Source organism: Rhodoferax sp. LS1P39, from assembly GCF_056521425.1.
In genome coordinates this window covers 57034-112013 of sequence record NZ_JBWMAV010000005.1, presented here as the reverse complement: position 1 = coordinate 112013, position 54980 = coordinate 57034, and the positions used below count along the sequence as shown (strand labels likewise).

Genomic DNA, 54980 nt, shown 5'->3' with positions numbered 1-54980 from the left:
TGGAAGAGCTGCTGGGTATCCGCGTCGATGTATTGACCCCGCGCGACTTGCCGCCGAAGTTCCGTGCGCAGGTGCTGGCAGAGGCGATGCCGGTGTGATGCCAAACAAGCTCGCTGACTACCTGGGGCACATCCAGCTAGCCGCCACGGATGCCTGTGGTTTTATCCTCGGCTTGTCGAAAGATGCTTTTTTATCCGACAGGCGTACCCAAAATGCCGTGGTGATGAGCTTGATTGTGCTGGGCGAGGCATCCACCAAAGTAATGGAGCTGTACCCAGAATTTGCGCAGAGCCATGCCACCGTACCCTGGCGGCAGATGCGCGGTATGCGTAACCGGATCGCCCACGGCTATTTTGAAGTGGACTTCGATATGGTGTGGGATACCGTGACCACGGCATTGCCTGCGTTGCTGGCACTGCTTCCTGGCGTGCATGCAGCGGCTGAAGCCTACGTTCCACCCCATTCCTGACCCCCAAATGACCCTCCACACCATCCTCAAAATGGGCGACCCACGCCTGCTGCGCACGGCCCAGCCGGTGACTGTATTCGACACCGATGAACTCCATCTGCTCATCTCCGACATGTTGGACACCATGCGCTCGGTCAACGGCGCGGGGCTGGCGGCACCGCAGATTGGGGTGGATTTGCAACTGGTGGTGTTTGGCACGGCCGATGTGAATCCGCGCTACCCGGACCGGCCCGTCGTGCCGCCTACGGTGCTGATCAACCCGGTGATCACGCCCATCGGCGACGCGGAAGACGACGACTGGGAAGGTTGCCTGTCGGTGCCCGGCCTGCGTGGGCTGGTGCCGCGCTGGTCGCGCATCCGCTACACCGGCTTTGACCAGTATGGCGACACTATAGACCGCACGGTGGAGGGCTTTCATGCCCGCGTGGTGCAGCACGAGTGCGACCACCTGATTGGCAGGCTGTACCCCACGCGCATGCGGGATTTGACGCGGCTGGGCTACACCGAGGTACTGTTCCCGGCGCTGGACCCGGCGGACGACGATTAATAACTGGATCTAAAGGCATAAATAGCCCGATTAGCACCCGCTTCCCGGCGCTTAAACCCCCGGTCCACGGCGCTACCATCGCGCGATGAAAGCTCTTTTTCCTGCACTTGCGGCCACCCTGGCCTTGCTGGGCTGCGCCAAGATGGAGGCCCGCATACAGGGTTGGATGGCCAGCAGCGTGCCCGCCTACGCGGTAGTCAACGGCGTATTGCTGGAAGGCCAGGCCACTATTTTCCACGACCGCTCCGGCGGCACCTTGCGGCTCGCGGCCAGCCAGCCCCGCCAGACTTGCGTGGGCGACTTGCGCTACACGGCCACAGCGGCGGGCAGCCTGGCGTTACATTGCGACGGCGGCGTGCATCTGCGTATGGCGTTTACCGCCGTCGATGCACTGCGCGGCTTTGGCTCGGGGGCGACCGATCAGGGGCCAGCCGCTTTCACCTGGGGCATGGGGCCTGCCGATGCTGTGGTCTATCTGCCGTTGCCTGCGGGCCAGCGTATGGCGGAGCCGGTGGCCGATGCGATTACTGCGCCCACTGTCCCAACGGCCCCTGTTCAGGCCGCGCAGTAACGGCATCTTTTAGCGCACGACCGGGAACTTCTTGAAGTAATTGGTTTCCAGTAGCTCCAGATTTTGCTGTTGCAAGGCCGTGTCGAAAGCATTGCGCATCTGCAAACCGGCGGGCGTGCGCCGAAAGCAGACATGCAGGCTCAGCTGGGCGATCGGCCGAGCGTTGAACGCGATTTGCTCTGCGCCCCCGGTGCGGGACAGGGTGTAACGCAGCACGTTCTTATCGACCACGATGCCCCGGATCTTGCCCGCGCGCAGCTTCTGGATGTTCACCGCATCGCTGGCTTCGGCCACCACCGGCTGGCGCTTGGTCTGGATGGCCTGGTCTAGCGCTTCGCCGTTGAGGTAGCCGTCCACGATGCCCAGCGTGTAGGGGGCCAGGTCGGCGATAGAGTTCCAGGTGATGGTGCTGGTTCGCAGCGTGGCCAGCCCCAGTACGCTGTTGCCGATCGACTGCGACAGGTGGCAGGCCTGCTCGCGCTCTTTGCTGTAGTACTCGGGAAAGTAGCCATCGAAACTGGGATCCTTCTCGCCTTTTTGCACGGCCGTGGCCCAGTCGAACGATGCACTGAGCAGGCGGTAGCCCGATGCCTTGGCTACCACCGAGGTGATGTGGCCGGACAAGCCACCCTGGGGCAGCAGCAGGCCGTTGTAGGGAGGCCATTCCAGTGTGGCCAGGCGGATCAGGCCGGGGTCGGTTTGGGCCTGGCAGTGCACGGTGCCCAAGATCCCCAATGCCAGTACAAAAACAAAGCGCTTCACAGACTTCCCCAGGTGGTGGTAGTTGGGCCACTGCGTGGGGCCTTAATCCCTATTTTTTCGCATACAAAATGGATTGTATTTTTATTTGCGTCCAGTTCTTCAGGTATCTGCGGGCGGGTCGTTCTCTATGCGCAATACCGGCCATTTGCTATAAGATAAGTAGCTATAAGTGCAGGTGCGAATAGCACCAGAGCTATTTTTAACTACTTGCTACATGCCCCATCCACTCGTCCAGGTCCATCCGGAAACCCATGGCATCGTGCTCGATCTGGCCTACGCCACGGCCAACAACATCGCGGGCCGACCGATTTACGACCGCGCCCACTGCCTGCTGCACCGCGATGCCGAAGCCTGCCTGCGCAAGGCCGTGCTGTTGGCCGCAGAAGCGGGTTTGCGGCTGAAGATATTCGATGCTTTCCGCCCCCATGAGGCCCAGGTGCTGCTGTGGCACACCGCACCCGACCAGGCCTATGTGGCCGACCCCGCCATCGGCTCCAACCACACGCGCGGCACCGCGGTGGACCTGACCCTGGTGGACGCACAAGGTGCCGAGCTGGACATGGGCACGGCTTTTGACGACATGACCGATGCCTCGCACCATTTCAGTGAACAGGTGTCGGCCCAGGCCCAGGCCAACCGCCTGCAGTTGCTGCGGGTGATGGAAGGCGCGGGCTTTGAACATCTGCCCCACGAGTGGTGGCACTACGCGCTGCCCGGCCACTACGGCCTGATCGACAGCACGGCGCTGGGCGATCTGAGCCCGATGCGCCCGGCTGCATAGGAGGCTGCCCGTCGTGGCCTTCCGGTGCTGCTAAGCACATAAGCGTATACCGTACCTGCCTAGACAGGAGGGTTAGCATGGATCTTGCACTGTGTACCGTTTGGTATGCTGTTTCTGTTTTATCCATCTGACCTTAAGGATTTCCTGATGCGTTTCACCACAACCGTAATTTCGCGCCGTACGCTGGCAGCAGCCGTGGCTTCGACCCTGGTTTGGGGCTACGGCATGGCACCCGCCCTGGCGGCCACGCCCAAAGACACGCTGGTGCTGGCCTTTGCGTTTGACGACATCATCACCATGGACCCGGCCGAGGTGTTTGAAATCTCGGCCAGCGAAGTGATGGGCAATACCTACGACCGGCTGGTGCGGCTGGACATCAACGATCCGTCCAAGTTGGTCAACGACATCGCCAAGTCCTGGACGGTGTCGGCCGACGGCAAGACCTTCAGCTTCGAGCTCAAGCCCGGCCTGAAGTTCGCCTCGGGTAACCCCCTCACGGCGGACGACGTGGCCTTTTCGCTGCAGCGCGCGGTGCTGCTGGACAAATCTCCGGCCTTCATCCTCACCCAGTTTGGTTTCAGTAAAACCAACGTCAAAGACAAGATCAAGGCCACCGGCCCACTGACCATGACGCTGGAAACCGACAAGGCCTACGCCCCGTCGTTTGTCATGAACTGCCTGACCGCTGACGTGGGTGCGGTGGTGGATAAAAAGCTGGTGCTGGCCAACGAGGTGGCGGGCGACCTGGGCTATGCCTGGCTCAAGACGCATTACGCTGGTTCCGGCCCCTTGAAGCTGCGCGAATGGCGGGCCAACGAAGTGGTGGCCCTGGAGCGCAACGACAGCTATTACGGCAAAAAGGCCCCGCTGGCCCGCGTGCTGTACCGCCACATCAAAGAGTCCAGCACCCAGCGCCTGCTGCTGGAAAAGGGCGATATCGACATCGCGCGCAACCTGGCTCCGCAAGACCTGGCCGCCATGGCTGGCAACAAAGACATCAAGATCGAGTCGGCCCCCAAGGGCACGGTCTACTACATCAGCCTGAACCAAAAGAACCCCAACCTGGCCAAGCCCGAGGTGCGCGAAGCCCTGAAATGGCTGGTGGACTACGCGGCCATCGGCGACACGCTGATCAAAAATATCGGCACGGTAGACCAAAACTTCCTGCCCGTGGGCCTGCTGGGTGCCAGCACGGTCAACCCCTACAAGCTGGATGTCGACAAGGCCAAGGCGCTGCTGGTCAAGGCCGGGCTGCCCAATGGCTTCAAGGTCACCATCGACATGCGCACCATCCAGCCGGTGCAGGGCATTACCGAGTCCTTCCAGCAAAACGCCAAGCGCGCGGGCATCGACATTGAAATCATTCCTGGCGACGGCAAGCAGGTGCTCACCAAGTACCGCGCCCGTACCCACGACATGTACATCGGCCAGTGGGGTGCCGACTACTGGGACCCGCACAGCAACGCCACCTTTGTGCAGAACTCCGACAACAGCGACGATGCCAAGGCCAAGCCCCTGGCCTGGCGCAATGCCTGGGTCGCCCCCGAGCTCGAAAAAATGGCCGATGCCGCCGTGCTGGAGCGCGACACCGCCAAGCGCAAAAAGATCTACGAAGACATGCAGGCTGAATTCCGCAAGACCAGCCCCTTCATCATGCTGTACCAGCAGGTGGAAGTGGCCGCCGTGCGCAGCAACGTGGCGGGCTTCAAGCTCGGCCCCACGTTCGGCTCGGACTACATGTTTACCGCCAGCAAGCGCTAAGCCTGCATGCGAAAACTCCAGGCCCTGGGCCGGTTTGCGGTCGTCATCGTCCTGACCTACCTGGGCCTGCTGGCCGTCACCTTCTTCATTGGCCGGGTCATGCCCATCGACCCGGTGCTGGCCATCGTGGGCGATCGGGCCTCGGGCGAGCTGGTGGCCAAGGTGCGCGAGGAAATGGGCTTCAACAAGCCGCTGTGGGAGCAGTTTTTTATCTACATCAGTAAGGTGCTGCGCGGTGACTTTGGCACCTCGGTGCTGAGCTCGCACCCGGTGATGGACGACATCCGCCGCGTGTTTCCCGCTACGCTAGAGCTGGCCACGCTGGGCATCCTGATTGGCGTGGGCTTTGGCGTGCCGCTGGGCGTGTGGGCCGCTGTGCGCCGGGGCGGGGTGGTGGACCAGATCGTGCGGGTGATGGGCCTGGTGGGCTATTCGGTGCCGATTTTCTGGCTGGGGCTGATGGGACTGGTGCTGTTCTACGCCAAGCTGGACTGGGTGGCCGGGCCGGGGCGCATTGATGTGGTCTATGAATACACCCTGACCCCCGTGACGGGCCTGCTGCTGCTGGACGCGGCCATGGCCGGGCAGTGGGATGCGTTTGGCAATGTGCTGTCGCACCTGATTCTGCCGGCCTCGCTGCTGGGCTATTTCTCGCTGGCCTACATCAGCCGCATGACGCGCTCTTTCATGCTGCACGAGCTGGGGCAGGAGTACATCGTGGCCGCCCGTGCCAAGGGCTTGAGCGAAGCCCGCATCATCTGGCGGCACGCGCTGCGCAATGCCATGGTGCCGCTGGTCACCGTGATCAGCCTGTCGTACGCCGGTTTGCTGGAGGGCTCGGTGCTGACCGAGACCGTGTTCGCCTGGCCCGGCCTGGGCCTGTACATCACCAATTCGCTGCAAAACGCCGACATGAACGCGGTGCTGGGCGGCACCATTGTGGTGGGCTCGATCTTTATCGGGCTGAACCTGCTGTCGGACCTGCTCTATAAAACTTTAGACCCTCGCACCCGAACCCGATGACCACAAGCAATTTGCACGACTGGCTGATGAGCGACCGGCCTGCCTCGCGCCGCCAGGCCGCCTGGGGCCGGGCCTATGGCGCGTGGCGCATCTTTCTGCGCAACCGGCTGGCGGTGCTGGGCCTGGCCATTGTGCTGGCCCTGGTGCTGGTGGCCCTGCTGGCCCCGTGGATTGCACCCTACTCGCCCACGGTGGGCGACTTGCGCACCACCCGGCTGCTGCCGCCCTCGCAGATGTTCTGGCTGGGCACGGACGACCAGGGGCGGGACATCTTGTCGCGCCTCATCCATGGCTCGCGCATCACCCTGATGGTCGTCGTGCTGGTCGCTGTGCTGGCCGCGCCCATCGGGCTGCTGGTGGGCACGGTGGCGGGCTATGCGGGTGGCATGGTGGACGCGGCGCTGATGCGCATTACCGATATTTTTCTGGCCTTTCCCCGGCTGATTCTGGCGCTGGCCTTTGTGGCCGCGCTGGGCCCCGGTATCGAGAACGCGGTGATCGCCATTGCCATCACCGCCTGGCCGCCGTATGCGCGCATGGCCCGGGCCGAGACGCTGACCGTGCGCCAGACCGACTTTATTGCGGCGGTGCAGCTCATCGGCGCGTCGCCCTGGCGCATCGTGCTGCACCACATCATGCCGCTGTGCCTGTCTTCGGTGATCGTGCGGGTCACGCTGGACATGGCGGGCATCATTCTCACCGCTGCCGGGCTGGGCTTTCTGGGCCTGGGCGCGCAGCCGCCCACCCCCGAGTGGGGCGCGATGATCGCCAATGGCCGCCAGTACGTGCTGGACCAGTGGTGGGTGGCGGCGGCACCGGGGGCGGCGATTTTTCTGGTCAGCCTGGCCTTCAATCTGGTCGGTGATGGCTTGCGCGATGCGCTGGACCCGAAAGGCGTGAAATGACAGAACCCCTGTTGGTGGTGGATGACCTACGCGTCGCCTTTCCCAACCGCGACGGCGGCTGGGTCGAGGTGGTGCGCGGCGTGTCGTTCACGCTGGGCAAGGAGCGCCTGGGCATTGTGGGCGAGTCGGGTTCGGGCAAGTCGCAGACGGGTAGGGCGATTCTGGGCCTGACGGCCCCCGAGGGCCGGGTCATTGCCAAGCGTTTGGCGTTCAAAGGCACCGACCTGTTGCATTGCAGCGCCCAGGAGCGCCGTACCTTGCGCGGTGGCCGCATCGCCATGGTGTTGCAAGACCCGAAGTTTTCACTCAACCCGGTGATGCGCATCGGCGACCAGATCGTCGAGACGCTGCAGGCGCACAGCAAGGTATCGAACGCCCAGGCTAGAGCGCAGGCCCTGGCGGCGCTGGAGCAGGTGCAGATCGACGACCCGGCCCGCGTCTACAAGCTGTACCCGCACGAGGTGTCGGGCGGCATGGGCCAGCGCGCCATGATCGCCATGATGCTGATCGCCAACCCGGATTTGCTGATTGCCGACGAGCCCACCTCCGCCCTGGACGTGACGGTGCAGCTCCAGGTGCTGGCGATCCTGGACGCGCTGGTAGTACAGCGCGGCATGGGACTGATTTTTGTGTCGCACGACCTGCGTCTGGTGTCCACCTTTTGCGACCGTATTCTGGTGATGTACGCCGGGCGGGTGGTGGAAGAGCTGCCTGCGGGCGGGCTGGCGCAAGCCAAGCACCCCTACACCCTGGGCCTGCTGAACTGCCTGCCGCAACTCGGCGACAACCGGCACCCACTGCCCACGCTGAACCGGCAGCCGGAGTGGGCTTTATGAGTGCGTCTGTAGGCCTGGAGGTCAAAAACCTGCGCGTCAGTTTCGACGGCTTTGTGGCCGTGGCCGACACCGGGTTCACCGTGCAGGCGGGCGAGAGCTTTGGCATCGTGGGTGAATCGGGTTCGGGCAAATCCACCGTGCTGCGGGCCATCTGCGGGCTGGCGAAGCGGGAAACCGGCACCGTGCAGCTCTTGGGCCCGGCACCGCAACCTTTGCCCGGGAGCAAACCGTTTCGCCGCCTGGTGCAAATGGTGTTCCAGGACCCCTACGGCTCGCTGCACCCGCGCCACACCGTGGACCGCCTGCTGGCCGAGCCGCTGGCCATCCATGGGATGGGCGACGAGCAGGAGCGCATCGAGCGCGCGCTGGACGAGGTGGGCCTGGGGCAGGGCTTTCGCTTCCGCTACCCGCACCAGCTCTCGGGTGGGCAGCGCCAGCGCATTGCCATTGCCCGCGCCCTGATTCTGGAGCCGCAGATTCTGCTGCTGGACGAACCCACTTCGGCCCTGGATGCCTCCGTACAGGCAGAAGTGCTAAACCTGCTGGAAACCCTGCGCGCCCGGCGCGGCCTGACCTTCATCATGGTCAGCCACGACCTGGCCGTGGTCACGCACCTGTGCCAGCGCCTGATGGTGATGCAGCGCGGCCAGACGGTGGAAATGCTGGCATCCGCCGACCTGGCCGCCAGCCGGGTTACCCAGCCCTATACCCGCCAATTGATGGAAGCTGCGGTAGGCTTCCGACGGAAAGAAACCACACCATGATCCGCTGGGAATCCCACGCCTGCCTGCCGCTGCACCCGCAGGCCAGCTTTGCACCCATCGATCGGCTGCGCGCCGCCGGGGTGGACTACGTGTCCATCAACGTGGGCATGGACATGAACCCAGTGCAGCAGGTGATGGCGGTGATCGCCGGGTTCCGTGCCACCATAGCCGCCCACCCGCAGCGCTACCGGCTGGCCCACAGCGTGGCCGACATTGCCCAAGCCAAAGCTGCAGGCCAGATCGCTATCGGCTTTGATCTGGAAGGTGCGATGCCGCTGCTGGAGCAGCCCGAGATGGTGGCGCTGTACGCCGCGTTGGGTGTGCGCCAGATCCACTTTGCCTACAACCGCAACAACAGCGTGGCCGACGGCTGCCACGACACCGAGCGCGGCCTGACCCCGCTGGGTGAGCGCATGGTGCAGGCGGTAAACGCCGCAGGCATGCTGATGGACTGCTCGCACACCGGCCGAAAGTGCAGCCTGGACATCATGGCCGCCTCCAGTGCCCCGGTGATCTTCAGCCACGCCAATCCGCTGGCGCTGGTGGCGCATGGCCGCAACATCACCGACGCGCAAATCCGCGCCTGCGCCGCCACCGGCGGGGTGGTGTGCGTGTCGGGGGTGTCGTTTTTTCTGGGGAACGAGGCGCCCACTGCTGCCGATGTGGCCCGCCACGCGGCCTATGTGGCCGAGCTGGTGGGCGCGCAGCATGTGGGTATCGGGCTGGATATCAGCTTTGCGCAACCGGAGCTGCACGACGACCCGCCTGGTGGTTACGATCCTACCTACTGGTGGCCGGCATCTGCAGGCTACAACCGGGCCATCAGCCGGGCCCGCTACACCCCGGTGGAGACCTGGCAGGTGCTGGGCCAGGCTTTGCAAGACGTGGGCATGACCGCTGACGATGCCGCATTGGTGATGGGCGGCAACATGCTGCGGGTGGCGCAGCAGGTGTGGAAATCTGAATAAAAACAGGCTCCAGCGCTTATTCCATAAGCACGAGAAGCTATAAATTAAATAGCAATTGCTGGTTACCGCACCAGCAGCGCATTTACCGCCTGCAGGTCTTCGGGTTTCAGGCTGCCGCTGGCCTGGCGCAATTTCAGGCTGCCCAGCAGCACGTTGTAGCGGGCCAGGGCCAGATCGCGCTTGGTCTGGAACAACTGGCTTTGCGAGTTCAGCACGTCGATGTTGATGCGCACACCCACCTGGTAACCGAGCTTGTTGGCATCCAGCGCAATCTGGCTGGAGGTTTCGGCGGCTTCCAGCGCGCTGACCTGGCCCACGCCCGACAGCACGCCGTAGAACGCGGCCCGGGTGGCCTGGGTGACGGCGCGGCGGGCGGCATCCAGGTCGGCCTGGGCCTTGTCTTCCAGCGACAGGGTTTCGCGGATGCGGTTCTGGATGGAATAGCCTGCAAACAGCGGGATGTTGAAGCTCAGGCCGATTTGGGCGGTGTTGGTACGCGAGCCAGGCTGGGCGCTGGTGGTGCCATTGGGGTAGCGGTTGATGTTGTAGCCCGCCGTCAGGTCCAGGGTGGGCAGGTTGGCGGCCTTGGCCTTTTGGGTTTCCAGTCGGGCCACTTCCAGGGCCAGCGCGGCTTGCAGCACATTGGGTTGCAAGGATTCAGCCTGTTGCACCCAGGTGCCGATGTCGGCGGCCTGCAGCGTGGGCAAGACCACCGGCTGGGCCAGCGGGATGGGCTGGGCGTTGGTCTTGCTGGCCAGGGTGTCCAGCGCCAGGCGCTTGACGACCACGTCGTTGTCGGCGGCAATTTCCTGCGCGCGCACCAGGTCGAACTGGGCCTGGGCTTCGCGGGTGTCGGTGATGGTGGCGGTGCCCACCTCGAAGTTGCGCTTGGCCGAGGCCAGTTGCTCGCCCACGGCGGTTTTCTGGGCCCGTACAAAGGCCAGCGTGTCCTGCGCGGCCAGCACGTCAAAGTAGGCCTGGGCCACGCGCACCACCAGGTCTTGCTCAGCCACCTGGAGCTGGGCCTCGGCCACGTCGACCAGCTTCCTGCCCTGCTCGTAGGCGACGCGGTTGGCCGGGCGGTACAGGGGTTGCGAGCCGCTGAGGGTGGCGGTCTGGGTGGTGTAGTTTTTCTCGAAGCTGGGGTGGCGGCCTTCGAGCAGGCTGCGGTTCAGCCCGGCAGACAGGCCCACGCTGGGCAGCAGCCCGGCCTTGGCCTGGTCGGCCAGGGCCAGATTCGCATCAAACTGCGCCTTGGCCGATTGGTAGGTGGAGTCACTGGCGCGGGCGGCGTCGTAGAGTTCGACCAGGCTTTGCGCTTGTGCCGCGCCAGAGAAAACGGCCAGCAAGGCCCAAGTGCAGGTGGCGAGCGGAAAGCGTTGCATGGTCATCCTTAAGTTTCCAATCTGAAGTATTCAGTAGCGGGGCACGTTGGCATCGCGTTGCAGCGACCAGGCATCGATGCCGCCCGCAATATTCACCACATTCTCAAAACCGTTTTGCAGCAGAAACTGCGCTACGCGCTGGCTGCGGGCACCATGGTGGCACAGGCAGGCAATAGGCTGGTGCGGGTCCAGCTCGGCCAGGCGGGCGGGGATGTCGCCCATGGAGAGCTGCACCAGGGTGAAGCCGTCGGCCTGCACGCTGGCGGCCTGCCACTCACCGGGTTCGCGCACATCCAGCACCACCGGGGCGGTCTGGGCTTGCAGCCACTGGGGCAGGTCGGTGGGGGTGATCTGGGCAATCATGGGTAGGCCGTGGATTAAAAAGAGAACTTCGAAGGCTCGGCAAAGTGCACCAGGCGCGGGGCCACGGTGTCCCAGGGCTGGGTGGTGGCGTAGCTGGTGTCGCCGGTGCGGGTGATGAAGTTGGCGCACATCATGGGCTCCTGGCCCACCACTGCAAACAGGCGGCCACCCACCTTGAGCTGGGATTTGATCTGTTCAGGCACTGCGGCCACCGAGCCGCTGAGCACGATCACGTCAAACGGGCCGTCTGCGGCGGCACCCAGGGCACCGTCGGCCTGGCGGACTTCGACGTTGCGCACACCGGCATCGCGCAGGTTGTTGCGGGCCAGGGTGGCCAGTTCGGGCAAGATTTCGAGTGACAGCACGCTGTGGGCGCTGGCGGCCAGCAGCGCGGCCATGTAGCCCGAGCCGCTGCCGATTTCCAGCACTTTCTCGTGTTTTTGCAGCTTCAGGTCGTGCAGGGCGCGGGCCTCCACCTTGGGGGCCAACATGCACTGGCCACCGGGCAGTGGAACCTCCAGGTCGGCAAAGGCCAGGGTCGGGTTCGCGGCAGGCACAAACTTCTCGCGCTTGACGGTGTGCAGCAGGGCCAGCACGGCAGGCTCCAGCACATCCCAGGGGCGGATCTGCTGTTCGATCATGTTGAAGCGGAACTGTTCAAGCTGGGCGGTGGTGGTCATGGTGGTGTTTTGGGTTCAGGTGCAAGGTTAGCGTTAGATTTTAGGGGGGGAAAGTGGCATGACCGGGCGTTTTGCCTTCCATTTACCTTTCAACCAGTGTGCCAAGTCGTCCATGTAGCAATACACCACCGGTACCACCACCAGCGTGAGCAGCGACGAGGTGATGACGCCGCCCATTACCGCCTGGCCCATGGGGGCGCGCTGCTCGGAGCCTTCGCTGAGCGCAAAGGCCAGCGGCACCATGCCAAAAATCATCGCCAGCGTGGTCATCAGGATGGGGCGCAGGCGCACCTTGGCGGCCAGCAAGAGCGCTTCGGAGCGCTCCATGCCGTCGTCTCTGGCGCGGATGGCAAAGTCCACCAGCAAAATCGCGTTTTTGGTCACCAGGCCCATCAGCATCACCACGCCGATCACCGAAAACATCGACAGCGTGGACTGGAACAGTAGCAGCGCTAGCACCACGCCAATCAGCGTCAAGGGCAGGGCGGTCATCAGCGCCAGCGGCTGCAAAAAGCTCTTGAACTGGCTGGCCAGAATCATGTAGATGAACAGCACCGCCAGCACCAGGGCCGAAATCGCGTAGCCAAAGGCCTCGGCCATGTTCTTGGTGGAGCCGCTGAACTGGTAGCGGTAGCCGGGCGGCAGGGCCATGCCGTCCAGCACCGTGCGGATGTCGTTGGACACCTCGCCCGCCGAGCGCAGATACACGTTGGCGTTGACCGACACCTCGCGCGCCATATTGCGGCGGTTGATCTGGTTGGGGCTGGTGGCATCGGTGATGCGGGCCACCTGGTTCAGGCGCACCACGCGCGGGCTGCCGTCGGCGTTGGTGGCGGTGATGAAGGGCAGGCGCTGCAGGTCTTCGGCGGTGCTGCGCGCGCTGGGGGCTAGGCGCACGTTGACGTCGTAGGTTTGGTCATCGGGGGCGCGCCAGTTGCCCACGGTTTGCCCGGCTACCAGGGTGCGCAGCTGGCTGGCGATGCTGGCTACGCCCAGGCCCAGGTCGCTGGCGGCCTCGGTGCGCACTTCCACACGCACGGTGGGCTTGTCGGGCTTGACACTGGAGTCCAGATCGACCAGACCGGGGATGCCACGGATCTTGTCGCTGGCCTCGCGCGCCAGCCGCTCCAGCACCTGCAGGTCCGGCCCCTGCAGCGAGAACTCCACCTGCTTGCCGCCGCCCACCGAGTCCAGCAGGCCCACGTGGGTCACGGTAATGCCCGGCACGCTGCGCAGGCGCTCGCGCAGCACGTTGGCCATCTGGTCCACGCTGCGGCTGCGGGCCTTGCGGTCCACCAGGCGGATGTAGACCGCCGCATACATCTTGCCCGCCGCGTTGCCGGTGTTGATCGTGGCCAGGGTGTAGCGCACCTCTGGGAACTCGCGCACGATGGATTCCACCTGCCGGGCCTTGGCTTCGGTGACTTCCAGCGACGAGCCGACCGGGGTGTAGAAATTGAGCGTGGTTTCCGAGAAGTCGGCCTTGGGCACAAATTCGGTGCCCAGCAACGGCACCATGACCAGGCTGGTCACAAAGATGGCCAGCGCCCCGGCCAGGGTGGTCAGCTTGTGCCCCAGCGCCCAGCGCAGAATGGTTTGGTAACCATCGGCCAGCCGGTCGGTGGCGCGCTCGAACCACTGCGTCACGCGGCCAATGGTCTTGTCGTAGAAGCCCACCGGCTTGTGGTGCTGGCCATGGGCCTCGATGGCCGGGTCGTGCCAGATGCTGGACAGCATCGGGTCCAGCGTGAAGCTCACAAACATCGAAATCAGCACCGCCGCAACGATGGTGATGCCAAATTCATGGAAAAACTTGCCGATGATGCCGCCCATGAAGCCGATCGGCAAAAACACCGCCACGATCGAAAACGTAGTGGCCAGCACCGCCAGGCCGATCTCTTGCGTGCCTTCCAGCGCGGCCTGGTAGGGCGTTTTGCCCATTTGCACGTGGCGCACGATGTTTTCGCGCACCACGATCGCATCGTCGATCAGCAGGCCCACGCACAGGCTCAGCGCCATCAGCGTGATCATGTTGATGGTGAAGCCAAAAATGTTCATGAACAAAAAGGTGCCAATCAGCGCAATCGGCAGCGTCAAGCCGGTAATCACGGTGGAGCGCCAGGAGTTGAGGAACAAAAACACGATCAGGATGGTCAGCGCCGCGCCTTCGAACAGCGACTTGCGCACGTTGTCCACCGCCACGCGGATGGGCCGGGCCGCGTCGGTAATGGGCTCCAGTCGCAGCCCGGGCGGCAGCTGGGGCGTGAGCTCGGCAATGGCGGCGTTCAGGCCATCGACCACCTCGATGGTGTTTTCGTCCTGCGACTTCTGCACACTCAAAAGCAGGGTGCGCTGGCCGTTGTACAGCGCCAGGGAGTCGATCTCTTGCGCGCCGTCCACCACGTTGGCCACCTGGTCTACGCGCACCAGGCCGTTCTTGCGGGCCACGATGATCTGGCCAAAGTCTTCCGGGCGCTGCATGCGTGCATCGATCTGCACCACCCGCTCCTGCGCCAGGTTGCGGATGGAGCCCAGCGGCAGGTTCTGGTTCTCGCTTTTCACCGCGTTGACCACCTGGTCGGCGGTGATGCCCAGGGCTTCCATGGCGCGGGGCTGCAGGGTGATGTTGACCTGGCGCTGGGTGCCGCCCACCAGCGTGACCGAGCCCGCGCCGCGCACGTTTTGCAGGCGCTTCTTGAGCACCTGGTCGGCCCAGTTGGTGAGCTCAATCGCGCTCAAGGCCTTGCCCTTACTGGCATCGGGAATCACGGCCAGGGACCACACCGCGCGGCTGCTCGGGTCGAAGCGCAGCACGCGCGGCTCTTTCACCTCGTCGCGCAGCAGCGGGCGCACTGCGGCCACTTTTTCGCGCACATCTTCTGCCGCCTTTCGGCCATCCACCGAGAGCTGGAATTCGATGATGACGACCGACTGGCCTTCGTAGCTGCGCGAGGTGAGGGCGTTGATGCCGGCAATCGCGTTCACGCCTTCTTCCAGCTTCTTGGTGACTTCGCTCTCCACAATGTCGGGCGAGGCGCCGGGGTATTCCGCCGTGACTACCACCACCGGAAAGTCGATGTTGGGGAACTGGTCCACCTGCAGGCGCTGGTACGAGAACGCGCCCAGCACCACCAGGGCCAGCATCAGCATGGTGGCGAAAACCGGGTTTTTCAGGCTGACCTGGGTGAACCACATACCGCGCTACCGAACTTGGGTGAAGCGCACAGCCGTGCCTTCGGCCAGCGTGCCCAGGCTGCCCTGGACCACCTGTGCGCCGTCGGCCAGCCCGCTCACCGCCACCATGGCCTCGGTGCCGACCTGGCCGCGCAGGCCGGGCACCACGGTCTGGTGCAGCACTTTGCCGTTGGCGACCACCTGCACATAGGGCAAGGGCTTGTCGGTGCGCAGCGCGCTCACCGGCACGGCCAGCGTATCCACTTGCGCCGTGCCCAGCGTGCCCTCGGCAAACAGGCCCTGGCGCAGGCCGGGCGCGGGTGCCACGGCCAGGTACACCAGCACGCTGCGGCTGCCCGCCTGGGTGCTGGGGTTGATGCGCGCCACGGTGGCGGCAATCTGGGCGTCCGACGCGCTGCCTTCGATGTGCAGTTGCGCCGTCTGCCCGACCCGCAGGGCCACTGCGTCGGCTGCGCTGACCGAGGCCTCCAGCTCCATGCGGCGGATGTCCACAATCTCCAGCACCCGGGTGTCCAGCGCCACACGCTCGCCCGGCTGGGCCAGGCGCTGAGAAACGATGCCCGAGATGGGCGCGCGCAGCACCGCGTCGGCCACCGTCTGGCGCGCCACCGCGGCGGCGGCCAGCGCTGCGCGATGGGTGGACTGGGCGGCGTTGAGCGTGGCCTGCGAGGCATCCAGCGCGGTTTTGGAGATGAAGCCCTGGTCCACCAGCGCCTGGTTGTTGGCAAACTGGCGCTGGGCAATGTCGATCTGGGCTTTGGCTGCACCGGCCTGCTCCACGGCCTGCTGCAGCCGGGCCTGCACCTCGGTGGGCGCAATGCGGGCCAGCACCTGTCCGGCCTGCACGCTGTCGCCCTCGCGCACCGCCAGGCCTTGCAACTCCCCGGCCACCCGGGCTTTGACCACAGCAGAGTCTGCCGCTTTCAAGGCCCCCGAGATCGGCAGGCCCTGGGCCAAGGTGCGGGTTTGCGCCAGCACCACGTCGCTAGGGGCCAGTTCGATGGCGTTGGCGGGTTTGGCCAGCGCGGCGGCGGCCACGGCGGCCTGTGCCTGCTGGCGGGTGAACACGGCGCGGGCGATGCCGCCCACCAGCACCACAGCGACCACGGCCACGGTGGCCCACTTTATCCAGGGTTTCATAGGGGTGTCTGCGGGGGCCGCACGCGCAGCCCGTTCAAAAGAATATGGAGTTGCGAGGCCAGGTAGGCCTGCGGATCCAGCGCCGCCGGGGCGCAGGGGTGGTTGCCCATGGAATGCTTCCACATGGCTAAAAAAATCAGCGGCGCGGTCACGCTGTAGGTGGCCAGGTCCGGGTCTACCGGGGCGAATTCGCCGCTATCGATGCCGCGCTGCAGAATACGCCGCACCAGCGCCTGGTAGGGCACGGCCACCTCGGTTTGGTAGAAAGCGGCCATTTCGGGGAAGTTGTGCGCCTCGGTCAGCAGCAGCTTGGTCATGCCCGATGCCTGGGTGTTGCCCACGCGTTCCCACCAGCTCATCATGCCGTGGCGCAGCAGGTCGGCGCTGCTGCCGGTGAAATCGTCCACCTCGGCGCTCCACTCAAAAAACCGGGCCGACAGGCTTTGCCGCACCACCGCCTTGAAGAGTTCTTCCTTGCTGGGAAAGTACAAAAACAGCGTGCCCTTGGACACCCCGGCGCGCTGGGCCACTTCTTCCACCCGGGTGGCGGCAAAACCTTTTTCCACAAACAGGTCCAGCGCCGCGGCCAGCAGCTCGCCGGGCCGCGCTTCCTTGCGGCGCGCGCGCTTGGCTGGGATGGAGTTTGGGGTGGTGGGCATGGGTTACTGACTGGCTGGTTATTAATATAGCCCTTGCGCCCGGCCAGCGTCAATGCAGGGGTTTTGCAACAAGTAAACCCAGCCACTCGCGCAGCACCTCGCGGGATGCCTGCAGGCCGTGGCCGGTGGGCAGCCATTCCATCAGGCTGCGCTGCTGCGGCAGGGTGAAGCCGGTGGGCGCGGGGGTCACGGTAAACCCGGCGCGCTCGAACGCCATCTGCGCGCGCGGCATGTGCCAGGCGTGGGTGACCAGGGCGATGCGCTGCACGCCATCGGCTGCCAGCACCGCGTGCAGGCGGGTGGCGTTCTCAAAGGTGTCGCGCGACTGGTCGTCTACCCAGCGCAAGGCGAAGCCGTAGTCCCGGGCCAGGGTGGTGCGGGCGACGGCCCCTTCGGACGGCGTAGCCGTGCCGCTGTTGGCCCAGCCCACACCACCGGCAAAAGCCAGAGGCAACTGCGACTGGCGGGCCAGCCACACGCCGTAGCGCAGGCGGGTAGCGGTGTCTGCCGTGGGTTGCGCTGCGCCAAACTCGGGTGCCAACGCCTGTACGCCGCCGCCCAGCACCACCACCGCCTGCACCTGGCCTGCCTGCAGCACTGACGCCGCCGTAGCCGGGGGCAGGGCGGGCACCTGCGGCAGGATGTGCAGCGCCAGCCAGACGGCCACCGCGTTGCAGCCCAGCAGCCACAGCCCGCCCAGGGCACCTACGCAAACCACGCTGCCCAGCGCTTTTTGACGCCGCGCCAGCAGCAACCCCGCCAACGCCAGCAGCACAGGCGCGGCAGGCGGCAAGGCCAGCGCGGTCAACAAGGGTTTGAATTCGCCCAATTCCATATGCTCACTTTTTAATAGCTTCTCGTGCTTAATAGATAGGCGCTAGAGCCCATTTTGGCTTCAAACTTTCACATCGGTAAAGTTGAAGACAATCCAAGTGTACAAGTGCGTACGCTTAAAAAAGGAGTACAAAGCAGCCTATGCAAAACACGTCCTCCTCTACTCCCTCCACACCCGCCGCACGCCACGTAATTACCCTAGGGGGCGGATGTTTTTGGTGTACCGAGGCGGTGTTTGTGAAGGTGCGGGGCATTACCGATGTGGAAAGTGGCTACTGCAACGGCCAGGCACTCAACCCCAGCTACGACGAGGTGTGCAGCGGCGAGACCGGCCACAACGAGGTGGTGCGCCTGGAGTTTGACCCGGCGCAGATCAGCCTGCGCGAGATTCTGGAAGTGTTTTTTGTCATCCACGACCCGACCACGCTGAACCAGCAGGGCCATGACGTGGGCACCCAGTACCGCAGCGGCATCTACACCAGCACGCCCGAGCAGGTGCCGGTGATCGAGACCGTGCTGGCCGAGCTGGCGGTGAGCGGCAGCTACCGCAAGCCGGTCGTCACCGAGGTGCAGCCGCTGCGCAACTACTGGCCTGCCGAGGCCTACCACCAGGACTATTTCGAAAACCACCCCGGCCACGGCTATTGCCTGATGGTGGCCGCGCCCAAGGTAGAGAAGTTTCGCAAGACCTTTGCCAATCTCGTCAAACATTGAGAGTGTTTTAGGCCCCCTGTGCTTATTCCATAAGCGCAAGCAGCTATAAAAAATATAGTTTTAGCCGCCACGGCGGCGTATGCTTGAACGCATGCTGCGCCTGACCCAAGCCCCCAACCTCGCCATCGCCACCCTGTGGGTCGATGCGCTGCAGTTTGAAGGCATTACCGCCAGCGTGCAGCGCCAGTACCTCAGCGGCATTGCGGGCGATTTGCCGCCCGACCAGTGCCTGCCCGAGGTCTGGATCCACCACCCCAACCAGGAAACCCGCGCCCGTACCCTGTTGCACCACCTGCAAAACGTGCCGCAGCACCGCTGGCTGTGTGCCTGCGGCGAGTTGGTGGAGGGCGGTTTTGAGCAGTGCTGGCACTGTGCTGCCTGGATGCCTGCCTGACCAGAAACCATGAACTTTCCCCAGCACAGCCCCGCCGCCGAACGCAATCTGCCGCCCATCCTGAAAGTCTTGCAGCGCGTCCTGCCCGCACAGGGCACGGCCCTGGAAATCGCCAGTGGCACCGGCCAGCACGTGGCCGGTTTCGCCCAGGGCCTGCCCGGCTGGACCTGGCAGCCCAGCGATGCGCAGGACGATGGGTTTGGGTCGATTGCTTACTGGTGCGCGCAAGCCGGGGTGGCGAATGTGCTGCCACCGGTGCGCCTGGACGTGCTGGCCCCGTGGCCGTTGGTGGACAAGTTCAATGCCATCTACTGCGCCAACATGCTGCACATCGCCCCCTGGGCCACCTGCGCGGCGCTGATGCGCGGTGCCGCCGCCCATCTGGCCGTCGACGGCGTGCTCATCACCTACGGCCCCTACCTGGAGCGCGGTGTGCCCACGTCGGCGGGCAACCTGGACTTTGACGCCGACCTGCGCCAGCGCGACCCCACCTGGGGTATCCGGCAACTGGACGATGTGGTGCAGCAGGCAGCGTTGGCGGGCCTGGCGCTGCGCGAGCGGGTAGCCATGCCGGCCAACAACCTGCTGCTTATTTTTAGTTCTTCTGCAAACCCGCCACCAGCGCCGTGATGTTGTGGCGCGCCATCTTCAGATAGCTGGCACCGGGCTGGTCGGGGGCCGATAGCGCGTCGGCGTACAAGGTGTCACCGGGGACTACGCTGGCTTCCTTCGACAACTGCGCCAGCAGCTTGGGGTTGGCCATATTCTCCACAAACACCGCCTTGATTTTTTCACGCTGGATCTGGCGGATCAGGCTGGCGACTTGCTTGGCGCTGGCTTCACCGTCGGTGGACACGCCTTGCGGGGCCAGAAATGTCAGCTGGTAGTGGGCGGCAAAGTAGCCAAACGCATCGTGCGAGGTGATCACCTTGCGCTTGTCGGCGGGCACGGCGGCAAACTGGGTGGTGGCCCAGGCATCCAGCGCTTGCAACTCTGCTACGTAGGCTGCGGTGTTGGCCGTGTACGTGGTGGCCCCGGCGGGGTCGAGCTGCTCCAGCGCCTTGCGGATGTTGTTCACGTAAAAGATCACGTTGGCCGGGTTTTGCCAGGCGTGCGGGTCGGTTTCGGTATGCCCATCGTGCTGCATCTTGCGGGGCTGCACGCCGGTGGAGGCAATCACGCTGGCCCCTTTGTAGCCCGCAGATTGCACCAGCTTGCCCATCCAGGGCTCGAAGCCCAGGCCGTTGCTGACCACCAGTCGGGACTGCAGGATGGCCTTGGCATCGGCGGGTTTGGGCTCGAACACATGGGCATCTTCGTTGGGGCCGACCAGGGCCGTCACGGCCACCCGGTCGCCGCCCACCACCTTCACCAGGTCGCCCAGGATGCTGAAGCTGGTAGTGACCGGGATTTGGGCGGATGCGGTAAAAGATGCGGCCATGGCGATGGCAGCGAACAGACGTTTGAAAAGCATAAAAACTCCTAAGTAGTAAATCGGTGTTGGCGCAGCCAGCCGCGGGGGGCCAGCAAGAGCGACAGGGCGTACAGGCTCCCGGCGCAGACGATGACGGTAGGTCCGCTGGCGGTGTCCTGGTGGTAGGAAATCAGCAGGCCCAGGAAGCTGGCCACCGCCGCCTGCGCCACGGCGTTGAGCATTTGCGCGGGCAGGGTGTCGTGCCACAAACGGGCCGACACGGCGGGCAGCATCATGATGCCCACGGCCATCAGCGTGCCCAGGGTCTGGAAGCCCGCGACCAGGTTCAGCACGACCAGCAGCAAAAAGCCCTGCTGCACCACCGCGGCCTTGCGGCCACTGGCGCTTTGCAGGTAGGCTGGGTCGAAGCTCTCCAGCAAAAATGCCCGGTAAAACACGGCCAGCGCGCCCACGGTGAGCGTGGCCACCCCGGCCACCAGCACCAGCCCGCTGGCATCCACGCCCAGCGCGCTGCCAAACAGGATGTGCAGCAAATCCAGCTGGGAGCCGCGGCGCGACACCAGCATCACCCCCAGCGCCAGCGACACCAGGTACAGCGCCGCCAGGCTCGCGTCCTCGCGCAGCACCGTGGCGCGGCTCACCAGGCCCGACACCGCCGCCACCAGCATGCCAGCCAGCAGCCCGCCCAGCGTCATGGCGATGGCCGACAGGCCGAAGAACAAAAAGCCCAGCGCCACGCCGGGCAGGATGGCGTGGCTTAGCGCTTCGCCAAACAGACTCATGCGGCGCAGCGTGAGCAGCACGCCCAGCGGTGCCGCACCCAGGGCCAGCGCCAGGGCCGAGACGAGTGCGCGGCGCATGAACAGGAAGTCGGCGAAGGGGGCGATTGCCCAATCGTAAAAATGCGGCATGGCTTCAATTCGCGTGTAAGTGGTCGTCCCAGCTCTCGCCCAGCAGACGTGCCTGGCCCAGATGCTGCGGGGTCAACACCTCGGCCGTGTCGCCCCAGGCCACCACGCCGCGTGCCAGCAATAGCGTCTGCGGGAAGTGCTGGTGCACCTGGCTGTGGTCGTGCAGCACCGCAATCACCGTGCGCTGGCGGGCATGCCAGTCGGCCACCAGGGCCAGCAGCTCGGCCGTGGTTTTGCTGTCGATGGCATTGAAGGGCTCGTCCAGCAGGATCAAATCTGCGTCCTGCAGCAGCAGCCGCGCAAACAGCACCCGCTGGAACTGCCCGGCCGACAAGGCGCTGATGGGCCGCTGCGCAAACCCGCACAGGCCCACGGTGTGCAGGGCCGCATCCGCCTCGTCCAGCACCGCACGGTCCAAGCCGCCCAGCGCGCCCGCCGCCTGCCAGGCCCCCAGCAACACGCAGTCATGCACGGTGATGGGAAAGCTGCGGTCGATGGCCGACTGCTGGGGCAAATAGGCGATGCGCGAGCGCGGCGTGTGCACCTGCAGGCTGCCCTGGGCGATGGGCAGCAGCGACAAGATGCTTTTCAGCAGCGTGCTTTTGCCTGCACCGTTCGGCCCCACCACCGCCGTGAGCGAGCCGGGCGCAAAGCTGCCGCTGACCCCGTGCAGGGTGGGGCGGTCGCGGTAGGTGACGGTCAAGCCGTCCAGCGTCACCATGGCCCGGATGCCCAGGCCACGGCCAGCCACAAAAGGAGCAGGGCGGGGACGGCGCGCAGCAGGCGGGCCGGGGCCGATAAAGCCAGAAAGCTGGAGCGGGGGGTTTTCATTTAGGGTAATAATGCAACTCGATTGCAAAAGTATATCGCAACACAGTTGCGTTTAAGAATGCGAGTAGCCATGACCTCTGCGTCCACCTCTTCTACTTCTACCGACGACCTGCTGGTCGCCCACGGCCTGCGCCGCACCAACGCCGCCCGGCTGGTGGTCGAGTGGCTGCGCGCCCATGCCGACACGCGCTGGACCCACGCCCAGGTGCAGGAGGCACTGGCCATGGATGCCGGCATCACCCTGGACCGCGTCACGCTCTACCGGCTGCTGGACCGCCTGTCCGAGGTGGGCCTGCTGCGTTGCAAGGTGGATGCCGAGCGCGTGCGCCATTACCAGGCTGTGGTGGACGACGCGCCCGCCGCGCCGCATTTCGAGTGCAACGCCTGCCACCGCGATCTGCCCCTGGAAGGCCAGATGGACAAGACCAACGCCGAGTTGGCCCAGGCCGCGATCGCTGCCATCCAGGCCCTGAAAACCCTGGGGCAGCAAAACGTCAGCGTGGACCTGGCGCTGCGCGGGATTTGCGGCGATTGCGCGCCCGCCAAAAGGTTGGCGCGTTGATCCGCACTGCGCAACTGGCATATGCCTACCCCGGAGCAGCCAAGCTGGAATTCCCCGATACCGACGTGCCCCAAGGCGGCGTGCTGCTGCTGCGCGGCCCGTCGGGCGCGGGCAAATCCACCTGGCTGGCGCTGGCAGCCGGTTTGCTGCGCCCCGCCAGCGGGCAGATCACGGTAGCCGGTCAAGACCTGGCTGCTATCCAAAAAGTAGCTACCGATGCTTGGCGGGCCAGCGTCATCGGCTTTTTGCCCCAAAAACTCCATTTGAGCGAAGCGCTCACCGTGGCGGGCAACCTGGCCATGGCCCAGTGGGCCGCAGGCGTGCCCGACGACCCGCAGGCCGTGCGCCGCACGCTGGAGGCCCTGGGCCTGGGCGACTTGGCTGCGCGCAAACCGCGCCAGCTCTCGGGCGGCCAGGCCCAGCGGGTGGCCCTGGCCCGGGCCGTGCTGCTGCAGCCGAAAGTGATCCTGGCCGACGAGCCCACCGCCAGCCTGGACGATGCCACCGCCCAGTCCGCCCTGGCCCTGCTGCTGGCCAGTGCCCAGCGTTGCCACGCCACGCTGGTCATCGCCACCCACGACGCGCGGGTGGCGGCGGCCTTGCCCCATGCGTTGACATGCCAAATCGGAACCCAGCGCTTATTGGATAAGCACAGCCAGCTATGAAGATAGTAGCAATTGCCTTTCGCTACTTGTGGTCGCGCCCCTTGTCTGCGGCGCTGAATTTGCTGCTGCTGGCGCTGGGCCTGGCCAGCATCACCTTTGTGTGGATCACCAGCGAGCAAATGGACCGCGCGTTTGAGCGCGACCTGGCCGGTATCGACGCGGTGGTGGGGGCCAAGGGCAGCCCCATGCAGCTCATTTTGGCGGGCGTGTTCCACATCGACGTGCCGCCCGGCAACATCCCGCTAGAGGCTGTGCAACAGCTCGAAAAAGACCCGCGCGTGGCCCAGCTCATCCCCATCAGCCTGGGCGATACCTTCCGGGGCTTTCGCATCGTCGGCACCAGCCCGGCCTATGCCGCGCACTACGGTGCCACCCTGGCCCAGGGCACGCTATGGAGCCAGCCCATGCAGACTTTGGTGGGTGCGCAGGTCGCCAAAAATACGGGCTTGGCCGTGGGCAACACCTTCTACGGCTCGCACGGCCTGGGCGGCACCGGCCATATCCACGGCGACTTTCCCTACACCGTCACCGGCGTGCTGGCCCCCTGCGGCTGCGTGCTCGACCGGCTAGTGCTGACGGCCACCGAATCGGTCTGGAAAGTGCACGAAAAAGCCACGGCCCTGATTGATGAAGACCAGAAAATCCTGGAGCAGGAGCGCGAAATTACCCTGGCGCTGATCACCTACAAAAGCCCGCTGGCCGCAGTCACCTTTCCGCGCTTCATCAACACCACCACCGAGATGCAGGCGGCCGCGCCCGCAGTGGAAATCACCCGCCTGCTGCGCATGGTGGGCGTGGGCACCGAGGTGCTGCGCGGCTTTGGCGCGGTGCTGTTGCTCACGGCGGGCTTGAGCGTCTTCATCGCCCTGTGGAATGCCGTGCGCGAACGCCGCGCCGACCTGGCCATGCTGCGCATGCTGGGCGCATCGCCTTTTAAGGTGGCCGGGCTGGTGCTGTGCGAGGCCCTGCTGCTGGCCGCCATGGCCACCGCCCTGGGCCTGCTCGGCGGGCATCTGCTGGCGGGTTTGGTGGGTAGCTGGCTGCAGGCCGAACGCTCGCTGCCGCTAACCGGCTGGATCTGGTTGCCTGGCGAGTGGTGGGTGCTGCTGCTGGGCGCGGCAGTCGCCACCCTGGCCGCCGCACTGCCCGCCTGGGAAGCCTACCGCCTGGATGTGACCACCTTGCTCAACCACCGTTAACTGGAGTTTTCTGTATGCCCAAAACCCTCGCTGCCTTGATCTTTACAAGCCTGTTCGCCGCCAGCGCCATCGCCGCCGAGAGCGCCCAAGACACCCAAGCCGACGTCGCTCGCCACCGCGCCATCGCCGCCGCCCACACCGCAGCCGCCCAGTGCCGCGAGGCAGGGAAGGGCGAAGATGCCTGCACCAAAGCTTTGCAGGCGGCCTGCAAGGGGATTGCGATTGGAAAATATTGCGGGATGAAACACGAGCATTGATGTACCCAGCGATGCGCCGGGAAACCTCAGCTAGTGATGCGGCCCAGTCACTGGACCGATGCTTTACAGATGACTGCGATGACTCGGTTCATTTCTTCCACCGAAACGGTTTTAACCGCTACGCCGAACATGCCTTTTAACCACGTTGCCGATTGGGAAGCCGCCACGATTTCGTAGCGCCCCGGTTCCCATTCGACAAATTCGACACGGTCGCCAGTGGTGATTTGCAGGGCGCGGCGCACATCCCGAGGGATGGTGATCTGCCCTTTGGAGGAAACTGTTGCGGTGGCCATGCGGGGCTCTTTCTGCTCTTTACGTGATTGCGGGATAGATCATTCTCCATGCACCGGTAGATGGTGCAAACTAAAAATGGGCATTGAACTGCCCACGACTTTGAAAACTATGCCCATGCCATTAAAACTCTTGTTCCTTGGATTCGCCCTGGCCGCTGGCGCGGCCAGCGCCCAGCCCATCGACCTGCCCGCAGGCTCCGGCCCTGGCTTCCACAGCCCCAACAGCCCGTTTGCCCCACTACCCGAGCGGGCCGATGTGGTGCCGTGGTCGGTGCTGTCTGCGGTCAAGACCAAGGCCATCAAAAACCGCATCCTGCCCAATTTCGGCCAACAACAGCTGGCCCTGCACCAGAAAACCCAGCGCATCCAGGGCTTCATGGTGCCGCTGGACGCGGGCAAAACCCAAAAGCACTTTTTGCTCACGTCCGTACCGCTGACCTGCTCGTTCTGCCTGCCCGGCGGGCCGGAGAGCATGGTCGAGGTGAAGTCCAAAACCCCGGTGAAGTACAGCCTGGAGCCGGTCATCGTGGAGGGCACGTTCGCGGTGTTGCCCGACGACCAGTACGGCCTGTACTACCGGATGGTGGATGCGGTGGGTGTGCAGTAGTCAGCCGGTATACAGCGTCACCCCCAGCAGCACATACAGCAGCCCAAAGCACACCGGCACCCAGTTTTCCACATGGGTCAGCGGCAGGTACAGGCGGGCATCCATGCCGCGGCCCATGGCGGTCCATTCCGCGTCATAGGGGGCGACGGGCAGCATCTGCTCCAGGGCGTGCACCACCTTGAATTTGGCGGAATTGAGCTGGCGGTAGGAATACACCACCCGCCACCAGATGAAGCACAGCAGCACCACCGCCAAAAACGGGGCCAGCCCGCTGAGGGTGGGCTGCAGCACTTTCTCCTTCAGCATCACGGTAAACGCCGTGATCAGCGCGGTGTGCACGCCCACAAAGAACGAGTTGGCCAGCATGCGCCGGGCGCTGATGCGGTCGGCCATGTCCACGTAGAGCTTGTACTGCTCGAACAGGTGCTTTTCATACTCTGCGCCGTAGATGGCTTTGGACTGGCGCAGCAGCTGCAATGCGTCGGCGGACATTCAGCACCCAATCACTTTGAATTCCACCCGGCGGTCCAGCGCGTCCGAAGCATCGTCGCGCCCGTTGCCCACCATGGTTTGCCGGGAACCCATGCCGTTGGCGATGCTGCGCTTGGCCAGGGTGGGGTTGCTGGCTTCGAGCCGGGTTTTGACGTATTCGGCGCGCAGTTGCGACAGGCGCTCGTTCAGCGGCTCGGGGCCGGTGGCGCTGGTGTGGCCGGTGATTTCCAGGCAGGCGGGGCTGCTGGCGGTCTGGGTGGCGATGGATTTGAGCCACAGCGGGTAGGCCTCGGTCTGGCGGTTGTCTGTTCCGAAAGCGGTGGAGCCGGGGCGGAACAAAAACTTCACCGCCAGGCGTTTTTGCGCCAGGCCAAAGTCCACGATCTTGCCGAAGGCGGCCTCGGCCCGGTCGCGCCGCCCCAGCTTCCACTGGGCCAGGTAGATGCCGTTGTAGACCCGGAACTGGTCGCCTGCCGCCGTGCGCTGGGCGCTGGTGTACAGGTCCAGCGACTCCTGGTAGCGGCCCGCGTCGTAGGCTTCCATGGCCTCGGCCACCTGGGCGGCAGCGACGATGCGCTCGGTGTACAAGGCGTTGATGGGGTCGCCCGCGCGGGTGCCCTGGCAGGTGCGGATGTAGCCCAGCGTGGCCGGATCTTCGGTCCAGGCGGGCGCGTCGCGGAAGCTGGGCAAGGGGGTGCTGTCCACGCCCTCGGGCTTGGAGAAAGCCAGCCCCTTGCTGACCAGTTTGCCGGTTTTCAGGTCGGCCAGCGCAAAGCAGATGCGGTAGGCCTCGCGCACGCCCGCCGTCTGCCGCGCCGCGTTCACGCCGGTGAAGGTGCCTATCAGCACCAGCGGGCTGCGCGCCACGTTGGCGGCGGTAAACGGCTGCAGGTCGAACTGCGGGTACTGCGCTCGGATCATGGCCTCCAGCCGCTGACCCATGGAGCGGGTGGCGCTGGACTGCGCCCCGGTCATGCCATCCACCAGCGGGTCGATCACCACGGTGTAGCGCGGCGGGCCGGGCAACTGGGCATTTTTGAACAGTGCGGTGGCAGCGTTGCTGACGGCCTCGTCATAGGGCAGGGTGGGCGGTGGTGGAGCGGCGGGGGCCGCTGCTGCAGGCGGTGCCGGTGCGGCAGCCACCGGGGCCGGGGCGCTTGCCGGGCCGAAAGGCGGCAGCTGGGTGCAGGCCGTCAATAGGGCCAAAGGGAGCAGGGTGAGGCGTTGCATGGCTAGCACTCCTTGTTCAGAAAAGCCTGGTCCGCCGCCGACGGCATTTCGCCCATGCCCTGGCGCTCGCGGATGGCGCTGCAGCGGGCGGGTGGCGTGCGCTTGGGTGGTGTGGCGGTGGCGGCGTTTACAGGCGGTAGCTTGATGGCGGGCGTGGCGGCGGTCACCACCGGCACCGGGTTGTTGGGGGCCATGTCGGGGATGGAGGTAGGCATGCCGAAGGTGGGTGGGTCTGCAACCACCGCAGCGCTGGGTGTGCTGGCGGCGGTTGGGGCCGCTACCGGCACCACCGCCTCGCGTTGCTTGACTACACCCACGCCCAGGTAGATGCCCACGGCCACCAGCAGCAGCGCGGCCATCAAGCCCCAATGCTTCCAGGGTTGCCAGGGGGTGGGGATGGGCGGGGTGGGCTGGGGTAGTGGGGGTTCTTCTTCCGCGATCGGGGGAGCCGGGTCTTGCCGCACCACCTTGGGGGTGCCCAGCTTGTGGGCAATGTCGTCCAGCAATTGCTGCAGGCCGATGGTGTCGTGGCTGCCGTCCCAGTCCACCAGATCGGCGGCCTGCACCTCGCGAAACCCGGCGGGCGGGCGCACCTTTTCCAGGAACACCGGAATCAGCCGCCCCAGCAGCCGCCCCTCGGTGGCTTCTTCGCAGACCCATTCGCTTTTGACGGAGTTGCTGGACCACAGCACCAGCATGCAGCGCATGTTTTGCAGCTCCTGCTCCAGCAGGCTGCGCCAGGTCAGGCCCGCGGGCACGCGGCGGTCCCACCAGACGGACCAGCCCGCGCGCTCCAGGGCCTGCGCCAGTTGGCGCACCCGTGGGCGGTCTTTCTCGTTGTAGCTCAGGAAGATGTCTGCCATTGACGTTCCCCGTGGCGGTGGATGCCACCCGGCAGGCCGGGGGCAGCAAATATCTTACCCCCGGGCAGGAACAACAGGCAGTTTGTTTACAGCTTCCGTTTACAAGCTTTTTAGACTGCTCGTGCTTATCCAGTCAGCACGAGCAGCTATCAAGATAGTAGCAAATCGATCAGCAGGGCACGCCCTTGCGCTCCACCAGCCAGGCTGGTGCGTCCTGCAATGCCACGGGGCGCAGGAAGCGGTCTACCGCCGCATAGCCCACCGAGGTGGTGAAGGGCTGGGTGGAGGCCGGGAACGGCCCGCCGTGGTGCTGCGCGCCGGTCACGGCCACGCCCGTAGGCACGCCTGCAAACAGCACGCGGCCCGCGACCTGGGTGGCGGCGCGGACCAGGTTGCGGGTGGATGCGTCTTCGGTCTCCGCACCCCACAGCGTGACGGTCAGCGTGCCGCCAATGGCGCGTAGCACGGCGATGGTTTCTTCCACCGAGGCCACACGCACCACCAGGGCGGCGGAGCCAAACACCTCTTCGTGCAGCGCGTGGCTGGCGATGAAGTCGGCGGCCTGCACTTCGGCCAGGAACGGGCGGGGGGCGGCTGCTTCGGACACATCGGCCACCAGCGGGGTCAGGGCCGCATCGGCGCGCCAGCGGGCCACGCCCTTGTCGAAGGTGGAGCGGATGGCGGATGACAGCATGGCGTGCGGTTGCAGGGCCTGCAGGGCGGCGGCAAAGGCGGTGATGAACGCGTCGGACGCGGCATCCTTGTGTACCAGCACGATGCCGGGGCTGGTGCAGAACTGGCCTGCGCCCTGGCAGATCGATCCGGCCAGCGTGGCGGCCAGCTCGGGGCCGTTTTTGGCGGCAGCCGCGGGCAGCACCACCAGCGGGTTCACCGAGCCGAGTTCGCCGTAGAAGGGGATGGGGCGGGGGCGGTCCCCTGCTATCTTGGCCAGCGCGGTGCCGCCCTTGAAGGAGCCGGTAAAGGCCACGGCGGCGATGGCCGGCGCCTGCACCAGCTGTACACCCACCTCGATGGAGCCGCCTTGCACAAAGCCGAACACGCCCGCATCCAGGCCTTGCTCGGCCACCACGCGCTGCGCCAATGCGGCGGTCTGGCGCGAAAGTTCGGGGTGGGCGGGGTGGCCTTTGACGACCACCGGGCAACCGGCGGCCAGGGCGGCAGCGGTGTCGCCGCCGAGCACAGAGAAGGCAAACGGGAAGTTGCTGGCCGAGAACATCGCCACCGGACCCACCGGCACACGCACGCGGGCCAGGTGCGGGCGGCCTGCGGGCGGCGGGCCGGCCACAGCCTCATCGTCCACATAGGCATGCACCGTGCCCGCGTCCAGCACATCGGCAAAGCCGCGCAGCTGGAAGGTGGTGCGGTCGAGTTCGCCGTTCAGCCGGGGCAGGCCCAGGCCGGTTTCGCGGTCGGCCAGGGCCACCAGGGTGGTGCGCTCGGCTTCCAGGGCGGCAGACAGGGCGCGCAGCAGGCTGGCGCGCTGGGTGGCCGAGGTGGCGGCGAATGCATCCGATGCAGCAGCCGCAGCGGCTACGGTCTGGGTGATCTCGGCCTGGGTGGATTCGGGCCATTGCGCGCCGACGGCGTTGCCGGTACGGGCTTCGATAGATTGCAGCATGGGGGAGTCTCGGGTTGGGGGAGAAAAGGGGGCGGGCCGATTTAGGCCGGAGGTAGCACTAAATCGTAACATCCCGTTGCGACGGGATGCCGGGCGCATGGAATGCTCTAATTGGGGCCAAAGTTTCACAAGAGAAGAGAGAAGTTCATGGCTACCCAAGGATTTACCACCACCACCCTCCACGGCGACCGGGCCTTTGGGGTCGAAAACGGTGCGGTGCACATGCCCGTGCACACCTCGGTGCAGTACGGGTTTGACAAGGTCGAAGATTTGATCGGCGTGTTCCAGGGCACGCTCAAAGGCGCGTACAACTACGCCCGCCAGGGCACGCCCACCACGGCGGCGCTGGAAGCCAAGATCACCAAGATGGAAGACGGCCTGGGCAGCATCTGCTTTGCCACCGGCATGGGCGCGATCTGCGCCATCTTTTTGACCCTGCTGCGCGCGGGCGACCACCTGGTGGCCAGCCGCTACGTGTTTGGCAACACCAACAGCGTCTTCGGCACCCTGCGCAGCCTGGGTATCGAGGTGACCACGGTGGACGCGACCGATGCCGCCGCCGTGGCCGCTGCGGTGCAGCCGAATACGCGCATGGTGTTTGTGGAAACCATTGCCAACCCCGGCACGCAGATCCCTGACTTCGTGGGCATTGACGCGGTGTGCAAGCTGCACGGCCTGGTCTATGTGGTGGACAACACCATCACCTCGCCGGTGCTGTTCCAGCCCAAGAGTGTGGGTGCCAGCCTGGTGGTCAACGCGCTGACCAAGACCATCGCGGGCCACGGCAGCGCCATGGGCGGATCGGTCACCGACACCGGCCTCTTCGACTGGAGCAGCTACCCGGCCATTTTTGCCAACTACCGCAAGGGCGACCCGCGCCAGTGGGGTCTGCAGCAGATCCGCAAAAAAGGCCTGCGCGACATGGGTGCGTCGATGATGAGCGAGCACGCCCACCAGATCGCCCTGGGGGCCGAAACCTTGGCCCTGCGCGTGGCCCATAGCAGCGCCACCGCCATGGCTTTGGCGCAGTTTCTGGAAGCCCACCCGGCGGTCGTCAAGGTGCATTACCCGATGCTCGAATCGCACCCGCAGCATGCGCGGGCCAAGGCGCATTTCAGCGCCGGTTCGTGGCTGCTGTCGTTTGAGCTGGCCGATGCGGATGCCTGCCTGGCCTTCATCAACCGCCTGCACATCCCCGTCAAGGCCACCGGCCTGGCCGACACCCGCACGCTGATCATCCCCGTGGCGCCCACCATCTTCTGGGAAGCCGGGGCCGAGGTGCGTGCGCAAATGGGCATTGCCGACGGGCTGATCCGCCTGTCGGTGGGCCTGGAAGATGCCGCCGACCTGCTGGCCGACTTCGCGCAGGCCCTGGCGACCTGATGCCTGCCCGGCCCGGCGGTCGCCAGGCGCTGCACGCCATCGCGGCGTTTGAGGCGCTGAAAGGCTTTGCCGCGCTGGCCGCTTTGCTGGGCCTGCTGGACCTGGTGCACCACGACGTGCGGCACCTGGCCATCGAGCTGATTGGCCGCTTCGGCCTGGACCCGCACGCGCGCTACCCGTCGCTGCTGTTGCACTACGCCGACCTGCTGCCGGGCGCGCACCTGCAGTCGCTGGTGTTGCTGGGCGCGTGCTATGTCGTGCTGCGGCTGGTGGAGGCCTATGGCTTGTGGTTCGACAAAACCTGGGGCGAGGTGCTGGCGGCACTGTCGGGCGGGCTGTACATCCCGTTTGAGTTGCAGCATTTATGGCACCGGCCTACGGCCATGACCGGCTTGGTGCTGGCCAGCAACGTGCTGCTGACGGGTTATTTGGTGTTTCGGTTGTGGCGGCAGCGCAAGGCCGGTGAATCCAAACGCTGATTGGCGGCGTACTGCTCGCATGCCCCATTTTTCCCTCCCGATTTCTCGCCGTCTGGGCCTCCTAGGCATCGGTTCCGCCCTGCTGTCCGGCTGCTCGGGTGCCCGGCTGCTGGACCGCCTGGTTGCCCACGACACCTACCACGGCCCCACCGGCGTGGCCTATGGCCCCGACCCTCGGCATTTGCTGGACGTGTACCAGCCCGCAGCGGGCACGGCGCCCGGCGGTGCCCCGGTGGTGCTGTTTTTCTACGGTGGCAACTGGACGCGCGGCGAGCGGGCCGACTACCGCTTCGTCGGCGAGGCCCTGGCGGCGAATGGCATCATCGCCGTGGTGGCTGACTACCGCCTGAGCCCGCACGTGCACTATGGCGGTCTGCTGGCCGACTGCGCCCTGGCCCTGCAGTGGACTCTGTCGCAGGCCGCCCAGCTGGGTGGCGACCCGGCGCGTGTCATGGTGATGGGCCATTCCGCCGGTGCCTACAACGCCGCCATGCTGGCCCTGGATCCGCGCTGGCTGGCCCCCCTGGGCCTGGCACCGAAACAGTTAGCAGGCTGGATCGGTCTGGCCGGGCCCTACGACTTTTTGCCCATCATCGACCCCGAGGTGCAAGTCGCCTTCGGCTGGCCGCAGACCCCGGCCGATTCCCAGCCCATCTTCTACGCATCCGCCAAAGCCCCCCGCACCTTGCTGCTGGCAGGGCGCAGCGACACCGTGGTGAACACGCAGCGCAATACCCTCGGCCTGGCGACTCGGCTGCGCGCCGCAGGCACCCATGTGGACGTGCGCATCTTCGACCGCCTCGGCCACGTCACCACCATCGCCGCCCTGGCCCGGCCTTTGGACTGGCTGGCCCCGGTGCTGCCGACCGTGGTGGCCTTTGTGCGGGGGGAGGCGCTGCCTCAAGGGGCGTGAAAGCGGAAATTTTTTTCCTCTCTTTGATTTTTAGGCCGTTTTTCATATACCAAATCGGCCTCTCGTGCCCATTCAATCAGCACGAGATGCTCTTGTTTTTTACTATCAATAACGGAGCAAATGGTTTCGGCTGCACGGGCGTGAGTCCATGTGGGCAGCGGTGTTCCGCATTGAAGTCTGTTTGCCCATGGCGGACAAGAAGCAGCTGCATGGGGTTTTAGGCAGGCGTAAACGATGCCAGCTGGATCACCCCGGCCTCCGAGGTCTGGAAGCCACATTGCTGGTAGAACCCGCGCAGCGCAGGTTCAAAGTCCACGTGGACCCAGGCCAGGCCGGCGCTTTTTGCGGCGGCAATGCCGTGCAGCACGAGTTGGCGGCCTATGCCTTGCCTTCTGAAGGCTGGGGCCACGGTGGGGTCGAGTACAAAGGCGTGCGATTGGCCGTCCCAGGCGATGTTCACGAAGCCCACCAGCGCCTCGCCGCTGTAGGCGCAGATGCTGGTGAAGCCCGCCTGCAATACAGGCCGGAAAGAGCGGTCCTGGTGGCCGGGCCACGCCTGCGCAAACAGGGCGTTGAGCGCTGCGTCGCTGGCATCTGCGTCGCGCCGGTAGTTGATAGGAAGGGTGTCGCTGGCCATGGTGTACCCCGGTACTTGCAAATCCAGCGCCATGAACACGCTGTGCGGGTTCTCTTGGTAGCTGGCGAAAGGGCCGCAGAAGGCAAAGCCTACGCTGGCGTAGAGTTTTTGGGCGGGGTGGAAGGCGCTGGCGGTGCCGGTTTCCAGACTGATGCGGGTGTAGCCGCGGGCTTGGGCGACTTGCAGGATGTGCATCAGCAGAGCGCGCCCGGCACCGCGGCCGCGGTGGGCGGCGGGGGTGCGCATGGATTTGAGTTCGCCGTGGTGGGTATCGAGCTGCTTCAGTGCGCCGCAGCCCAGCAGCAGCGGGCCGTCCCAGGCGGTCCAGAACGTGATGTCGGGGGCGCGCAGCTTGTCAATATCCAACGCAAACACGCACTCTGGCGGCGACAGCTCGTACATGTTGTCCAGATGCTCTTGCAGCAAATCGTGGATTTGCGGGCGGCTGAGGTCGTCAATTTCGATCTGCATGGTTGCTTAAATTTGATAGCTGCTCACGCCCATTCCATAAGCGCTAGCAGCACTTTTGGCTTAAACCGCCTCGCCGATGCCGCCCACCACCTGGCTGAAGCCGCCGTCCACATAGGTGATCTCGGCGCTCACGCCTGCGGCCAGGTCGCTCAGCAAAAACGCGGCCACATTGCCTACGTCGTCAATCGTTACGTTGCGGCGGATGGGGCACTCTGCGGTGGCCTTGAGCATCTTGCCGAAGTCCTTGATGCCGCTGGCGGCCAGGGTTTTGATGGGGCCGGCGCTGATGCCGTTGACCCGCACACCCTTGGGGCCCACCGACTCGGCCAGGTAGCGCACGCTGGCTTCCAGGCTGGCTTTGGCCAGGCCCATGGTGTTGTAGTTGGGCAAGACGCGCAGGCTGCCCAGGTAGGTGAGCGTGAGCAGGGCCGACTTGTCGCTGAGGTAGGGCAGGGCGGCCTTGGCCATGGCGGGGAAGCTGTAGGCACTGATGTCGTGGGCCACGCGGAAGCTTTCGCGGCTCAAGCCCTCTAAAAAGTCGCCGGTGATGGCTTCGCGCGGGGCAAAGCCGATGCTGTGGACGAAGCCGTCAAACGTGGGCCAGGTCTGGGCCAGGTCGGTAAACAGCTTGTCGATTTGCGCGTCGTCGCCCACGTCGCAATCAAAGATGAGCTTGGAGTCGAAATCGGCGGCGAATTCGGTGATGCGGTCTTTGAAGCGCTCGCCCACGTAGCTGAATGCCAGCTCCGCGCCTTCGCGGTGGCAGGCCTTGGCAATGCCGTAGGCGATGGAGCGGTTGCTCAGGACGCCGGTGATGAGTAGTTTTTTGCCAGCCAGAAAGCCCATTTTTTATCTCCTGAAAAAGTAAGCGACACCGGCTATTCCCTGCGGCCCGGCCCGTGTCAAAAAGTATTGCAGAATTGTCGCATGCGGGTTGCAGGACTTTTTCTGTTGATGTGTTGCTGCGTGCCCGCCTGGGGCGCGCATGCCTATGCGCAATTTGGCGACGTGAAATACCCCGCCGGGTTCAGCCATTTCAGCTATGTGAACCCCAATGCCCCCAAGGGTGGCGAGATCCGCATGGTTCCGCCCACCCGGCCCACCAACTTCGACAAGTTCAACCCGTTCACCTTGAAGGGCACGGCCCCTTTTGGGATTGGTGGCATGCTGATGGAGGCGCTGCTGGTGGGCAATATGGAAGAGCCCACCACCGCCTACGGCCTGCTAGCCGAGGACGTGGAGGTCGCCCCCGACAAGCTGTCCGCCACCTTCAGACTGCACCCCGCCGCCCGCTTCCATGACGGCACGCCGGTGCTGGCCGCCGACGTGGCCTACTCCTTCAACACCCTGGTCAGCAAGCTGGCCGCGCCGCAGTACCGCAGCATTTTTGCCGAGGTGAAGGGCGTGGTGGTGCTGGGCGAGCGCACGGTACGCTTCGACTTTGCCAACCCCAACCCCGAGCTGCCACTGGTGGTGGGCACCGGCCTGCCGGTGTTCAGCCGCGCCTGGGGCAAGGGTGTGCCGTTTGATACCGTGGTGGAGCAGGTGCCCATCGGCTCCGGCCCGTACAAGATCACCACCCCGAAGCTGGGCCGCGACATCACTTACACCCGCGACCCGGCCTACTGGGCGCGCGACCTGGGCGTGCGCAAGGGCCAGTTCAACTTCGACCGCATCACCTACAAAATCTACCTGGATGAAACCTCGCGCTTCGAGGGGCTGCGGGCCGGAGAGTTCGACTTCATGCGCGAATTCATCTCGCGCAACTGGGCGCGGCAGTACGTGGGCAAGCAGTTTGACAACGGCACGCTGAAAAAAGCCACCTTTGTGAACCGCAACCCGGGCGACTTCCAGGGCTATGTGCTGAACCTGCGCAACCCCAAATTCAAAGACGTGCGGGTGCGCGAGGCGCTGGGCCTGGCGATGGACTTCGATTGGCTGAACCGCCAGCTGTTCTACGGTGCCTACCAGCGCGTCAACGGCTACTTCCCCAATAGCGAATTCCAGGCCCAGGGCCTGCCCGGCGCGGACGAGCTGGCCCTGCTTGAGCCGCTGCGGGCGAAACTGCGGCCCGAGGTGTTTGGCCCGGCCTACCTGTCGCCCAGCACCGCGCCGCCACACAGCCTGCGCGACAACCTGCGCCAGGCGCAAAAGCTGCTGCATGAGGCGGGCTGGGACTACCGCGATGGTGCACTGCGCAATGCCCAGGGCGAGGCCTTCACCATCGAATTTCTGAACGACCAGCCCAGCCTGGCGCGGGTGGTAGCACCGCTGCAAAAGTCGCTGGAAAAGCTGGGCATTGCGCTGCAGTTGCGGGTGGTGGATTTCTCGCTGTCCAAGCAAAAAATGGATGCGTTTGATTTCGAGATGACCAGCGTGCGCCTGGTGGGCAGCAGCGCGCCCGGCGGTGAGCTGCTGGAGCTGTACGGCTCCAAGGCGGCGGCTACGCCCGGCTCTAACAACATCTGGGGTATTGCCGACCCTGCGGTGGATGCGCTGCTGCAAAAGGTCGTTACCGCCACCACCCGGCCCGAGCTAGCTACCGCCATGCGCGCCCTGGACCGGGTGCTGACCCACGGCCACTATTCCATCCCGCAGTGGTTCAGCAACGCCTTCTTTGTGGGCTACCGGCCCGCCCCCTTCGTGCTGCCCGCCACCACGCCGCCGTACTACCAGGTGGATGGCTGGGCCAGCAGCACCTGGTGGGCATCGCCCAGCAACAAATAGCCATGCTCGCCTATATCCTTAAACGCATTCTGCTGATGGTGCCTACGCTGCTGGGCGTGCTGCTGGTGACCTTTGCCGTGGTGCAGTTCGTGCCCGGCGGGCCGGTGGAGCAGATGGTGTCGCAACTGCAGGGCCGCGATTCGGGGGGCGAGCGTGCGGCGGCTTCGGGCGCGGGCTACCGGGGGCGGCAGGGAATAGACCCGAAACAGATCGAAGAAATCCGCCAGCTCTACGGTTTCGACAAGCCCGCGCATGAGCGCTTTTGGCAGATGCTGGGCCAGTTTGCCCGGTTCGACCTGGGCCAGAGCTTCTACCAGCACAAGGACGTGTGGCAGCTGGTGAAAGAGAAGCTGCCGGTGTCCATCAGCCTGGGGCTGTGGACCTTCTTTTTGAGCTATCTGGTTGCGGTGCCGCTGGGCATTGCCAAGGCGGTGCGGGCCGGGTCGCGGTTTGACTTTGTGACCACGCTGCTGATCCTGGTGGGCTACGCCATCCCCGGCTTTGTGCTGGGCGTGGCGCTGGTGGTGATTTTCGGTGGGCAGTTGCAGTGGTTTCCGCTGCGCGGGCTGACCTCCAGCAATTGGGACACGCTGAGTTGGGGCGCGAAGGTGGTGGACTACCTGTGGCACATCGCGTTGCCGGTCACCGCCATGGTGCTGGGCAGCTTTGCCGTGACCGCCATACTGACCAAGAACGCGTTTCTGGAAGAAATCCGCAAGCAGTACGTGCTGACGGCCCGCGCCAAGGGCCTTACAGAGAGGCAGGTGCTATGGAAGCACGTGTTGCGCAATGCGCTGATCCCCATCGTCACCGGCTTTCCTGCCGCCTTCATCGGCGCGTTTTTCACCGGCTCGCTGCTGATCGAAACCCTGTTTTCGCTTGACGGCCTGGGCCTGCTGAGCTACGAGAGCGTGATCCGCCGCGACTACCCCGTGGTGCTGGGCACGCTGTACCTGTTTACGCTGATCGGCCTGGTGACCAAGCTGATTTCCGATCTTTGTTACGTCTGGGTAGACCCTCGTGTCAGATTTGATTAGCCCTAGCCCATCCAAGCGCGCATGGCAGCGCTTCAAACGCAACCGCCTGGGCTACGGGAGTCTGGTGATTTTCTGCGTGCTGGTGGTCTTGAGCCTGCTGGCCGAGGTGCTGAGCAACGACCGCCCGCTGGTGCTGCGCTACCAGGGCCAAACCTATTTCCCGCTGGTGAAAGACTACGCCGAAACCACCTTTGGCGGCGACTTCCCCACGCCCACCGACTACCTGGACCCATTCATCAAGGCGCAACTGGCGAAAGACGGCAACTGGGCCATCTACCCACCCAACCCTTTTGGTCCCAAGACGCTGAACTACTTTGCCCAATTTCCCAACCCGTCGGCCCCGTCGCGCGACAACCTGCTGGGCACGGACGACCGGGGGCGTGACCTCTTGGCGCAGTTGATTTACGGCTTTCGCGTCAGCGTGCTGTTTGCGCTGGCGCTCACACTAGTGGGCACGGTGCTGGGCATCGTTACCGGGGCGGTGCAGGGCTTTTTTGGCGGCAAGACCGACCTGGCCTTTCAGCGCTTCATCGAGATCTGGGGCTCCATGCCCGAGCTTTATTTGCTGATCATCTTCAGCGCGATTTTTGCGCCCAGCATCAGCCTGCTGCTGGTGCTACTCAGCCTGTTTGGCTGGATGGGCCTGAGCGACTACGTGCGTGCCGAGTTTCTGCGCAACCGCCAGATGGACTACGTCAAGGCCGCACGCGCTCTGGGCGTGGGCAATGCGCAGATCATCTGGCGGCACATCCTGCCCAATAGCCTCACGCCCGTGGTCACCTTTCTGCCATTCCGCATGAGTGCGGCCATTCTGGCGCTGACCTCGCTGGACTTTCTGGGCCTGGGCGTGCCGCCGGGCACCCCGTCGCTGGGCGAGTTGCTGAGCCAGGGCAAGGCGAACATCGACGCGTGGTGGATTTCGCTGTCGACCTTTGCGGTGCTGGCGATCACGCTGCTGCTGCTGACGTTCATGGGCGATGCGCTGCGGGATGCACTCGACCCTCGGAAGGCGCAGGCATGAGTTTGCTCGACGTGCAGGACTTGACGGTCAGCTTTGACGGCAAACCGGTAGTCAACGGCATCAGCTTCCAGATCCAGCCCGGCGAAAAGCTGGCGCTGGTGGGCGAGTCGGGGTCGGGCAAAACCATCTCCGCCTTAAGCCTGCTGCGCCTGGTGGCCGATGCGCAGACCTCGGGCAAGGCGCTGTTTGGCGGGCAAGACCTGCTGGCGCTACCCGAGCACACGCTGCGTGGCATCCGCGGCCAAGACATCGCCATGATCTTCCAGGAGCCGATGACGGCGCTGAACCCGCTGTTCACCATTGGCCGCCAGATTGCCGAGGTTTTTGAACTAAAACAAGGCCTCACGCCCATCCAATCGGCACAAGCAGCTATTGAAATGCTAGCGAGCACGGGTGTGACCGAACCCGCCCGCCGGGTGGGCAGTTACCCGCACCAGCTCAGCGGCGGACAGCGCCAGCGCGCCATGATTGCCATGGCCCTGGCCTGCAAACCCAAACTGCTGCTGGCCGACGAGCCCACTACCGCCCTGGACGTGACGGTGCGCGGCCAGATTCTGGCCCTCCTGTCCGACCTGCAGCGCCAATACGGCATGGCGGTGCTGCTGATCACCCACGACCTGCACCTGGTGCGCCAGTTTGCCGACCGTGTGGCGGTGATGGAGCGCGGCCACATCGTGGAGACCGGTGCCGTGGCGGCAGTTTTTGAGAACCCGCAGCACGCCTACACCCGCAAACTAATCGCCAGCAAGCCGGTGCGTAATGTGGTGGAAGAGGTCGCGCCCGAGAACTCCGCCGCGCCCTTGCTGCAGGCTAAAAGTTTGCGGGTGGCTTATCCCACGGCACTGCCGGGCATCCGCGGTTGGTTCAAAAAGTCCGAGTTCGTGGCCTTGCAGAGTGCCAGCTTCGCCATCCCGCCCAGCCAGACGCTGGGCGTGGTGGGCGAGTCGGGCTCGGGCAAATCCACGCTGGCCCTGGCGGTACTAGGCCTGCAAGCTTACGGCGGCACCGTGCAGATCGGAGGGCAAACCTGGGGCCGCGAAGCCGCCAAGAACAAGGCCCTGCGCGCGCAGATCCAGGTGGTGTTCCAAGACCCGTTTTCGTCCCTGTCGCCACGCCTGACGGTCGAAGAAATCGTGGGGGAGGGCTTGCGCGTGCACGCCCCGCAGCACAACGCCGCCGAGCGCCAGCGCCAGGTCATCCAGGCGCTGGCCGACGTGGGCATGGACGAGGCGCAGTTCCCCGGCCTGCTGCAGCGCTACCCGCACGCTTTCTCCGGCGGGCAGCGCCAGCGCCTGGCGATTGCCCGGGCGTTGATCGTGCAGCCGCAGCTTTTGGTGCTGGACGAGCCCACCAGCGCGCTGGACGTGACCATCCAGCAGCAGGTGCTGCAGTTGTTGCAACGCCTGCAGCGCGAACGCGGTCTGGCCTACCTGCTGATCACCCACGACATGGACGTCATCCGCGCCATGGCGCACCAGGTGCTGGTGGTACAAAACGGTGAAATCGTGGAGACCGGCCCGGTAGCGCAGGTGCTGGACGCGCCGCAGCATCTCTACACACGAACTTTGGTTGCGGCAAGCACGTAGTCCCGTAAAAGCCCCTACAAACGAGTGCAAAGCCCACAAGTATTTAAGAAAAAACCCTGCGTCGCCTTCTGGGCGAGCAGGTCTTTTGCTTAAATACTGCCCTTTTCTGGGCTAGAATAAGAGCTCACGACCAAACGGGCGGGTAATTACCGCCCGTTTTTTTTGGTCGATTGTTTTTAACAGGTTCCAAAAAGCAGACTTTTCAAGTGCTTTTTAGGGCTATTGCACCTACCAATATCACACGTGGCGTTACAAGAAATCGTTGAACAAACCGTAACCGGATTCGGCTACGACCTCGTAGAGATCGACCGCTCTGCCGGTGGTTTGCTGCGCATCACGATCGACCATCCCTGGGTCGCTGGCGCGCCAGAGCAGTTTATCAACGTCGAAGACTGCGAAAAAGTCACCCGCCAGCTCCAGTTTGCACTGGAAGTCGATGGCGTGGAATACAAGCGGCTGGAGGTCTCCTCGCCCGGTATCGACCGCCCCCTGCGCAACACCACAGATTTTGAGCGTTTCGTCGGCTATGTGATCGACGTAAACCTCAAGGTGGCCATTGGCGTTGCCGCAGAAGGCAAGGTCAACGCCAACCGTAAGAAATTTCGCGGCACGCTGGAGGCCGTGGCGGCTGTCGGCGACGCTGCCCCCAGCTGGCAAATCGTCTGGAGCGATGAGCCCGAGCCCAAGCCGGGGGTGCGCGTCAGCAAGAAGCGCGTTCCCGCGCCTTTGCAGGCCATGGGTTTCAATTTGAGCGAGATCCGCGATGCCCGGCTGGCCCCCATCGTTAGTTTCCATGGTCGCAACGCAAAAGACACGGGTGTTGCGCCTGAATGATGTTCCGCCGCTCGCTGCGGATGGGGTTTTTTTGGTTTTAGTGTTCAGGAGATTCGTGACATGAATCGCGAAATGTTGATGTTGGTAGATGCCATTTCACGTGAAAAGAACGTGGAGCGGGATGTTGTTTTTGGCGCGGTGGAGTCGGCTTTGGCGCAGGCCACCAAAAAGCTGTACCAGGGCGAGGTGGATATCCGCGTCGCCCTCGACCGTGACAGCGGCAACTACGAAACCTTCCGCCGCTGGCTGGTGGTGCCCGATGCCGCCGGTTTGCAAAACCCCGAGGCGGAAGAGCTGGTGTCGGACGTGCGCGACGATATTCCTGACATCGAAGAAGGCGACTACATCGAGAAACCGATCGAGTCCCTGCCGATTGGCCGGATTGGCGCGATGGCCGCCAAGCAGGTCATTCTGCAAAAAATCCGCGATGCCGAGCGCGAGATGCTGCTCAACGACTTCATGAGCCGTGGCGACAAGATTTTTGTCGGCACCGTCAAGCGCATGGACAAGGGCGACATCATCGTGGAGAGCGGCCGTGTCGAAGGCCGCCTGCGCCGCAGCGAGATGATCCCCAAGGAAAATCTGCGCACCGGCGACCGCGTCCGCGCCATGATCATGGAAGTGGACCTGACCCTGCGCGGCGCACCGATCATCCTGTCGCGCAGCTCGCCTGCCTATATGGTCGAGTTGTTCCGCCAGGAAGTGCCCGAAATCGAGCAAGGCCTGCTGGAGATTAAATCCTGCGCCCGTGACCCCGGTTCGCGCGCCAAGATCGCCGTGCTGTCGCATGACAAGCGCGTCGATCCCATCGGCACCTGTGTGGGCGTGCGTGGCACCCGTGTGAACGGCGTGACCAACGAGCTGGCCGGTGAGCGCGTCGATATTGTGCTGTGGAGCGAAGACCCAGCCCAGTTCGTGATCGGTGCCCTGGCCCCGGCCAATGTGTCTTCCATCGTGGTGGACGAAGAGCGCCACGCCATGGACGTGGTGGTCGATGAGGAAAACCTGGCGATTGCGATTGGCCGTGGCGGACAAAACGTGCGCCTGGCCGCCGAATTGACCGGCTGGAAGATCAACATCATGGATGCGGCCGAATCGGCCCAGAAGCAGGCCACCGAGACCGACTCCAGCCGCAAGCTGTTCATGGAAAAGCTCGATGTCGACGAAGAAATGGCCGACATCCTGATCCACGAAGGTTTCACTAGCTTGGAAGAAATCGCCTACGTGCCGCTGCAGGAAATGTTGGAAATCGAAAGCTTCGACGAAGACACCGTGCATGAGCTGCGTTCGCGTGCCAAAGACGTGCTGCTGACCATGGAAATTGCCCTGGAAGAAGACGCTGAAGCGGCCGAACCGGTCTCGCAAGACCTGAACGACCTCGAAGGCCTGACCCCCGAATTGATCGCCAAGCTGCAAGCTGGCGGCATCCACACACGCGACGATCTGGCCGACTTGGCCGGTGATGAGCTCTCCGAAATTACCGGCCAGTCTGAGGACGAGGCCACGACCTTGATCATGAAAGCGCGCGCACATTGGTTTACCAATGACGCCGCTTCTCAAGAGTAATGGTCATGAAAGGTCACACAATACATGTCCACTACTACCGTCGCCGAGTTTGCTGCTGAACTCAAAAAATCTCCCGATACCCTGCTGGAACAGCTCCGCGGGGCCGGTGTGCCGAAAGCCGCTACGTCCGATGTCCTGAGCGAATCCGACAAGCAGCGCCTGCTGGGCTTTTTACAGGCCAGCCATGGCACCGCCACCCTGGAACGCAAGAAGATCACCCTGGTGAAGAAATCCACCAGCGAAATCAAACAGGCCGACTCCACCGGCCGTGCCCGCACCATCCAGGTGGAAGTGCGCAAGAAGCGCACCTTCATCAAGCGTGAAGATGGCATGGACGGTGTCATCGAAGGCTCTGCCGAGTCTGAGGCCGAGGTCGATGTGCCCGTCAGCAACGCCGCGGAAGAAGCCGAATTGGCCCGCCGCGAAGAAGAGGCGCGCCGCCAGGCCGAACTGATGCGCCGCCAGGAAGAAGAACTGATCGAAAAGCGCCGTCTGCGCGAAGAGCAGGAAGCCCGCGATGCCAGCGAGCGTGCCGTGGCCGAACAAGCCGCTGCCGAAGCTGCCGCCAAGGCCGCTGCTGCAGCCCAGGCCGAGCAGCAAAAGGCCGCTACGCCTGCCAACCCTGCCACGCCGACGGCACCCGCCCCCGGTTTGTCGGCGGTGGGCCAAAACATCAACGCCGCTGCCGATGCCGCTGCTGCCGCCAAAGTCCAGGCACAAAACGAAGCCCGCGCCAAAGCTGCCGCCGATTCCAAGGCCCGTGCCGACGAAGAAGCTGCCCGCGTGGTCGATCTGGGTGACCGCCGCCGCAAGGCCGAGGCCGAAGCCGCCGCCATTCGCTTGATGATGTCCACGCCCAAGAAGGTGCTGGTCGCCCACAAGAAAGTGGAAGAACCCAAGCCGGTGGTGAAGCCACCCGTGGTCGATGCCGCCAAGGCTGCTGCCATGAAGGGCACGCTGCACAAGCCTGCCGGCGGTGCCGCACCGGCCAAGCCCGCCGTGGGCGCACCCGCTGCACCCGGCGCTGGCAAGGAAGTCAAATCCGCCAAGCTGTCCAGCAGCTGGGCCGACCCGGCCAAGAAGAAACCCCTGCCTACCCGTGGCGACTCCAGCGGTGGCGTAGGCCGTGGCAACTGGCGCGGAGGTCCGCGTGGCCGCCGTGGCAGCAATGACCGCGACCAGCGCGACGACAACATGTCGCAGGCACCGGTGGAAGCACGCACGATCGAAGTGCACGTGCCCGAAACCATCACCGTGGCCGAACTCGCCCACAAGATGGCGGTCAAGGCCTCCGAGGTGATCAAGCACCTGATGAAGCTGGGCCAGATGGTCTCCATCAACCAGCCGCTGGACCAGGACACGGCCATGATCGTGGTCGAAGAAATGGGCCACAAGGCGGTGGTGGCAGCGCTGGACGATCCAGAAGCCTTCACGGTCGAAGAAGTGCAGCAGCAAGTGTCCGAATCCTTGCCGCGCGCTCCGGTGGTGACCGTCATGGGCCACGTCGACCACGGCAAGACCTCGCTGCTGGATTACATCCGCCGCGCCAAAGTGGCCTCCGGTGAAGCCGGTGGCATTACCCAGCACATTGGTGCCTACCACGTGGAAACTCCGCGCGGTATGGTGTCCTTCCTGGATACCCCGGGCCACGAAGCGTTTACCGCCATGCGTGCCCGTGGTGCGCAGGCTACCGACATCGTGATTCTGGTGGTGGCTGCCGATGACGGCGTGATGCCGCAAACCAAAGAAGCCATCAAGCACGCAAAGGCTGCGGGTGTGCCCATCGTGGTGGCGATCAACAAGATCGACAAGCCCGATTCCAACCCCGAGCGCGTCAAGAACGAGCTGGTGATCGAAGACGTGATCCCCGAAGACTTCGGTGGCAGCTCGCCTTTCGTCTCCGTCTCGGCCAAAACTGGTTTTGGTATTGATGAGTTGCTGGAACAGGTGCTGTTGCAAGCCGAAGTGCTGGAACTCAAGGCACCGGTCGATGCCATGGCCAAGGGCCTAGTGATCGAAGCGCGTCTGGACAAGGGCAAGGGTCCGGTGGCCACCGTGCTGGTGCAGTCGGGTACCTTGAAGACCGGCGACATCGTGCTGGCTGGCTCTACCTATGGCCGCGTGCGCGCCATGCTGGACGAAAACGGCAAGCCCGCCAAGTCGGCAGGTCCGTCGATCCCGGTGGAAATCCAGGGTCTGACCGAAGTGCCCCAGGCCGGTGATGAATTCATGGTCTTGCCGGATGAGCGCCGGGCCCGTGAAATCGCTACCTACCGTGCCGGTAAGTTCCGCAACACCAAGTTGGCCAAGCTGCAAGCCGCCAAGCTGGAAACCATGTTCACCGACATCACGGCGGGCGAGGTCAAGATGCTGCCGATCATCGTCAAGGCCGACGTGCAGGGTTCGCAAGAGGCTTTGGCCCAGTCGCTGCTCAAGCTGTCGACCGACGAAGTCAAAGTGCAAATGGTCTACACGGCGGTGGGCGCGATCAGCGAGTCCGACATCAATTTGGCGATTGCTTCCAAGGCCATCGTGATCGGCTTCAACGTGCGGGCCGATGCCGGTGCGCGCAAGCTGGCCGAGAACAACGCCGTGGACGTGAAGTACTACAACATCATTTACGACGCAGTCGATGAGTTGAAGTCCGCCATGGCCGGCATGCTGGCACCCGAGCAGCGCGAAGAAATCATCGGTATGGCCGAGATCCGCACGGTGTTCGTGGCGTCCAAAATTGGTACGGTGGCAGGCTGTATGGTCACCACCGGCTCGGTCAACCGCAGTGCACGCTTCCGCTTGCTGCGCGAAAACATCGTCATCTACACCGGTGAAATTGATTCGCTCAAGCGCGTCAAGGACGATGTGCGCGAAGTCCGCGAAGGCTTCGAGTGCGGTATCAAGCTCAAGAACTACAACGACATCGCCGTGGGCGACCAGTTGGAATTCTTTGAGATCAAAGAAATCGCCCGTACGCTGTAATGGTCAAACGCAAAGCCGCTGCGCCCAACCGCAGCCTCAAAGTCGCCGATCAGATCCAGCGGGATCTGACCGAGCTGATCGCCCGCGAGTTGAAAGACCCGCGGGTGGGCATGGTGACCATCCAGGGGGTGGAAGTCACGCCCGACTACGCGCACGCCAAGGTGTTTTTCAGTGTGCTGACCGGCAACCCGGACGAATGCACCGAAGGTTTGAACCAGGCCGCAGGTTTCCTGCGCTCGGGTTTGTTCAAGCGGCTGCATATCCACACCGTGCCGACCTTGCACTTCCACTACGACCGGACCACCGAGAAAGCCTCGGACATGAACGCGCTGATTGCGCGGGCCGTGGCTTCCCGGGCCAAGGAAGACTGAACGCATGACCGCAACGCCTCGGGTACGGGTTGCCAGGCGCCCCGTGCACGGGGTGCTGTTGCTGGACAAGCCTTTGGGCCTGTCGAGCAACGACGCGCTGCAAAAAGTCAAATGGCTGCTGCGCGGCGAAAAGGCGGGCCACACCGGCACGCTGGACCCGCTGGCCACCGGGGTGCTGCCACTGTGTTTTGGGGCGGCCACCAAGTTCAGCCAGCTGCACCTGGATGCGGACAAGACGTACCGGGCCACGGCCCGGCTGGGCGTGAAGACCAGTACCGGCGATGCCGAGGGCGACGTGATCGAAACCCGGCCCGTGGCGGTCACGCAGGCGCAGATCGATACGGTCGTTCCGCGTTTTACCGGGCCGATCCGGCAGGTGCCGCCGATGTACAGCGCCTTGAAGCGCGACGGCAAGCCTTTGTACGAATACGCGCGGGCCGGCATTGAACTGGAACGGCCTGCACGCGATGTCGAGATATTTGAACTAAATGTGGCCTTAGCGCCCATGGAATCGGCGCAAGAAGCTATTGAAATAGTAGCAAAGTGCTCCAAGGGAACGTATATCCGTACCTTGGGCGAAGACATTGGCGAGGCCTTGGGCTGTGGTGCGCATTTGACATCGCTGCGCCGCATTGCCACTGGCGACTTCGCGATTGGCCAGTGTGTGACGCTGGCGGCGCTGGAAGCCATGACCGAAGACGAGCGGCTGGCGTGTTTGCTGCCGGTGGATGCGCTGCTGGCGCAACACCGCCGTGTCACGCTGGACGCACAGAATGCAGGGCGGTTCCTCAGCGGCGTTCGCCGCCGGGGTGACTGGCCCGACGATGACCGCGTGGCGGTTTACGGAGACACCCCTCCGACCTTGCTGGGCGTGGCCCAGACCAAGGACGGTGAATTGATACCAGGGCGACTGCTAAGCCCGCTGGATATTGGTCAGATTTTGGCCCAGGCGCAAAAAGCAGAGAGCCCCAGCCTTTAGATTTAGGAGTAGAGAACTATGAGCATTAAACAAATTCGCAATATCGCGATCATCGCCCACGTTGACCATGGCAAAACCACCATGGTTGACCAGTTGCTGCGCCAGTCCGGCACTTTTGCCGAACACGAAAAAGTCGTGGACACCGTGATGGACAACAACGCGATTGAAAAAGAGCGTGGCATTACCATTTTGGCCAAGAACTGCGCCGTGACCTGGGAAGGCACGCACATCAACATCGTTGACACCCCCGGCCACGCCGACTTCGGCGGCGAAGTGGAACGTGCCCTGAGCATGGTCGACGGCGTGGTGCTGTTGATTGACGCGCAAGAAGGCCCCATGCCCCAAACCCGTTTCGTGACCAAGAAGGCCCTGGCCCTGGGTCTGAAGCCGATTCTGGTGGTCAACAAGGTGGACAAGCCCGGTGCGCGTCCTGACTTCGTGGTCAACGCCGCGTTCGACTTGTTCGACAAGCTTGGCGCGACCGACGAACAGCTCGACTTCCCCGTGGTGTATGCCTCCGGCATCAACGGCTGGTCGTCGCTGGTTGAAGGCGAGCAGGGCGAGCAGTGGGGCCCCGACATGTCGGCCCTGTTCAACACCGTGCTGCAACACGTGCCCGCCCAATCCGGCGACCCAGAGGCACCGTTGCAACTGCAAATTTCCGCACTCGACTTCTCCACCTTCGTGGGCCGTATCGGCGTGGGCCGCATCAGCCAGGGCACCATCAAGCCCATGATGGACGTGGTGGTCATGGAAGGTCCGGACGGCAAGGCCGTCAAGGGCCGCGTCAACCAGGTGTTGACATTCCAGGGCCTGGAGCGCGTGCAAGCGGCAGAAGCCGGCCCCGGCGAGATCGTGCTGATCAACGGCCTGACCGACATCGGTATCGGTGTCACCATCACCGACCCGGCCAACCCCGCACCGCTGCCCATGCTGAAGGTGGACGAGCCTACGCTGACCATGAACTTCTGCGTGAACACCAGCCCGCTGGCCGGTCGCGAAGGCAAATACGTCACCAGCCGCCAGATCTGGGACCGCCTGCAAAAAGAACTGCAACACAACGTGGCGCTGCGCGTCAAGGAAACCGACGAAGAAGGTATCTTTGAAGTCATGGGCCGTGGCGAATTGCACCTGACCATTCTGCTGGAAAACATGCGCCGCGAAGGCTACGAGATGGCTGTCTCCAAGCCCCGCGTGGTGATGAAAGAAGTCAACGGCGAAAAGCACGAGCCTATCGAGTTGGTGACGGCCGACATCGAAGACCAGCACCAGGGCGGCGTGATGCAGGCACTGGGCGAGCGCAAGGGCGAACTCGTCAACATGGAGCCGGATGGCCGTGGCCGTGTGCGCCTGGAATACCGTATTCCGGCGCGTGGTCTGATTGGTTTCACCAATGAATTCTTGAACTTGACCCGCGGATCCGGCCTGATCTCCAACATCTTCGACTGCTACGAGCCGCACAAGGGCGACATTGGTGGCCGCAAGAATGGCGTGCTGATCTCCATGGACGCAGGCGAAATCTTCACCTACGCCCTGGGCAAGCTGGACGACCGTGGCCGCATGTTCGTGCGCGCCAACGATCCCGTGTACGAAGGCATGATTGTGGGCATCCACAGCCGTGACAACGATCTGGTGGTCAACGCCACGCGTACCAAGCAGCTGACCAACTTCCGCGTGTCTGGCAAGGAAGACGCGATCAAGATCACCCCCCCGATCGAGCTGACGCTGGAATACGGTGTGGAGTTCATCGAGGACGACGAACTGGTCGAAATCACGCCCAAGTCGGTGCGTCTGCGCAAGCGCCACCTGACCGAAAGCGAACGCAAGCGCGCTGGCCGCTAAACGGAACCTATCCCCAGTATTAGCTGGGTGATTGGCTCCTGAAACCCCGGACGCTTTGATGGCGGGCCGGGGTTTTTCTTTGGATGTCTCATTGACAATGTACGCATGAAGCTATCCCATTCCCGCGCCGTGTTCATGATGGTTCTGGTCACGCTGATGTGGTCGATTGCCGGGGTCACCACCCGGCACCTGGAGTCGGCGCACAGCTTTGAAATCACCTTCTGGCGCAGCTTTTTTACCGTGTTGTCGCTGCTGGTGATCCTGCCGCTGCTGCAGGGCCGCGCGGTGTTTGCCAAGATCCGCCGGGGCGGCGCGTCTCTGTGGCTGTCCGGCGTGTGCTGGGCCGTGATGTTCACCGCCTTCATGGTGGCACTGAGCCTGAGCCCGGTGGCCAATGTGCTGGTCACCATGTCGATCGGCCCGCTGCTCACCGCCTTGCTGGCGCGCTTTGCCATCGGCCACCGGCTGCCGCTGCGCACCTGGGTGGCGATTGGCGTGGCGGGCGCAGGCATTGCCACCATGTACGGCACTCAACTTACTTCTGCGGGTGGTTCGGGGCAACTGGTGGGCACCTTGATTGCGCTGTGCGTGCCCCTGGCCGGTGCGGTGAACTGGACGGTGGTGCAGCGCAGCCAGCGCCAAGGCCACGAAGTGGATCTGGTGCCTTCGGTGCTGGTGGGTGCGGTGTTGTCCACCCTGGTGACGCTGCCCCTGGCCTTGCCGTTCCAGGCCACGCCGCACGACCTGGGCCTGCTGGCCATGCTGGGCTCGGTGCAGTTGGCGATTCCCTGCGTGCTGTCGGTCTGGTGCGCCCGCGTGCTCAAGGCACCCGAGGTGTCGCTGCTACAGCTACTGGAAGTCTTGTTTGGCATCACCCTGGCGTGGCTGGGGGCCAATGAGGCACCGGGCACGGCGGTGCTGCTGGGTGGCACCCTGGTGCTGGGTGCGCTGGTTTCGAACGAGGCGCTGGGCTGGTGGCAGCGCCGGGCCGTGCTTTAGCGTAATTCGCCGCGCTGGCTTTCCACGCCTTCGAGCTCGCGCTCTACTTCAGCCCGCATGGTGCGTACCGCGACCAGGGCTTTCTCGAAGTCGTTGACGGCTTTGTCCAGGTTTTCGGGGGTGGGGTCGGTCACGTCGCGGTGGGCGGCGACAAACTCTTTGGCCTGGGTGGCAATGGCTCCGGCCAGATTGGCCTGGCTGTCGGCCAACTCCTGCGATTTTTGCATCTCGGCCTCGCCGAAGTTGCGCGAAAACAGCGCCAGCATGCCATAGGCCCGGCTGAGCTCGTTCGCCTGCTGCTGGGCCCGTGTGGCTTCTGCCAGCACGGCGCTGGCGGTGGATACCGCCGCGCGCACTTCAAATTCGCGCAGCAACTGCGCCGTGGCGTGGTGGGCCGCCGTGGCGGCGCGGGCGGCGCGGTGGGCAATCAGGGCCGATAGAGCTGCTGCCACCGTGCCCAGAAAGCAAAGCACAACCGCTACGACGGCGAAGATCTGGGTAAGGGTCATAAGATTCCTTGGGCAAAAGTTACAAGCGAAATCAGGCCTTTGCGCCTATTCCGCTTGCATGGACTGCTATAAAAAATACAGTAACTCTGCCCATTGTGCCCTAAGGCCTAAGGCTTGTTCTTGCCTTCGGGGTACGCGGGCAGGGGTAGACGGTCAAACCGGGTGCGGCCACTGGCGGCGGTGATGTGGGCCAGCTTTTCGGTAGCCTCGCCGGTGACCCATTCCCACTTGAACCGCCAGGTCCAGCAGCCAATGGTACCGGGTGTATTCATGCGGTGCTTGCCGTCCAGGCCCATCACGTCCTGAAACTGGCACAGCGAGTGGTTGGCCACCGACTGGGCGCAGGCGCGCAGCATGGCCCAGTGCACGTCCGAGCCACTGGTGTGCAGGTATTCGCCCGCGTAGGCGCGTTCGCGGTCGGTGCAATCGTTCCACCAGCCCACCACCGTGTCGTTGTCGTGCGTGCCGCTGTAGACCACGGTGTCGCGCTCAAAATTGTGCGGCAAAAAGTTGTTGCCCGCGTCATCCGAGAACGCAAACTGCAAAATCCGCATGCCCGGAAAGCCCGCCCGGTGGCGCAGCGCATTCACCTCGTCGGTGATCACGCCCAGGTCTTCGGCAATGATGGGCAGCTTGCCCAAGGCGGCTTCGATGGCGGCAAACAGGTCGTAGTCGGGGCCGGGCATCCAGCGGCCCTTGACGGCGGTGGGTTCGCTGGCCGGAATCTCCCAGTAGCCCACAAAACCGCGGAAGTGGTCGATACGCACCACGTCGGCCAGGCTGAGCTGGCGCTTCACGCGCTCGATCCACCAGCTGTAGCCGTCGGCCTTCATGGCCGACCAGTTGTATAGCGGGTTGCCCCAGCGCTGGCCGGTGGCCGAGAAGAAGTCGGGCGGCACCCCGGCGATGACCAGCGGATGGCCGGCGGCATCCAGCTCATACAGGTCGGGGCGCGACCAGCAGTCAGATGAGTGGTGCGCGATGAAAATCGGCAGGTCGCCCACCAGGTGGATGTTCTTGCCGTTGGCGTAGCCCTTCAGGCGCTTCCACTGCACGTCAAACTGCCATTGCACAAAGCCCCAGAAGCCGATTTCATCCGCGTACTGGGTGCGGGCTGCCGCCAGGGCCGCCGGGTCGCGGCGCGACAGGGGCTTGGGCCAATCGGGCCACAGGGCCGGGGTGTGGGCCTGGTCCAGCGCCATGAACAGGGTGTAGTCGGCTACCCAGCTTTGCTCGGCCTGCAGCCAGGCCGCAAACGCCGCCTGGTCTTCCGGGGTGGCGCTGGCCTGGAAGCCTGCGAAGGCTTCGCGCAGCTTTTGCAAACGCCAGGGCACCACTTTGCCGAAGTCGATTTTCTCGGCATCGAAAGGGGCGGCCAGGGCTTCGGCGGCGATCCAGCCTTTTTCCAGCAAAGGCTCAAACGCCACCAGCAGCGGGTTGCCCGCAAACGCCGAGCTGCCCATGTAGGGCGAATCGCCGGGGCCAATGGGGCCCAGCGGCAGGGTTTGCCACAGCGACTGTCCTGCCGTCTGCAGCCAGTCCACAAAATAGAAAGCGTTGGGCCCGAAGTCGCCACAGCCGTGCGGGCCGGGCAGGGACGTGGGGTGCAGCAGCACGCCCGAGGTGCGTTGGTTCAACAGATCAGAAGCCATGTGTTCGGTTCCGGTTAGTGTTTAAAAATTAGGCTGCAAACCAGCTAAAGCCTTTGGGTGGCAAGGCAAGCACGCCTTGGGCCAAGTCTTGCTGGCCAAAAATCCGCTTCCAGCCCGCACCGGCAATGCTGGCGGGCAGGGTGACGGTCACCGCGTCGTTGGACAGGTTTTGTATCACCAGCACCTGCTGAGTCGCCGTGCCGCGCACATAGGCCAGGATGCGGTCGTTCAGCGTGGTCAGCGGCTGGAAGTTGCCCGCGGCCAGGGCCGGGTGGGCGCGGCGCACGGCCAGCATGGTACGCACGGCATCGTGGGTGCGGGCGGGCAGGCTGGTGGCATCGGCCAGTTGCCGATCTACGGTTTGCCAGTCCACGGCACCGCGCACCTTGTAGCGGGCATCCTGGTAGCCGGTCAGGGCTTCCTGGTCGGCCTGGAACTGGTTGTCGTTGGGCTTGGCGAATTCGTCGCCATAGAAGATCACCGGCGTGCCCAGCAGGGTGAAGCTGATGCTGAAGGCCAGTTGCACCGCGGCGGCGTCGCTCTTGAACAGATCGACCAGGCGCGAGGCAATGCCTTCGCCCTGGCGGAAATCCCACTCGGGCTGGTGGCAGTAGGCGGCGTGGATGGTTTTGCGCTCTTCGGGCGTGACCATCTCCAGCGTCAGCTCGTCGTGGCAGCGCAGGAAGGAGAACCAGCCGCAGGCATCCGGAATCTCGGGCGTGAAGCTGGTCGAGAGGGTGTCAAAAATCGGCTTGGCCGAGTTGGTGGCCAGCGCCAGGTAGATGCGTGGCATCACCGGGAAATGGTAGGCGGCCTGGCACTCGTCGCTATCGCCAAAATAGGTGACCACCTCGGCGGGCGGCTGGCAGGCCTCGGCCAACAAAATGGTGCCGGGGCGCACGGTGTCGAGTACGGCGCGGAAGAACTTGACGATGGCGTGGGTGCCGGGCAGGTTCTCACAGATCGTGCCTTCTTCCTTCCACAGGTAGGGAATCGCGTCGGCGCGGAAGCCGTCCACCCCCTGCGCCACCCAGAACAGCAGCACGCGGCACATGGCCAGCAGCACCTCGGGGTTGCGGTAGTTCAGGTCGGGCTGCGAGTCGAAGAAGCGGTGGAAGAAGTAGGTGTCGGGTGCTTCCGGCAAGGGGTGCCAGTTGCTGGGCATCATGCCTTTGAAGATGATGCGGGCCTCTTTATAGCGCTCGGTGGTGTCGCTCCAGATGAAGTAGTCGCGGTAGGGGTTGTCGGGGCCTTTGCGGGCCTCCTGGAACCAGATGTGCTGGTCGGAGCAGTGGTTCATGGCCACGTCGAAGATCACGCGGATGTTGCGGCGGTGGGCCTCGGCCAGGAATTCGGCAAACGTGCCTTGCGCGGCGGCATCGCTGCCCCCCACCAGCTCGCTGCGGATCTTGGTGTAATCGCTGATGTCAAAGCCCGCGTCGCGCATGGGCGAGTCCAGGATGGGCAGCAGCCACAGGCAGGTCACGCCCAGGTCTTGCAGGTAGGCCAGGCGGTTGGTCAGGCCCTTGAAGTCCTTGTTGAACAGGTCCACGTACAGCGAATACACCACCACTTCCTTGAACCAGGTGGCAGGTGGCGGTGGGGCGGCTGTCTCGGCAGCGGCCTGCAGTTCGGCCAAAAAAGTGTCCAGTTTGTCGGCGTACTGGTCCTGGTAAAGCTGCTGCCAGAGTTGGCGCATTTGGGGGGTATGGGTGCTTGTCATTTTAATTCTCCAAAGCGCTTTGAATGCGCGGCGCTGCGGATTGTACGGTTGCCACCGCAGGGCGGAATACGGGTTGCACCTAATGCCGTGTGGGTAAACGTAACAGGCCTGTAGCCAGGGCCGTGCCGCACACCACCACCAGCCCGCAGCCCAGCATCCACGGGGTCAATGCCTCGCCCAAAAACACCGCGCCGTACAGCACGGCAAACACCGGCACCACAAAGGTCACGGTCAGCGCCTTGGCCGGGCCGATGTTGGCAATCAGCCTAAAAAAGATGATGTAGGCCAGCGCTGTAGACACCGTGCCCACCACCAGCAGCGCGCCCCAGGCGTGCAGGCTGGGCCAGTGCGCGGGCCACAGCCAGACCGCAGGCAGGGCCAGGCCCAGGGCGGCCCCGATCTGGCTGCCGGTGGCAATCACCAGCGGCGGCACCGCGCCCAGAAAGCGCTTGGTGTAGCTGCCGGTGAGGCCGTAGCAGGCCGCCGCCAGCAAGCAGGCCAACACCGCCCAGCCAGGTGCGATGCCGTGGCTGTCGGGCTTGAAGCTGGCTTTGTCCCAGGCCAGCAGGGCCACACCGACGAAGCCGATCACCAGGCCCAGGCTGCGCGAAGCGTTGGGCCGGTCACGCAGCCACAGCCAGGCGATCAGCGTGCCAAACAAGGGCGTGGTGGCGTTCAAAATCGACGACAGGCCGGTGGTGATGGACAGCAGCGCAAACGAAAACAGCGCAAACGGCACGCCCGAATTCAGCACTCCCACCAGCAGCACCGGCTTCCAGTGCTGGCGCAGGCCGGGCATCTGTCCCTGCCAGGCCAACACCGGCAGCAGGGCCAGCGCGGCAATCGCTACCCGCAACGCCGCCGTGGGCACCGCGCCCATCTCCATCGAGGCGGTGCGCATGAACATGAACGACGCGCCCCACACGGCGGCCAACAGCAAAAAGTCAAAAACCCAGGGCTTGGACGCTGCTTTCAAATCAACACCCCTTCCAGTTGCAACAGCGCCGTCTTGCGCTCCAGCCCACCGGCGTAGCCAGTGAGTGAGCCGTCCATGCCCAGCACCCGGTGGCAGGGCACCAGCACGCTGACGGGGTTGCGCCCCACCGCACCGGCCACGGCCCGCACCGCGCTGGGGCGGCCTACCGACTGGCTTAAAGCGCCGTAGCTGGTGGTGGCACCGCGCGGGATCTGCAGCAGCGCCCGCCACACGGCTTGCTGAAACGGCGTGCCGCCCGCCAAGTCCAGCGGCAGGCTGAAGTGGGCCGTGCTCCCAGTGAAATAGGCGGCCATGAAGTCGGCGGTTTGCTGCAGCAGCGGGTGATCGGGCACCAAGCGCCAGGTGCCCATGTCGGGCTGGTGGCGCTGACCGTCAAACCACAGGCCGCACAGGCCCTGGTCGGTGGCGGCGGCCAGCATTGGGCCCAGCGGGGAGGCAAAGCGGGTGTAGTTGGGGGTGTTCAGGAATTTCATGGTAAATCGGCAGTTGGTGCTTATGGATCAAGCGTGAGCAGCTATCTTTTTGGTAGTTTTGACTTTCACG

57 protein-coding genes (2 of these 57 only partly in view) are annotated in these 54980 nt (G+C 64.3%); 33 read left to right on the top strand and 24 right to left on the bottom strand.

Going from position 1 to position 54980, the window contains the following annotated elements:
* The 4 genes from AC097O_RS10595 to AC097O_RS10580 form a co-directional block, all read left to right on the top strand.
* Positions 1 to 98: the end of a nucleotidyltransferase family protein gene (locus tag AC097O_RS10595; protein ID WP_479592741.1), read on the top strand. It extends 193 nt beyond the left edge of the window; 98 of the gene's 291 nt are visible here — the last part of the coding sequence; its start codon lies off the left edge, out of view; its stop codon occupies positions 96 to 98.
* A complete protein-coding gene (locus AC097O_RS10590; protein ID WP_479592740.1) occupies positions 98 to 469 on the top strand; it encodes a HepT-like ribonuclease domain-containing protein in 372 nt (123 codons plus the stop codon). Before AC097O_RS10595 ends, AC097O_RS10590 begins: the two co-directional genes overlap by 1 nt.
* Positions 470 to 476: 7 nt before the next feature.
* Entirely contained in the window at positions 477 to 1016 is a 540-nt protein-coding gene (gene def / locus AC097O_RS10585) for a peptide deformylase (RefSeq protein ID WP_479592739.1), read from the top strand.
* Between the two features lie 85 nt (positions 1017 to 1101).
* A complete protein-coding gene (locus tag AC097O_RS10580; protein WP_479592738.1) occupies positions 1102 to 1587 on the top strand; it encodes a hypothetical protein in 486 nt (161 codons plus the stop codon).
* A 9-nt stretch (positions 1588 to 1596) separates the two neighbouring features.
* Here AC097O_RS10580 and AC097O_RS10575 read toward each other — a convergent pair whose 3' ends face one another.
* Positions 1597 to 2349, bottom strand: coding sequence for a substrate-binding periplasmic protein (locus AC097O_RS10575; protein ID WP_479592737.1), 753 nt, complete (start codon positions 2347 to 2349; stop codon positions 1597 to 1599).
* A 214-nt stretch (positions 2350 to 2563) separates the two neighbouring features.
* Here AC097O_RS10575 and ddpX point away from each other — a divergent pair, with 214 nt between their 5' ends.
* The 7 genes from ddpX to AC097O_RS10540 all read left to right on the top strand — a co-directional run bounded on the left by ddpX (position 2564) and on the right by AC097O_RS10540 (position 9387).
* Positions 2564 to 3130, top strand: coding sequence for a D-alanyl-D-alanine dipeptidase (gene ddpX, locus AC097O_RS10570; protein WP_479592736.1), 567 nt, complete (start codon positions 2564 to 2566; stop codon positions 3128 to 3130).
* A gap of 147 nt (positions 3131 to 3277) precedes the next feature.
* A complete protein-coding gene (locus tag AC097O_RS10565; RefSeq protein ID WP_479592735.1) occupies positions 3278 to 4891 on the top strand; it encodes an ABC transporter substrate-binding protein in 1614 nt (537 codons plus the stop codon).
* Between the two features lie 6 nt (positions 4892 to 4897).
* A complete protein-coding gene (locus AC097O_RS10560) occupies positions 4898 to 5914 on the top strand; it encodes an ABC transporter permease (RefSeq protein ID WP_479592734.1) in 1017 nt (338 codons plus the stop codon).
* Positions 5911 to 6819: an ABC transporter permease gene (locus AC097O_RS10555; protein ID WP_479592733.1), complete on the top strand. Its 909-nt coding sequence runs from the start codon at positions 5911 to 5913 to the stop codon at positions 6817 to 6819. Before AC097O_RS10560 ends, AC097O_RS10555 begins: the two co-directional genes overlap by 4 nt.
* Positions 6816 to 7655 carry an ABC transporter ATP-binding protein gene (locus tag AC097O_RS10550; RefSeq protein ID WP_479592732.1) on the top strand — a complete coding sequence of 280 codons (840 nt, stop codon included), beginning with the start codon at positions 6816 to 6818 and terminating at the stop codon, positions 7653 to 7655. Before AC097O_RS10555 ends, AC097O_RS10550 begins: the two co-directional genes overlap by 4 nt.
* The gene (locus AC097O_RS10545; RefSeq protein ID WP_479592731.1) at positions 7652 to 8419 is read left to right on the top strand and encodes an ABC transporter ATP-binding protein; all 768 of its coding nucleotides are present in this window, start codon (positions 7652 to 7654) and stop codon (positions 8417 to 8419) included. The genes AC097O_RS10550 and AC097O_RS10545 overlap by 4 nt, the downstream gene beginning before the upstream one ends.
* On the top strand, positions 8416 to 9387 hold the full coding sequence (locus AC097O_RS10540) for a dipeptidase (RefSeq protein ID WP_479592730.1): 972 nt from the start codon (positions 8416 to 8418) through the stop codon (positions 9385 to 9387). Before AC097O_RS10545 ends, AC097O_RS10540 begins: the two co-directional genes overlap by 4 nt.
* Positions 9388 to 9449: 62 nt before the next feature.
* Here AC097O_RS10540 and AC097O_RS10535 read toward each other — a convergent pair whose 3' ends face one another.
* Genes AC097O_RS10535 through AC097O_RS10505 form a run of 7 tightly spaced genes read right to left on the bottom strand, consistent with a single transcriptional unit; the run spans position 9450 to position 17644 of the window.
* Complete coding sequence (locus AC097O_RS10535; protein WP_479592729.1) at positions 9450 to 10772, bottom strand: TolC family outer membrane protein; 1323 nt, start codon at positions 10770 to 10772, stop codon at positions 9450 to 9452.
* Between the two features lie 30 nt (positions 10773 to 10802).
* Positions 10803 to 11135: a rhodanese-like domain-containing protein gene (locus AC097O_RS10530; RefSeq protein ID WP_315184136.1), complete on the bottom strand. Its 333-nt coding sequence runs from the start codon at positions 11133 to 11135 to the stop codon at positions 10803 to 10805.
* A gap of 14 nt (positions 11136 to 11149) precedes the next feature.
* Positions 11150 to 11815, bottom strand: coding sequence for a protein-L-isoaspartate O-methyltransferase family protein (locus AC097O_RS10525; RefSeq protein WP_479592728.1), 666 nt, complete (start codon positions 11813 to 11815; stop codon positions 11150 to 11152).
* A 33-nt stretch (positions 11816 to 11848) separates the two neighbouring features.
* Positions 11849 to 15010, bottom strand: a complete 3162-nt coding sequence (locus AC097O_RS10520) for an efflux RND transporter permease subunit (RefSeq protein WP_479592727.1) — start codon at positions 15008 to 15010, stop codon at positions 11849 to 11851.
* A 6-nt stretch (positions 15011 to 15016) separates the two neighbouring features.
* The gene (locus AC097O_RS10515) at positions 15017 to 16150 is read right to left on the bottom strand and encodes an efflux RND transporter periplasmic adaptor subunit (RefSeq protein WP_479592726.1); all 1134 of its coding nucleotides are present in this window, start codon (positions 16148 to 16150) and stop codon (positions 15017 to 15019) included.
* On the bottom strand, positions 16147 to 16809 hold the full coding sequence (locus AC097O_RS10510) for a TetR/AcrR family transcriptional regulator (RefSeq protein WP_479592725.1): 663 nt from the start codon (positions 16807 to 16809) through the stop codon (positions 16147 to 16149). Before AC097O_RS10510 ends, AC097O_RS10515 begins: the two co-directional genes overlap by 4 nt.
* Before the next feature lie 49 nt (positions 16810 to 16858).
* Entirely contained in the window at positions 16859 to 17644 is a 786-nt protein-coding gene (locus AC097O_RS10505) for a YdcF family protein (protein WP_479592724.1), read from the bottom strand.
* 140 nt (positions 17645 to 17784) lie between these two features.
* On the opposite strand from AC097O_RS10505, the gene msrA reads away from it, so the two are divergent.
* The 3 genes from msrA to AC097O_RS10490 all read left to right on the top strand — a co-directional run bounded on the left by msrA (position 17785) and on the right by AC097O_RS10490 (position 19381).
* Complete coding sequence (gene msrA / locus AC097O_RS10500) at positions 17785 to 18357, top strand: peptide-methionine (S)-S-oxide reductase MsrA (protein WP_479592723.1); 573 nt, start codon at positions 17785 to 17787, stop codon at positions 18355 to 18357.
* Between the two features lie 91 nt (positions 18358 to 18448).
* Positions 18449 to 18751: a DUF2007 domain-containing protein gene (locus AC097O_RS10495; RefSeq protein ID WP_479592722.1), complete on the top strand. Its 303-nt coding sequence runs from the start codon at positions 18449 to 18451 to the stop codon at positions 18749 to 18751.
* A gap of 9 nt (positions 18752 to 18760) precedes the next feature.
* Positions 18761 to 19381, top strand: a complete 621-nt coding sequence (locus AC097O_RS10490; protein WP_479592721.1) for a DUF938 domain-containing protein — start codon at positions 18761 to 18763, stop codon at positions 19379 to 19381.
* Here the strand turns inward: AC097O_RS10490 and AC097O_RS10485 are convergent.
* Genes AC097O_RS10485 through AC097O_RS10475 form a run of 3 tightly spaced genes read right to left on the bottom strand, consistent with a single transcriptional unit; the run spans position 19347 to position 21827 of the window.
* Positions 19347 to 20225, bottom strand: a complete 879-nt coding sequence (locus AC097O_RS10485) for a metal ABC transporter solute-binding protein, Zn/Mn family (protein WP_479592720.1) — start codon at positions 20223 to 20225, stop codon at positions 19347 to 19349. The two genes, AC097O_RS10490 and AC097O_RS10485, sit on opposite strands and share 35 nt — an antisense overlap.
* An 8-nt stretch (positions 20226 to 20233) precedes the next feature.
* A complete protein-coding gene (locus tag AC097O_RS10480; protein ID WP_479592917.1) occupies positions 20234 to 21106 on the bottom strand; it encodes a metal ABC transporter permease in 873 nt (290 codons plus the stop codon).
* Positions 21102 to 21827, bottom strand: coding sequence for a metal ABC transporter ATP-binding protein (locus tag AC097O_RS10475; RefSeq protein WP_479592916.1), 726 nt, complete (start codon positions 21825 to 21827; stop codon positions 21102 to 21104). Before AC097O_RS10475 ends, AC097O_RS10480 begins: the two co-directional genes overlap by 5 nt.
* A 171-nt stretch (positions 21828 to 21998) precedes the next feature.
* Between AC097O_RS10475 and AC097O_RS10470 the strand changes: the two genes are divergently transcribed.
* Genes AC097O_RS10470 through AC097O_RS10455 form a run of 4 tightly spaced genes read left to right on the top strand, consistent with a single transcriptional unit; the run spans position 21999 to position 24611 of the window.
* Positions 21999 to 22490, top strand: a complete 492-nt coding sequence (locus AC097O_RS10470) for a Fur family transcriptional regulator (protein ID WP_479592719.1) — start codon at positions 21999 to 22001, stop codon at positions 22488 to 22490.
* A complete protein-coding gene (locus AC097O_RS10465; protein ID WP_479592718.1) occupies positions 22487 to 23155 on the top strand; it encodes an ABC transporter ATP-binding protein in 669 nt (222 codons plus the stop codon). Before AC097O_RS10470 ends, AC097O_RS10465 begins: the two co-directional genes overlap by 4 nt.
* A complete protein-coding gene (locus AC097O_RS10460; protein ID WP_479592717.1) occupies positions 23152 to 24354 on the top strand; it encodes an FtsX-like permease family protein in 1203 nt (400 codons plus the stop codon). The genes AC097O_RS10465 and AC097O_RS10460 overlap by 4 nt, the downstream gene beginning before the upstream one ends.
* Before the next feature lie 14 nt (positions 24355 to 24368).
* Positions 24369 to 24611, top strand: coding sequence for a hypothetical protein (locus tag AC097O_RS10455; protein ID WP_479592716.1), 243 nt, complete (start codon positions 24369 to 24371; stop codon positions 24609 to 24611).
* A 47-nt stretch (positions 24612 to 24658) separates the two neighbouring features.
* On the opposite strand, the gene AC097O_RS10450 is transcribed toward AC097O_RS10455, so the two are convergent.
* Entirely contained in the window at positions 24659 to 24904 is a 246-nt protein-coding gene (locus AC097O_RS10450) for an AbrB/MazE/SpoVT family DNA-binding domain-containing protein (protein ID WP_479592715.1), read from the bottom strand.
* Positions 24905 to 25019: 115 nt separating this feature from the next.
* Between AC097O_RS10450 and AC097O_RS10445 the strand changes: the two genes are divergently transcribed.
* Positions 25020 to 25511: a DUF3299 domain-containing protein gene (locus AC097O_RS10445; RefSeq protein ID WP_479592714.1), complete on the top strand. Its 492-nt coding sequence runs from the start codon at positions 25020 to 25022 to the stop codon at positions 25509 to 25511.
* Here the strand turns inward: AC097O_RS10445 and AC097O_RS10440 are convergent, their stop codons facing one another.
* From AC097O_RS10440 to AC097O_RS10425, 4 genes are all read right to left on the bottom strand, one after another.
* Positions 25512 to 26003: a RipA family octameric membrane protein gene (locus tag AC097O_RS10440; protein ID WP_479592713.1), complete on the bottom strand. Its 492-nt coding sequence runs from the start codon at positions 26001 to 26003 to the stop codon at positions 25512 to 25514.
* Entirely contained in the window at positions 26004 to 27233 is a 1230-nt protein-coding gene (locus tag AC097O_RS10435; RefSeq protein ID WP_479592712.1) for an OmpA family protein, read from the bottom strand. It abuts the gene before it with no gap.
* A gap of 2 nt (positions 27234 to 27235) precedes the next feature.
* The gene (locus AC097O_RS10430) at positions 27236 to 28096 is read right to left on the bottom strand and encodes a toll/interleukin-1 receptor domain-containing protein (RefSeq protein ID WP_479592711.1); all 861 of its coding nucleotides are present in this window, start codon (positions 28094 to 28096) and stop codon (positions 27236 to 27238) included.
* Positions 28097 to 28265: 169 nt separating this feature from the next.
* Positions 28266 to 29735, bottom strand: a complete 1470-nt coding sequence (locus tag AC097O_RS10425; RefSeq protein ID WP_479592710.1) for an aldehyde dehydrogenase (NADP(+)) — start codon at positions 29733 to 29735, stop codon at positions 28266 to 28268.
* A gap of 147 nt (positions 29736 to 29882) precedes the next feature.
* On the opposite strand from AC097O_RS10425, the gene AC097O_RS10420 reads away from it, so the two are divergent.
* From AC097O_RS10420 to AC097O_RS10410, 3 genes are read left to right on the top strand one after another with little or no spacing between them, the layout of a single operon-like run.
* Complete coding sequence (locus AC097O_RS10420; protein ID WP_479592709.1) at positions 29883 to 31118, top strand: cystathionine gamma-synthase family protein; 1236 nt, start codon at positions 29883 to 29885, stop codon at positions 31116 to 31118.
* Complete coding sequence (locus AC097O_RS10415) at positions 31118 to 31597, top strand: DUF2127 domain-containing protein (protein ID WP_479592708.1); 480 nt, start codon at positions 31118 to 31120, stop codon at positions 31595 to 31597. Before AC097O_RS10420 ends, AC097O_RS10415 begins: the two co-directional genes overlap by 1 nt.
* Positions 31598 to 31616: 19 nt before the next feature.
* Positions 31617 to 32510, top strand: coding sequence for an alpha/beta hydrolase (locus AC097O_RS10410; RefSeq protein ID WP_479592707.1), 894 nt, complete (start codon positions 31617 to 31619; stop codon positions 32508 to 32510).
* Between the two features lie 217 nt (positions 32511 to 32727).
* Here AC097O_RS10410 and AC097O_RS10405 read toward each other — a convergent pair whose 3' ends face one another.
* Positions 32728 to 33618, bottom strand: a complete 891-nt coding sequence (locus AC097O_RS10405; protein ID WP_479592706.1) for a GNAT family N-acetyltransferase — start codon at positions 33616 to 33618, stop codon at positions 32728 to 32730.
* 60 nt (positions 33619 to 33678) lie between these two features.
* Positions 33679 to 34464 (bottom strand): enoyl-ACP reductase FabI, encoded by a 786-nt coding sequence (gene fabI / locus AC097O_RS10400; protein ID WP_479592705.1) that lies wholly within the window; start codon positions 34462 to 34464, stop codon positions 33679 to 33681.
* 81 nt (positions 34465 to 34545) lie between these two features.
* Here fabI and AC097O_RS10395 point away from each other — a divergent pair, with 81 nt between their 5' ends.
* The 11 genes from AC097O_RS10395 to AC097O_RS10345 all read left to right on the top strand — a co-directional run bounded on the left by AC097O_RS10395 (position 34546) and on the right by AC097O_RS10345 (position 49556).
* Positions 34546 to 36345, top strand: a complete 1800-nt coding sequence (locus AC097O_RS10395; RefSeq protein WP_479592704.1) for an extracellular solute-binding protein — start codon at positions 34546 to 34548, stop codon at positions 36343 to 36345.
* A 2-nt stretch (positions 36346 to 36347) separates the two neighbouring features.
* Entirely contained in the window at positions 36348 to 37382 is a 1035-nt protein-coding gene (locus AC097O_RS10390) for a microcin C ABC transporter permease YejB (protein ID WP_479592703.1), read from the top strand.
* Positions 37366 to 38403 carry an ABC transporter permease gene (locus AC097O_RS10385; protein ID WP_479592702.1) on the top strand — a complete coding sequence of 346 codons (1038 nt, stop codon included), beginning with the start codon at positions 37366 to 37368 and terminating at the stop codon, positions 38401 to 38403. Before AC097O_RS10390 ends, AC097O_RS10385 begins: the two co-directional genes overlap by 17 nt.
* Entirely contained in the window at positions 38400 to 39989 is a 1590-nt protein-coding gene (locus tag AC097O_RS10380) for an ABC transporter ATP-binding protein (protein ID WP_479592701.1), read from the top strand. Before AC097O_RS10385 ends, AC097O_RS10380 begins: the two co-directional genes overlap by 4 nt.
* Positions 39990 to 40232: 243 nt before the next feature.
* Positions 40233 to 40823 (top strand): ribosome maturation factor RimP, encoded by a 591-nt coding sequence (rimP, locus tag AC097O_RS10375; RefSeq protein WP_479592700.1) that lies wholly within the window; start codon positions 40233 to 40235, stop codon positions 40821 to 40823.
* A gap of 60 nt (positions 40824 to 40883) precedes the next feature.
* Positions 40884 to 42389, top strand: a complete 1506-nt coding sequence (nusA, locus tag AC097O_RS10370; RefSeq protein WP_315183220.1) for a transcription termination factor NusA — start codon at positions 40884 to 40886, stop codon at positions 42387 to 42389.
* Between the two features lie 24 nt (positions 42390 to 42413).
* Entirely contained in the window at positions 42414 to 45365 is a 2952-nt protein-coding gene (gene infB / locus AC097O_RS10365; protein ID WP_479592699.1) for a translation initiation factor IF-2, read from the top strand.
* Positions 45365 to 45736: a 30S ribosome-binding factor RbfA gene (gene rbfA / locus AC097O_RS10360; protein WP_295957978.1), complete on the top strand. Its 372-nt coding sequence runs from the start codon at positions 45365 to 45367 to the stop codon at positions 45734 to 45736. The genes infB and rbfA overlap by 1 nt, the downstream gene beginning before the upstream one ends.
* Before the next feature lie 4 nt (positions 45737 to 45740).
* Positions 45741 to 46715, top strand: a complete 975-nt coding sequence (gene truB / locus AC097O_RS10355; protein ID WP_479592698.1) for a tRNA pseudouridine(55) synthase TruB — start codon at positions 45741 to 45743, stop codon at positions 46713 to 46715.
* A gap of 18 nt (positions 46716 to 46733) precedes the next feature.
* Positions 46734 to 48557, top strand: a complete 1824-nt coding sequence (gene typA, locus AC097O_RS10350; RefSeq protein ID WP_315189694.1) for a translational GTPase TypA — start codon at positions 46734 to 46736, stop codon at positions 48555 to 48557.
* 105 nt (positions 48558 to 48662) lie between these two features.
* Complete coding sequence (locus tag AC097O_RS10345) at positions 48663 to 49556, top strand: DMT family transporter (RefSeq protein ID WP_479592697.1); 894 nt, start codon at positions 48663 to 48665, stop codon at positions 49554 to 49556.
* Here AC097O_RS10345 and AC097O_RS10340 read toward each other — a convergent pair.
* From AC097O_RS10340 to AC097O_RS10315, 6 genes are all read right to left on the bottom strand, one after another.
* Entirely contained in the window at positions 49553 to 50065 is a 513-nt protein-coding gene (locus AC097O_RS10340; protein ID WP_479592696.1) for a hypothetical protein, read from the bottom strand. The genes AC097O_RS10345 and AC097O_RS10340 overlap by 4 nt on opposite strands.
* A 107-nt stretch (positions 50066 to 50172) precedes the next feature.
* Positions 50173 to 51717, bottom strand: a complete 1545-nt coding sequence (malQ, locus tag AC097O_RS10335; protein ID WP_479592695.1) for a 4-alpha-glucanotransferase — start codon at positions 51715 to 51717, stop codon at positions 50173 to 50175.
* A 28-nt stretch (positions 51718 to 51745) separates the two neighbouring features.
* Positions 51746 to 53440: an alpha-amylase family glycosyl hydrolase gene (locus tag AC097O_RS10330; RefSeq protein WP_479592694.1), complete on the bottom strand. Its 1695-nt coding sequence runs from the start codon at positions 53438 to 53440 to the stop codon at positions 51746 to 51748.
* Between the two features lie 79 nt (positions 53441 to 53519).
* Positions 53520 to 54416, bottom strand: coding sequence for a DMT family transporter (locus AC097O_RS10325; protein ID WP_479592693.1), 897 nt, complete (start codon positions 54414 to 54416; stop codon positions 53520 to 53522).
* On the bottom strand, positions 54413 to 54910 hold the full coding sequence (locus AC097O_RS10320) for a methylated-DNA--[protein]-cysteine S-methyltransferase (RefSeq protein ID WP_479592692.1): 498 nt from the start codon (positions 54908 to 54910) through the stop codon (positions 54413 to 54415). Before AC097O_RS10320 ends, AC097O_RS10325 begins: the two co-directional genes overlap by 4 nt.
* 27 nt (positions 54911 to 54937) lie before the next feature.
* Positions 54938 to 54980 carry the final stretch of a DNA-3-methyladenine glycosylase 2 family protein gene (locus tag AC097O_RS10315; protein ID WP_479592691.1) on the bottom strand. It continues 1496 nt past the right edge of the window, so the window shows 43 of its 1539 coding nt (coding positions 1497–1539); its start codon lies off the right edge, out of view — the gene reads right to left on this strand; its stop codon occupies positions 54938 to 54940.

What these genes read in the sequence shown, in the direction of transcription:
- AC097O_RS10590 (WP_479592740.1), top strand. Translation starts at nt 98, where the DNA reads ATGCCAAACAAGCTCGCTGACTACCTGGGGCACATCCAGCTAGCCGCC.
- def (WP_479592739.1), top strand. Translation starts at nt 477, where the DNA reads ATGACCCTCCACACCATCCTCAAAATGGGCGACCCACGCCTGCTGCGC.
- AC097O_RS10580 (WP_479592738.1), top strand. Translation starts at nt 1,102, where the DNA reads ATGAAAGCTCTTTTTCCTGCACTTGCGGCCACCCTGGCCTTGCTGGGC.
- ddpX (WP_479592736.1), top strand. Translation starts at nt 2,564, where the DNA reads ATGCCCCATCCACTCGTCCAGGTCCATCCGGAAACCCATGGCATCGTG.
- AC097O_RS10565 (WP_479592735.1), top strand. Translation starts at nt 3,278, where the DNA reads ATGCGTTTCACCACAACCGTAATTTCGCGCCGTACGCTGGCAGCAGCC.
- AC097O_RS10560 (WP_479592734.1), top strand. Translation starts at nt 4,898, where the DNA reads ATGCGAAAACTCCAGGCCCTGGGCCGGTTTGCGGTCGTCATCGTCCTG.
- AC097O_RS10555 (WP_479592733.1), top strand. Translation starts at nt 5,911, where the DNA reads ATGACCACAAGCAATTTGCACGACTGGCTGATGAGCGACCGGCCTGCC.
- AC097O_RS10550 (WP_479592732.1), top strand. Translation starts at nt 6,816, where the DNA reads ATGACAGAACCCCTGTTGGTGGTGGATGACCTACGCGTCGCCTTTCCC.
- AC097O_RS10545 (WP_479592731.1), top strand. Translation starts at nt 7,652, where the DNA reads ATGAGTGCGTCTGTAGGCCTGGAGGTCAAAAACCTGCGCGTCAGTTTC.
- AC097O_RS10540 (WP_479592730.1), top strand. Translation starts at nt 8,416, where the DNA reads ATGATCCGCTGGGAATCCCACGCCTGCCTGCCGCTGCACCCGCAGGCC.
- AC097O_RS10535 (WP_479592729.1), bottom strand. Translation starts at nt 10,772, where the DNA reads ATGCAACGCTTTCCGCTCGCCACCTGCACTTGGGCCTTGCTGGCCGTT.
- AC097O_RS10530 (WP_315184136.1), bottom strand. Translation starts at nt 11,135, where the DNA reads ATGATTGCCCAGATCACCCCCACCGACCTGCCCCAGTGGCTGCAAGCC.
- AC097O_RS10525 (WP_479592728.1), bottom strand. Translation starts at nt 11,815, where the DNA reads ATGACCACCACCGCCCAGCTTGAACAGTTCCGCTTCAACATGATCGAA.
- AC097O_RS10520 (WP_479592727.1), bottom strand. Translation starts at nt 15,010, where the DNA reads ATGTGGTTCACCCAGGTCAGCCTGAAAAACCCGGTTTTCGCCACCATG.
- AC097O_RS10515 (WP_479592726.1), bottom strand. Translation starts at nt 16,150, where the DNA reads ATGAAACCCTGGATAAAGTGGGCCACCGTGGCCGTGGTCGCTGTGGTG.
- AC097O_RS10510 (WP_479592725.1), bottom strand. Translation starts at nt 16,809, where the DNA reads ATGCCCACCACCCCAAACTCCATCCCAGCCAAGCGCGCGCGCCGCAAG.
- AC097O_RS10505 (WP_479592724.1), bottom strand. Translation starts at nt 17,644, where the DNA reads ATGGAATTGGGCGAATTCAAACCCTTGTTGACCGCGCTGGCCTTGCCG.
- msrA (WP_479592723.1), top strand. Translation starts at nt 17,785, where the DNA reads ATGCAAAACACGTCCTCCTCTACTCCCTCCACACCCGCCGCACGCCAC.
- AC097O_RS10495 (WP_479592722.1), top strand. Translation starts at nt 18,449, where the DNA reads ATGCTGCGCCTGACCCAAGCCCCCAACCTCGCCATCGCCACCCTGTGG.
- AC097O_RS10490 (WP_479592721.1), top strand. Translation starts at nt 18,761, where the DNA reads ATGAACTTTCCCCAGCACAGCCCCGCCGCCGAACGCAATCTGCCGCCC.
- AC097O_RS10485 (WP_479592720.1), bottom strand. Translation starts at nt 20,225, where the DNA reads ATGCTTTTCAAACGTCTGTTCGCTGCCATCGCCATGGCCGCATCTTTT.
- AC097O_RS10470 (WP_479592719.1), top strand. Translation starts at nt 21,999, where the DNA reads ATGACCTCTGCGTCCACCTCTTCTACTTCTACCGACGACCTGCTGGTC.
- AC097O_RS10460 (WP_479592717.1), top strand. Translation starts at nt 23,152, where the DNA reads ATGAAGATAGTAGCAATTGCCTTTCGCTACTTGTGGTCGCGCCCCTTG.
- AC097O_RS10455 (WP_479592716.1), top strand. Translation starts at nt 24,369, where the DNA reads ATGCCCAAAACCCTCGCTGCCTTGATCTTTACAAGCCTGTTCGCCGCC.
- AC097O_RS10450 (WP_479592715.1), bottom strand. Translation starts at nt 24,904, where the DNA reads ATGGCCACCGCAACAGTTTCCTCCAAAGGGCAGATCACCATCCCTCGG.
- AC097O_RS10445 (WP_479592714.1), top strand. Translation starts at nt 25,020, where the DNA reads ATGCCATTAAAACTCTTGTTCCTTGGATTCGCCCTGGCCGCTGGCGCG.
- AC097O_RS10440 (WP_479592713.1), bottom strand. Translation starts at nt 26,003, where the DNA reads ATGTCCGCCGACGCATTGCAGCTGCTGCGCCAGTCCAAAGCCATCTAC.
- AC097O_RS10435 (WP_479592712.1), bottom strand. Translation starts at nt 27,233, where the DNA reads ATGCAACGCCTCACCCTGCTCCCTTTGGCCCTATTGACGGCCTGCACC.
- AC097O_RS10430 (WP_479592711.1), bottom strand. Translation starts at nt 28,096, where the DNA reads ATGGCAGACATCTTCCTGAGCTACAACGAGAAAGACCGCCCACGGGTG.
- AC097O_RS10425 (WP_479592710.1), bottom strand. Translation starts at nt 29,735, where the DNA reads ATGCTGCAATCTATCGAAGCCCGTACCGGCAACGCCGTCGGCGCGCAA.
- AC097O_RS10420 (WP_479592709.1), top strand. Translation starts at nt 29,883, where the DNA reads ATGGCTACCCAAGGATTTACCACCACCACCCTCCACGGCGACCGGGCC.
- AC097O_RS10415 (WP_479592708.1), top strand. Translation starts at nt 31,118, where the DNA reads ATGCCTGCCCGGCCCGGCGGTCGCCAGGCGCTGCACGCCATCGCGGCG.
- AC097O_RS10410 (WP_479592707.1), top strand. Translation starts at nt 31,617, where the DNA reads ATGCCCCATTTTTCCCTCCCGATTTCTCGCCGTCTGGGCCTCCTAGGC.
- AC097O_RS10405 (WP_479592706.1), bottom strand. Translation starts at nt 33,618, where the DNA reads ATGCAGATCGAAATTGACGACCTCAGCCGCCCGCAAATCCACGATTTG.
- fabI (WP_479592705.1), bottom strand. Translation starts at nt 34,464, where the DNA reads ATGGGCTTTCTGGCTGGCAAAAAACTACTCATCACCGGCGTCCTGAGC.
- AC097O_RS10395 (WP_479592704.1), top strand. Translation starts at nt 34,546, where the DNA reads ATGCGGGTTGCAGGACTTTTTCTGTTGATGTGTTGCTGCGTGCCCGCC.
- AC097O_RS10390 (WP_479592703.1), top strand. Translation starts at nt 36,348, where the DNA reads ATGCTCGCCTATATCCTTAAACGCATTCTGCTGATGGTGCCTACGCTG.
- AC097O_RS10380 (WP_479592701.1), top strand. Translation starts at nt 38,400, where the DNA reads ATGAGTTTGCTCGACGTGCAGGACTTGACGGTCAGCTTTGACGGCAAA.
- nusA (WP_315183220.1), top strand. Translation starts at nt 40,884, where the DNA reads ATGAATCGCGAAATGTTGATGTTGGTAGATGCCATTTCACGTGAAAAG.
- infB (WP_479592699.1), top strand. Translation starts at nt 42,414, where the DNA reads ATGTCCACTACTACCGTCGCCGAGTTTGCTGCTGAACTCAAAAAATCT.
- rbfA (WP_295957978.1), top strand. Translation starts at nt 45,365, where the DNA reads ATGGTCAAACGCAAAGCCGCTGCGCCCAACCGCAGCCTCAAAGTCGCC.
- truB (WP_479592698.1), top strand. Translation starts at nt 45,741, where the DNA reads ATGACCGCAACGCCTCGGGTACGGGTTGCCAGGCGCCCCGTGCACGGG.
- typA (WP_315189694.1), top strand. Translation starts at nt 46,734, where the DNA reads ATGAGCATTAAACAAATTCGCAATATCGCGATCATCGCCCACGTTGAC.
- AC097O_RS10345 (WP_479592697.1), top strand. Translation starts at nt 48,663, where the DNA reads ATGAAGCTATCCCATTCCCGCGCCGTGTTCATGATGGTTCTGGTCACG.
- AC097O_RS10340 (WP_479592696.1), bottom strand. Translation starts at nt 50,065, where the DNA reads ATGACCCTTACCCAGATCTTCGCCGTCGTAGCGGTTGTGCTTTGCTTT.
- malQ (WP_479592695.1), bottom strand. Translation starts at nt 51,717, where the DNA reads ATGGCTTCTGATCTGTTGAACCAACGCACCTCGGGCGTGCTGCTGCAC.
- AC097O_RS10330 (WP_479592694.1), bottom strand. Translation starts at nt 53,440, where the DNA reads ATGACAAGCACCCATACCCCCCAAATGCGCCAACTCTGGCAGCAGCTT.
- AC097O_RS10320 (WP_479592692.1), bottom strand. Translation starts at nt 54,910, where the DNA reads ATGAAATTCCTGAACACCCCCAACTACACCCGCTTTGCCTCCCCGCTG.